Source organism: Sphaerotilus hippei (genome assembly GCF_003201595.1).
Classification (GTDB): Bacteria; Pseudomonadota; Gammaproteobacteria; order Burkholderiales; family Burkholderiaceae_C; genus Sphaerotilus; species Sphaerotilus hippei.
In genome coordinates, this window is sequence record NZ_QJJS01000006.1 from 166,229 (window position 1) to 221,428 (window position 55,200).

At 70.4% G+C, this 55,200-nt stretch carries 54 protein-coding genes, 1 tRNA gene and 1 pseudogene (2 of these 56 only partly in view); 35 read left to right on the plus strand and 21 right to left on the minus strand.

From position 1 onward, the window contains the following. The 6 genes in view from C7444_RS08725 to C7444_RS08750 are tightly spaced (each overlapping or abutting the next) and all read left to right on the plus strand, a layout consistent with a single transcriptional unit that may run on beyond the window. Positions 1-737: the 3' portion of an SAM-dependent methyltransferase gene (locus tag C7444_RS08725; RefSeq protein WP_110400455.1), read on the plus strand. It extends 34 nt beyond the left edge of the window; 737 of the gene's 771 nt are visible here — the last part of the coding sequence; its start codon lies off the left edge, out of view; the stop codon is at positions 735-737. Next, a complete protein-coding gene (locus tag C7444_RS08730) occupies positions 734-1,930 on the plus strand; it encodes a beta-ketoacyl-[acyl-carrier-protein] synthase family protein (RefSeq protein ID WP_110400456.1) in 1,197 nt (398 codons plus the stop codon). The genes C7444_RS08725 and C7444_RS08730 overlap by 4 nt, the downstream gene beginning before the upstream one ends. Continuing rightward, entirely contained in the window at positions 1,927-2,760 is an 834-nt protein-coding gene (locus C7444_RS08735) for a beta-ketoacyl synthase chain length factor (RefSeq protein ID WP_110400457.1), read from the plus strand. The genes C7444_RS08730 and C7444_RS08735 overlap by 4 nt, the downstream gene beginning before the upstream one ends. Then, entirely contained in the window at positions 2,757-3,287 is a 531-nt protein-coding gene (locus C7444_RS08740) for a hotdog family protein (RefSeq protein ID WP_245909469.1), read from the plus strand. Before C7444_RS08735 ends, C7444_RS08740 begins: the two co-directional genes overlap by 4 nt. After that, complete coding sequence (gene fabG, locus C7444_RS08745) at positions 3,284-4,015, plus strand: 3-oxoacyl-ACP reductase FabG (RefSeq protein WP_110400458.1); 732 nt, start codon at positions 3,284-3,286, stop codon at positions 4,013-4,015. Before C7444_RS08740 ends, fabG begins: the two co-directional genes overlap by 4 nt. Continuing rightward, complete coding sequence (locus tag C7444_RS08750; protein WP_110400459.1) at positions 4,015-5,382, plus strand: cation:proton antiporter; 1,368 nt, start codon at positions 4,015-4,017, stop codon at positions 5,380-5,382. Before fabG ends, C7444_RS08750 begins: the two co-directional genes overlap by 1 nt. An 18-nt stretch (positions 5,383-5,400) precedes the next feature. Here the strand turns inward: C7444_RS08750 and C7444_RS20885 are convergent, their stop codons facing one another. From C7444_RS20885 to C7444_RS08780, 7 genes are all read right to left on the minus strand, one after another. After that, complete coding sequence (locus tag C7444_RS20885) at positions 5,401-6,066, minus strand: CBS domain-containing protein (RefSeq protein ID WP_170130685.1); 666 nt, start codon at positions 6,064-6,066, stop codon at positions 5,401-5,403. Positions 6,067-6,091: 25 nt separating this feature from the next. Continuing rightward, positions 6,092-7,066, minus strand: coding sequence for a hypothetical protein (locus C7444_RS20220; RefSeq protein WP_170130686.1), 975 nt, complete (start codon positions 7,064-7,066; stop codon positions 6,092-6,094). Positions 7,067-7,174: 108 nt separating this feature from the next. Next, on the minus strand, positions 7,175-7,975 hold the full coding sequence (locus C7444_RS08760) for a glycosyltransferase family 2 protein (protein WP_110400461.1): 801 nt from the start codon (positions 7,973-7,975) through the stop codon (positions 7,175-7,177). Beyond that, positions 7,972-8,742 (minus strand): lysophospholipid acyltransferase family protein, encoded by a 771-nt coding sequence (locus tag C7444_RS08765; protein ID WP_110400462.1) that lies wholly within the window; start codon positions 8,740-8,742, stop codon positions 7,972-7,974. The genes C7444_RS08760 and C7444_RS08765 overlap by 4 nt, the downstream gene beginning before the upstream one ends. Next, positions 8,739-9,746, minus strand: coding sequence for a MipA/OmpV family protein (locus C7444_RS08770; RefSeq protein ID WP_110400463.1), 1,008 nt, complete (start codon positions 9,744-9,746; stop codon positions 8,739-8,741). The genes C7444_RS08765 and C7444_RS08770 overlap by 4 nt, the downstream gene beginning before the upstream one ends. Continuing rightward, positions 9,743-10,837 carry a chorismate transformation FkbO/Hyg5 family protein gene (locus C7444_RS08775; RefSeq protein ID WP_146219366.1) on the minus strand — a complete coding sequence of 365 codons (1,095 nt, stop codon included), beginning with the start codon at positions 10,835-10,837 and terminating at the stop codon, positions 9,743-9,745. Before C7444_RS08775 ends, C7444_RS08770 begins: the two co-directional genes overlap by 4 nt. Beyond that, positions 10,834-12,177, minus strand: a complete 1,344-nt coding sequence (locus C7444_RS08780; RefSeq protein WP_110400465.1) for an NAD(P)/FAD-dependent oxidoreductase — start codon at positions 12,175-12,177, stop codon at positions 10,834-10,836. Before C7444_RS08780 ends, C7444_RS08775 begins: the two co-directional genes overlap by 4 nt. 176 nt (positions 12,178-12,353) lie before the next feature. Between C7444_RS08780 and C7444_RS08785 the strand changes: the two genes are divergently transcribed. From C7444_RS08785 to ppnP, 4 genes and pseudogenes are all read left to right on the plus strand, one after another. Then, on the plus strand, positions 12,354-13,097 hold the full coding sequence (locus C7444_RS08785; RefSeq protein WP_110400466.1) for a metallophosphoesterase family protein: 744 nt from the start codon (positions 12,354-12,356) through the stop codon (positions 13,095-13,097). Continuing rightward, positions 13,084-14,589: a bifunctional serine/threonine-protein kinase/universal stress protein gene (locus C7444_RS08790; protein ID WP_110400467.1), complete on the plus strand. Its 1,506-nt coding sequence runs from the start codon at positions 13,084-13,086 to the stop codon at positions 14,587-14,589. Before C7444_RS08785 ends, C7444_RS08790 begins: the two co-directional genes overlap by 14 nt. Before the next feature lie 100 nt (positions 14,590-14,689). Then, positions 14,690-15,925 (plus strand): annotated as a pseudogene (locus C7444_RS08795) (argininosuccinate synthase); the annotation flags it as partial. A gap of 286 nt (positions 15,926-16,211) precedes the next feature. Next, on the plus strand, positions 16,212-16,535 hold the full coding sequence (gene ppnP / locus C7444_RS08800; protein ID WP_110400468.1) for a pyrimidine/purine nucleoside phosphorylase: 324 nt from the start codon (positions 16,212-16,214) through the stop codon (positions 16,533-16,535). Positions 16,536-16,644: 109 nt separating this feature from the next. Here the strand turns inward: ppnP and C7444_RS08805 are convergent, their stop codons facing one another. Both C7444_RS08805 and radA read right to left on the minus strand, forming a co-directional pair. Then, complete coding sequence (locus C7444_RS08805; RefSeq protein ID WP_110400469.1) at positions 16,645-17,067, minus strand: hypothetical protein; 423 nt, start codon at positions 17,065-17,067, stop codon at positions 16,645-16,647. A gap of 56 nt (positions 17,068-17,123) precedes the next feature. Continuing rightward, positions 17,124-18,497, minus strand: a complete 1,374-nt coding sequence (gene radA / locus C7444_RS08810; protein WP_110400470.1) for a DNA repair protein RadA — start codon at positions 18,495-18,497, stop codon at positions 17,124-17,126. A gap of 52 nt (positions 18,498-18,549) precedes the next feature. Between radA and C7444_RS08815 the strand changes: the two genes are divergently transcribed. Continuing rightward, positions 18,550-19,179 carry a LysE family transporter gene (locus tag C7444_RS08815; protein WP_110400471.1) on the plus strand — a complete coding sequence of 210 codons (630 nt, stop codon included), beginning with the start codon at positions 18,550-18,552 and terminating at the stop codon, positions 19,177-19,179. 13 nt (positions 19,180-19,192) lie between these two features. Further along, complete coding sequence (locus C7444_RS08820) at positions 19,193-19,816, plus strand: rhomboid family intramembrane serine protease (RefSeq protein ID WP_110400472.1); 624 nt, start codon at positions 19,193-19,195, stop codon at positions 19,814-19,816. A 1-nt stretch (position 19,817) separates the two neighbouring features. Here the strand turns inward: C7444_RS08820 and arfB are convergent, their stop codons facing one another. The 3 genes from arfB to alr are packed head-to-tail and all read right to left on the minus strand — an operon-like array spanning position 19,818 to position 21,892. After that, positions 19,818-20,222, minus strand: a complete 405-nt coding sequence (gene arfB, locus C7444_RS08825; protein WP_110400473.1) for an alternative ribosome rescue aminoacyl-tRNA hydrolase ArfB — start codon at positions 20,220-20,222, stop codon at positions 19,818-19,820. Beyond that, positions 20,219-20,722, minus strand: coding sequence for an acyl-CoA thioesterase (locus C7444_RS08830; protein WP_110400474.1), 504 nt, complete (start codon positions 20,720-20,722; stop codon positions 20,219-20,221). The genes arfB and C7444_RS08830 overlap by 4 nt, the downstream gene beginning before the upstream one ends. 57 nt (positions 20,723-20,779) lie before the next feature. Further along, the gene (gene alr / locus C7444_RS08835; RefSeq protein WP_110400475.1) at positions 20,780-21,892 is read right to left on the minus strand and encodes an alanine racemase; all 1,113 of its coding nucleotides are present in this window, start codon (positions 21,890-21,892) and stop codon (positions 20,780-20,782) included. Between the two features lie 229 nt (positions 21,893-22,121). On the opposite strand from alr, the gene lplT reads away from it, so the two are divergent. Continuing rightward, positions 22,122-23,399: a lysophospholipid transporter LplT gene (gene lplT, locus C7444_RS08840; protein ID WP_110400476.1), complete on the plus strand. Its 1,278-nt coding sequence runs from the start codon at positions 22,122-22,124 to the stop codon at positions 23,397-23,399. A 14-nt stretch (positions 23,400-23,413) separates the two neighbouring features. Then, entirely contained in the window at positions 23,414-24,307 is an 894-nt protein-coding gene (locus tag C7444_RS08845; RefSeq protein ID WP_110400525.1) for a DMT family transporter, read from the plus strand. A 19-nt stretch (positions 24,308-24,326) separates the two neighbouring features. Here C7444_RS08845 and C7444_RS08850 read toward each other — a convergent pair whose 3' ends face one another. After that, positions 24,327-25,220 carry a response regulator gene (locus C7444_RS08850; RefSeq protein WP_110400477.1) on the minus strand — a complete coding sequence of 298 codons (894 nt, stop codon included), beginning with the start codon at positions 25,218-25,220 and terminating at the stop codon, positions 24,327-24,329. Positions 25,221-25,348: 128 nt separating this feature from the next. On the opposite strand from C7444_RS08850, the gene C7444_RS08855 reads away from it, so the two are divergent. After that, positions 25,349-26,545, plus strand: coding sequence for an amino acid aminotransferase (locus tag C7444_RS08855; RefSeq protein ID WP_110400478.1), 1,197 nt, complete (start codon positions 25,349-25,351; stop codon positions 26,543-26,545). 89 nt (positions 26,546-26,634) lie between these two features. Here the strand turns inward: C7444_RS08855 and mscL are convergent, their stop codons facing one another. After that, positions 26,635-27,057 (minus strand): large conductance mechanosensitive channel protein MscL, encoded by a 423-nt coding sequence (mscL, locus tag C7444_RS08860; RefSeq protein ID WP_110400479.1) that lies wholly within the window; start codon positions 27,055-27,057, stop codon positions 26,635-26,637. A 251-nt stretch (positions 27,058-27,308) separates the two neighbouring features. On the opposite strand from mscL, the gene petA reads away from it, so the two are divergent. The 7 genes from petA (at position 27,309) to C7444_RS08895 (ending at position 32,046) form a co-directional block, all read left to right on the plus strand. Beyond that, complete coding sequence (gene petA, locus C7444_RS08865; RefSeq protein ID WP_110400480.1) at positions 27,309-27,905, plus strand: ubiquinol-cytochrome c reductase iron-sulfur subunit; 597 nt, start codon at positions 27,309-27,311, stop codon at positions 27,903-27,905. Between the two features lie 18 nt (positions 27,906-27,923). Continuing rightward, positions 27,924-29,324 carry a cytochrome b gene (locus C7444_RS08870; RefSeq protein WP_110400481.1) on the plus strand — a complete coding sequence of 467 codons (1,401 nt, stop codon included), beginning with the start codon at positions 27,924-27,926 and terminating at the stop codon, positions 29,322-29,324. A 31-nt stretch (positions 29,325-29,355) separates the two neighbouring features. Beyond that, entirely contained in the window at positions 29,356-30,138 is a 783-nt protein-coding gene (locus tag C7444_RS08875) for a cytochrome c1 (protein ID WP_110400482.1), read from the plus strand. Positions 30,139-30,249: 111 nt separating this feature from the next. Next, positions 30,250-30,864 carry a glutathione S-transferase N-terminal domain-containing protein gene (locus C7444_RS08880; protein ID WP_110400483.1) on the plus strand — a complete coding sequence of 205 codons (615 nt, stop codon included), beginning with the start codon at positions 30,250-30,252 and terminating at the stop codon, positions 30,862-30,864. A gap of 9 nt (positions 30,865-30,873) precedes the next feature. Then, on the plus strand, positions 30,874-31,437 hold the full coding sequence (locus C7444_RS08885; RefSeq protein WP_110400484.1) for a ClpXP protease specificity-enhancing factor: 564 nt from the start codon (positions 30,874-30,876) through the stop codon (positions 31,435-31,437). A gap of 66 nt (positions 31,438-31,503) precedes the next feature. Next, positions 31,504-31,579, plus strand: a tRNA-Thr gene (locus C7444_RS08890). A gap of 77 nt (positions 31,580-31,656) precedes the next feature. Next, positions 31,657-32,046, plus strand: coding sequence for a YbaN family protein (locus C7444_RS08895; RefSeq protein WP_110400485.1), 390 nt, complete (start codon positions 31,657-31,659; stop codon positions 32,044-32,046). A 26-nt stretch (positions 32,047-32,072) separates the two neighbouring features. On the opposite strand, the gene dinB is transcribed toward C7444_RS08895, so the two are convergent. Then, complete coding sequence (gene dinB / locus C7444_RS08900; protein WP_110400486.1) at positions 32,073-33,425, minus strand: DNA polymerase IV; 1,353 nt, start codon at positions 33,423-33,425, stop codon at positions 32,073-32,075. A gap of 63 nt (positions 33,426-33,488) precedes the next feature. On the opposite strand from dinB, the gene tldD reads away from it, so the two are divergent. The 3 genes from tldD (at position 33,489) to C7444_RS08915 (ending at position 36,675) form a co-directional block, all read left to right on the plus strand. Then, entirely contained in the window at positions 33,489-34,952 is a 1,464-nt protein-coding gene (gene tldD / locus C7444_RS08905; protein WP_110400487.1) for a metalloprotease TldD, read from the plus strand. Between the two features lie 230 nt (positions 34,953-35,182). Next, positions 35,183-36,304, plus strand: a complete 1,122-nt coding sequence (locus tag C7444_RS08910) for a 3-deoxy-7-phosphoheptulonate synthase (RefSeq protein ID WP_110400488.1) — start codon at positions 35,183-35,185, stop codon at positions 36,302-36,304. A gap of 62 nt (positions 36,305-36,366) precedes the next feature. Beyond that, positions 36,367-36,675, plus strand: a complete 309-nt coding sequence (locus C7444_RS08915; protein ID WP_110400489.1) for a hypothetical protein — start codon at positions 36,367-36,369, stop codon at positions 36,673-36,675. 31 nt (positions 36,676-36,706) lie between these two features. Here the strand turns inward: C7444_RS08915 and C7444_RS08920 are convergent, their stop codons facing one another. Then, on the minus strand, positions 36,707-37,282 hold the full coding sequence (locus C7444_RS08920; protein WP_110400490.1) for a cob(I)yrinic acid a,c-diamide adenosyltransferase: 576 nt from the start codon (positions 37,280-37,282) through the stop codon (positions 36,707-36,709). 61 nt (positions 37,283-37,343) lie between these two features. Between C7444_RS08920 and C7444_RS08925 the strand changes: the two genes are divergently transcribed. After that, positions 37,344-38,090 carry a UPF0149 family protein gene (locus C7444_RS08925; RefSeq protein WP_110400491.1) on the plus strand — a complete coding sequence of 249 codons (747 nt, stop codon included), beginning with the start codon at positions 37,344-37,346 and terminating at the stop codon, positions 38,088-38,090. A 94-nt stretch (positions 38,091-38,184) separates the two neighbouring features. After that, on the plus strand, positions 38,185-38,607 hold the full coding sequence (locus tag C7444_RS08930; protein ID WP_110400492.1) for a universal stress protein: 423 nt from the start codon (positions 38,185-38,187) through the stop codon (positions 38,605-38,607). 62 nt (positions 38,608-38,669) lie between these two features. Here the strand turns inward: C7444_RS08930 and C7444_RS08935 are convergent, their stop codons facing one another. Next, on the minus strand, positions 38,670-38,885 hold the full coding sequence (locus C7444_RS08935) for a hypothetical protein (RefSeq protein ID WP_110400493.1): 216 nt from the start codon (positions 38,883-38,885) through the stop codon (positions 38,670-38,672). Between the two features lie 228 nt (positions 38,886-39,113). Further along, positions 39,114-40,070: a LysR family transcriptional regulator ArgP gene (locus C7444_RS08940; RefSeq protein ID WP_110400494.1), complete on the minus strand. Its 957-nt coding sequence runs from the start codon at positions 40,068-40,070 to the stop codon at positions 39,114-39,116. A gap of 169 nt (positions 40,071-40,239) precedes the next feature. Between C7444_RS08940 and C7444_RS08945 the strand changes: the two genes are divergently transcribed. Further along, positions 40,240-41,547, plus strand: coding sequence for a D-amino acid dehydrogenase (locus tag C7444_RS08945; protein WP_110400495.1), 1,308 nt, complete (start codon positions 40,240-40,242; stop codon positions 41,545-41,547). A 286-nt stretch (positions 41,548-41,833) separates the two neighbouring features. Here C7444_RS08945 and C7444_RS08950 read toward each other — a convergent pair whose 3' ends face one another. The 3 genes from C7444_RS08950 to C7444_RS08960 are packed head-to-tail and all read right to left on the minus strand — an operon-like array spanning position 41,834 to position 45,703. Beyond that, entirely contained in the window at positions 41,834-42,790 is a 957-nt protein-coding gene (locus tag C7444_RS08950) for a LysR family transcriptional regulator (RefSeq protein ID WP_110400496.1), read from the minus strand. Between the two features lies 1 nt (position 42,791). Further along, positions 42,792-44,663 carry a glucokinase gene (glk, locus tag C7444_RS08955; RefSeq protein ID WP_170130687.1) on the minus strand — a complete coding sequence of 624 codons (1,872 nt, stop codon included), beginning with the start codon at positions 44,661-44,663 and terminating at the stop codon, positions 42,792-42,794. Further along, complete coding sequence (locus C7444_RS08960) at positions 44,660-45,703, minus strand: LacI family DNA-binding transcriptional regulator (protein ID WP_110400498.1); 1,044 nt, start codon at positions 45,701-45,703, stop codon at positions 44,660-44,662. Before C7444_RS08960 ends, glk begins: the two co-directional genes overlap by 4 nt. Positions 45,704-46,074: 371 nt before the next feature. On the opposite strand from C7444_RS08960, the gene C7444_RS08965 reads away from it, so the two are divergent. The 7 genes from C7444_RS08965 to C7444_RS08995 all read left to right on the plus strand — a co-directional run. Further along, positions 46,075-47,340 (plus strand): ABC transporter substrate-binding protein, encoded by a 1,266-nt coding sequence (locus tag C7444_RS08965; protein WP_110400499.1) that lies wholly within the window; start codon positions 46,075-46,077, stop codon positions 47,338-47,340. A gap of 19 nt (positions 47,341-47,359) precedes the next feature. After that, complete coding sequence (locus C7444_RS08970; protein ID WP_110400500.1) at positions 47,360-48,271, plus strand: carbohydrate ABC transporter permease; 912 nt, start codon at positions 47,360-47,362, stop codon at positions 48,269-48,271. Continuing rightward, entirely contained in the window at positions 48,268-49,107 is an 840-nt protein-coding gene (locus tag C7444_RS08975) for a carbohydrate ABC transporter permease (RefSeq protein ID WP_110400501.1), read from the plus strand. Before C7444_RS08970 ends, C7444_RS08975 begins: the two co-directional genes overlap by 4 nt. A gap of 24 nt (positions 49,108-49,131) precedes the next feature. Then, the gene (locus C7444_RS08980) at positions 49,132-50,775 is read left to right on the plus strand and encodes an alpha-glucosidase family protein (RefSeq protein WP_110400526.1); all 1,644 of its coding nucleotides are present in this window, start codon (positions 49,132-49,134) and stop codon (positions 50,773-50,775) included. 22 nt (positions 50,776-50,797) lie between these two features. After that, positions 50,798-51,934 carry an ABC transporter ATP-binding protein gene (locus C7444_RS08985; RefSeq protein ID WP_110400502.1) on the plus strand — a complete coding sequence of 379 codons (1,137 nt, stop codon included), beginning with the start codon at positions 50,798-50,800 and terminating at the stop codon, positions 51,932-51,934. Positions 51,935-51,973: 39 nt separating this feature from the next. Next, complete coding sequence (locus tag C7444_RS08990) at positions 51,974-53,695, plus strand: glycoside hydrolase family 13 protein (RefSeq protein WP_110400503.1); 1,722 nt, start codon at positions 51,974-51,976, stop codon at positions 53,693-53,695. Positions 53,696-53,772: 77 nt separating this feature from the next. After that, positions 53,773-55,200 carry the 5' portion of a glycoside hydrolase family 15 protein gene (locus C7444_RS08995; protein ID WP_110400504.1) on the plus strand. Its footprint extends 1,923 nt past the window's final position, so only the first 1,428 of its 3,351 coding nucleotides appear in the window; its start codon is at positions 53,773-53,775; its stop codon lies off the right edge, out of view.

The following is a 55,200-nucleotide window of genomic DNA, read 5'->3' on the forward strand; positions in this document are numbered from 1 at the left end:
GACAGGCCTGGAGCCGCCTGATCGACGGCGCCAGTGCGCCCTACCGCAGCGCCGGGCGTTTTGCCTGGCACTTCGCCCGCGGCAAGCTGGGCATGGACCCGGTGTTCCGCCACCTGCTGGCCCGGGGCCTGATCCCGCCGGGCGCGCGGGTGCTCGACATCGGCTGCGGCCAGGGGCTGCTGGCCAGCCTGCTGCGGGCGGTCGGCCCGGTGGCCGGGCAGGGCGGCTGGCCCGCCGGCTGGGCGGCCGCGCCCACGGGCTGCAAGGTCACCGGCATCGAGCTGATGGCCAGCGACGTCGAGCGGGCCCGCGCTGCGCTGGGCGTGCGCTCGCCCGACGCCCGTTTTGTCTGCGCCGACATGCGCGAGGCCGACTTTCCCGACTGCGAGGCGGTGGTCATCCTCGACGTGCTGCACTACATCGACCCGGCCGCGCAGGACCGCGTGCTCGCCCGGGTGCACGCCGCGCTGCGGCCCGGCGGCTTGCTGCTGCTGCGGGTGGGCGACGCGGCCGCGCCGCGCGGCTTCGCCATCAGCCAGTGGGTCGACCGCGTCGTCACCCGCGTGCGCGGCCACCGGGCGCCGCCGACCCACGGCCGGCCGCTGGGCGCCTGGATCGACGCCCTGCGCCAGCTCGGCTTCACGGTCGAGCCCCGGCCGATGAGCCAGGGCACGCCGTTCGCGAACGTGCTGCTGGTGGCCCGGCGCGGCGCGGCCGCGGCAGGGGGCGCGCGATGAACCCGTGTCCCGTGACCCCGGTGGCGGTGACGCACGCCACGCTCAGCACCGCGCTGGGCGCCGGCAACGCGGCCACGCTCGCCGCGATCGAGGCCGGCCGGACCGGCCTGGCGCCGTGCCGCTTCGAGGACGTCGTGCTGCCCGGCTGGATCGGCGAGGTCGAGGGCGTGGAGGCGGTGCGCCTGCCCGAGGCCCTGGCCCGCCACGACTGCCGCAACCACCGGCTCGCCTGGCTCGGCCTGCAGCAGGACGGTTTCATCGACGCGGTGCACGCGGCCCGCCAGCGCTGGGGCGCCCACCGGGTCGCCGTGCTGCTGGGCACCAGCACCTCGGGCATCCTGCAGACCGAACACGCCTACCGCCACCGCGGGCCGGCGGGCGAGCTGCCGGCCGACTTCCGTTATGCCCAGACGCACAACACCTTCTCGCTGGCCGGCTTCGTCGCCGAGGCGCTGCAGCTGGGCGGCCCGGCCTGGGTGGTGTCGACCGCCTGCTCGTCGAGCGCCAAGGTGTTCGCCTCGGCCGCACGGCTGATCGAGGCGGGCTGGGTCGACGCGGCGCTGGTCGGCGGGGTCGACAGCATGTGCCTGACCACGCTCTACGGCTTCAACTCGCTGGAGCTGTTCTCGCCCGAGATCTGCCGGCCCTGGGACGCCCGGCGCCAGGGCCTGTCGCTGGGCGAGGCGGCGGCCTATGCGCTGCTGCAGCGCGACAGCGCCCCCTCGGCCGGCTGGCTGCTGGGGGCCGGCGAGAGCAACGACGGCCACCACATGAGCTCGCCCCACCCCGAAGGGCTGGGCGCGATCATGGCCATCCGCCAGGCGCTGGCGCAGGCCGGGCTGGCGCCCGCGCAGATCGACTACATCAACCTGCACGGCACGGCCACGCCCAACAACGACAGCGCCGAGGACCGCGCGGTGAGCGCCGTGTTCGGCTGCACCGTGCCCTGCAGCTCGACCAAGGGCGCGACCGGCCACACGCTGGGCGCGGCCGGGGCGGTCGAGGCCGCGATCAGCCTGCTGGCGCTGCAGCAGGGCCTGATGCCCGGCGGCCTGAACCGGCGCGAGCCGGATCCGGCGCTGAGCCTGGACTACCTCGACCACAACCGCCGTGCGCCGCTGCGCCATGTGCTGAGCAATTCCTTCGGCTTCGGCGGCTCCAACGCCAGCCTCGTGTTCGGAGCCTCGTCATGACCGGGATCACGCTGTACCTGCAGGGCGTCGGGCTGCTGGGCCCGGGCCTGGAGGGCTGGGCCGAGGCGGCACCGGTGCTGCGCGGCGAGCAGGCCGCCCGCCCCGCCGCGACGGTGGTGCCGCCGCCGCAGCGCCTGCCGCCGGCCGAGCGCCGCCGGGCCGGTGCGGCCATCCGGATCGCGATGGCGGTGGCCGATGCCGCCTGTGCCGACGCCGGCATCGACCCGGCGCTGCTGGCCACGGTCTTCACGTCCTCCAGCGGCGACGGCGCCAACTGCCACGCGCTGTGCGAGGCGCTGGCCGGTGCCGACCGCCTGCTGTCGCCCACCCGCTTCACCAACTCGGTCCACAACGCCGCGGCGGGCTACTGGCACATCGCCGTGGGCAGTCGCGCCGCGTCGACCAGCGTCTGCGGCTTCGACGCCAGCTTCGGTGCCGGCCTGGTCGAGGCGGTGATGCAGGTCGGCGCGCAGCAGCAGCAGCTGCTGCTGGTCGCCAGCGACACGCCTTACCCCGAGCCGCTGCACGCCACCCGGCCGCTGCCCGATGCGCTGGGCGTCGCGCTGGTGCTGACGCCTCAGCCCGGTCCGGCCACACAGGCCCGGCTGGGCATCGAGCTGCAGCCGGCCGGCTCGACCGGCCCCGTCACCCCCTGTGCCGACGCCGCCCTCGAGCGCCTGCGCCAGGCGCTGCCCGCCGCCCAGGCGCTGCCGCTGCTGGCAGCGCTCGCGCGGGCCCGGGCCGGATCGCCCGGCCCGCACACGGTGGTGATCGGCTGCCGGCCCGACCTGCGGCTGGTGCTCACGCTCGAGACCGGAGCGGCGGCGTGAGCGTTCCGACGAGCGGCCTGACGAGCGGCCCGGCCGACGCCTTCGTGCCCGCCACGCTGGACCACGCCGGCCTCGCGGCGCTGATCCCGCACGCGGGCCGCATGTGCCTGCTCGATTCGATGCAGGCCTGGGACACGGGCCGCATCCGCTGCCGGGTGACCGGCCACACCGCCCCCGACCATCCGCTGCGCAGTGCCGGCGGCCTGCTCGCGGCGGCGGCGATCGAATGTGCCGCCCAGGCGATGGCGCTGCACGGCGCGCTGCTGGCCCGCCAGGCCGGGGGCACCGCGAGCCCCGGCTACCTGGCGAGCGCGCGGGGCGTGACGCTGCACCGCCTGCGGCTCGACGACCTGGCTGGCCCGCTCGACGTGGTGGCCGAACGCCAGGCCGGCGATGCCCGCCAGATCCTCTATGCCTTCAGCGTGAGCCACCAGGGTGAGCCGATCGCCGAAGGCCGCGCGGCGGTGGTGCTCGACGCGCTGCCCCCCGCACTGAACTCCACCCCGGACCCCGTTTGCGCACCATGACCGAACCCCTCCAGCGTGCCCTCGTCACCGGGGGCAGCGGTGAACTGGGCGGCGCGATCGCGCGCCGCCTGGCCCGCGACGGCCTGCACGTCATCGTGCACGCCAATGCCCGGCTCGATGCCGCCCAGGCCGTCGTGGCCGACATCGGCGCCGCCGGCGGCCGCGCCGAGGCGGTCGCCTTCGACGTCACCGACCGGGCGGCCTGCGCCGCCGCGCTCGAGCGCCTGCTGGCCGACGGCCCGATCCAGGTGCTGGTCAACAACGCCGGCATCCACGATGACGCGGTCTTTCCTGGCATGCGGGGCGAGCAGTGGGACCGGGTCGTCGACGTCTCGCTCCACGGTTTCTTCAACATCACCCAGCCGCTGACGATGCCGATGATCCGCACCCGCCGCGGCCGCATCATCAGCATCAGCTCGGTGGCGGCGGTCGCCGGCAACCGTGGCCAGGTCAACTACGCCGCGGCCAAGGGCGCGCTGCACGGCGCGACGAAGTCGCTGTCGCTCGAGCTGGCCAGCCGAGGCATCACCGTCAACGTGGTGGCGCCCGGCATCATCGCCTCGCCGATGGCCGCCGCCACGTTCGACGACCAGGCCATCGCGCGGATCGTGCCTGCCCGCCGCGCCGGCACGCCCGACGAGGTGGCCGCGCTGGTGTCCTTCCTGGCCGGGCCCGAGGCGGGCTACATCACCGGCCAGGTCATCTCCATCAACGGCGGCATGATCTGATGGGCAGCGACCCGAGCCTGGTGGTCAGCGCGGCCCAGGCCGCCTCGTCGGCCGCCCGCGTGGCGGGGGTGCACGCGAGCGAGCACCTGCTGTTCGCCACGCTGGTGCAGCTGGTGATCATCGTGCTGGGTGGCCGCCTGGGCGGGGTGCTGGCCCGGCGCCTGGGCCAGTCGGCGGCGGTGGGCGAGATCGTCATGGGCCTGCTGCTCGGACCGTCGCTGTTCGGCCTGCTGGCGCCCGAGCTGTTCGCCGCGGTGTTCCGCTCCACGCCGCCGCAGACGCTGACCATGCTCTCGCAGATCGGCCTGCTGCTGCTGATGTTCCAGATCGGTCTGGAGTTCGACTTCGCCCACCTGGGCGAGCGCCGCAACCGCCACGTGGTGTGGTGGGTCGCCGCGGCCGGGCTGGTCGCGCCCTTCGGCCTGGGCCTGCTGTTCGCGTGGTGGCTGCCGCCGGCCTACCTGACCGAGGCGCCCCGGCTGGCGTTCGCGCTGTTCGTGGCCACCGCGTTCTCCATCACCGCGCTGCCCATCCTCGGGCGCATCCTGATGGAGTTCCGGCTGAGCCGCACGCCGCTGGGCGTCATCACGATCAGCGCCGCGGCGATCAACGACGTGGTCGGCTGGCTGCTGCTGGCGATGGTCACCGCGCTGAGCACCGCGGCCTTCTCGCTGCGCGACTTTGCCGTGGAGGTGGCGCTGGTGCTGGCCTTCGGCGCGCTGTCGTGGTGGGTGATCCGCCCGCCGCTGGAGCGTTTCGTGGCCTGGCGGCTGGGCCGGGGCGAGGCCGCGGCCGGTGGCGGCGCCGGCCCGGCGACGCTCGACCCGACGCTGATGGGCGTGATCATCGCCGTGATCTTCCTGATGGGCATGGCCACCTTCCAGCTCGGCATCTTCGCCATCTTCGGCGGGTTCATGGCCGGCGTGCTGCTGCACCGCCAGCGCGACTTCGCGCTGGCCTGGCAGGAGCGCGTGGGCAGCTTCGTGCAGGTCTTCTTCCTGCCGATCTTCTTCACCTACACCGGCCTGCGCACCGACGTGGGGTCGCTGGGCAGCGCGTCGGCCTGGGGCTGGTGCGCGCTGCTGATCACGCTGGCCACGCTCGGCAAGTTCGGCGCCTGCTGGCTGGCCGCCCGCGTGGCCGGCCTGTCCGGCCCGGCCGCGCGGCTGGTGGGCATCCTGATGAACACCCGCGCGCTGATGGAGCTGATCATCATCAACGTCGGCTACGACCTGGGCGTCATCGGCCGCGAGGTCTTCACGATGCTGGTGCTGATGGCGGTCTTCTCGACCCTGGTGACCACGCCGCTGCTGCGCCGCTGGCTGCCGGGGCTGCGGGGCGACGCGGTGCTGGCGGGCGCGCCCTGAGGCACCGCCCCGGCCTCATCAACCCCACAGGTCCAGCGGCGGATCGGCGGCGATCGCGCGCAGCAGGTCGCTGCGGCTCACCAGGCCGATCACCGCGCCCTGCTCGTCGGTGACCACCAGCGCGGGCAGGTCGCTGTCGAGCAGCGCGCTGGCGACCCGGCGCAGGTCGGTGTCGGCCGCCGCGGCGGGCACGGGGGTGTGCATCACCGCGGCCACGGGCTGGCGGGCGAGGGTGCGCAGGGCGGCCTGCGCCGTGTCGTCCAGCGGCCGCCAGGGCTCGGGCAGCAGGTCGGCCCGGCTCACCAGCCCGACCAGCCGCGCCCGGGCGTCGACCACCGGGGCCTGGCCGATGTGGTGGTCGTGCAGCAGCCGCCAGGCGTCGGGCAGCGCCAGGTCGGCGGGCACGGTCAGCACCCGGCGGGTCATGACCTGGTCGGCGCGCGACAGCGGCTGTCGCCCGGGGGCGGCCTGCTGCTGGCGGGCATAGGCGGCCAGCGCCGGGGGCAGGGCGGCGGGCGGATGCGGCTCGCCCTCGCGCAGGTCACGCGCGGGCGAGCTGTCGCCTTCGGCCTCGACCGGGCGGATGGCCGGCGTGCGGCCGGCGGCCTGCACGGGCAGGTGGTCCCGCAGCTGCTCGAGCGTGCCGGTGAACAGCCGGCCGGCGGTGCCGTAGACCATGAACATGGGGCGAGCCTTCCGTGCGGCGGGTTCAGATCGGCGTGGCCGGGGCGGCCGCCCGGCCTCGCCAGGCGTCCTCGCCGACCTCGTCGGCGCTCCAGCCGCGGTTGATGTCCAGGCCGGTGAGCCGCCAGTCGTGCACCGGCAGGCCGGGGATGGGCCGCAGCAGGCGCTCGTGGAAGCGGGTGGGCCAGCGCACGCCATGGCGTTCGATGAAGCCGAAGGTATCGACCTCGGCGATGGCGCCGCGGGTCGATGCCAGGCCTTCGAGCGAGAAGCGCACCCGGCGCATCAGCCGCTCGTGCCGGTCGATGAACAGCAGCAGCGTGTCGGCGTCGCTGCGCCCGAGCCCTGGCGCCAGGCGCACCCGCAGGCGGTCGCACAGGCGCTCGTCGATGCGCTCCTCGCCGTCGAGCGCCAGGCCCAGGCCGTCGCGGCCCTGCAGCGCCAGCGGGCCCAGCAGGAAGAGCCGGTAGCCGTCGGCCACCAGGGCTGCGGCGTCCAGCCGGGCCGGGTCGTCGCTGGCCTGACCGTTGAAGCGGACCTGCACCGTGCCGCCCTCGGTGGCCACCAGCCCGGCGCTGCCACCGCGCCGCAGCACCTGCTTGCGGCCGCCCGGGCCGCGGTGCTGCTGGGCGATCAGGCCGGCGGCCGGCAGCAGGCGCTCCTCGGAGCGCTGCCGGAAGGCGGCATCGACCAGCTCGGGCTGCAGCGTGTCGAGCAGCAGCCCCCACTCGCCGCGGTAGCTGACGTTCAGGTCGCTGACCGCCTGCCAGCCGGCCAGGCCGTGGGCCCGGGCGCTGTCGAGCAGCAGCTCGGCGGCCTCGGGATCGGCGCTGGCACCGGCCGGCAGTGCGGGCAGCGGCTGCAGCGCCGGCAGCGCGCAGCCGCCCAGTCCGGCGGCGACCAGCGCCGCCAGGCCTCCCAGCGCCCGGCGGCGCCCGCCCGGGGCGTGGGTGTCGGCGTGCCGGTGGCGGGGCGTTCGGGGCGGTGGCGTCGGGTGCATGTCGGGCCCAGGCAACAGGATGCACCGCAGTGTGCCTGCTCGGCACGCGGGTGCACAGCGGTCGGGCCTGCCCGCCGGGTGCAGCCCGTCACGGCCGCTGGCGCGGCTTCAGCGGCGGCGCAGGTACTGGAACGGCGGCGCGCCGGTGAGGCGGCGCAGCAGCAGCAGCGGCAGGCGCAGCACGAACTCCAGCATCAGCCGGGTGTGCATCCACGTCAGCAGCAGGTTGTCGCGGCCGTACTGGAAATGCGAGACCCCGCCTTCTTCCGGTCGCAGGTACTTCACCGGCGCGGGCAGGTTCAGCGGGGCCACGCCACGCCAGGCCAGGCGCACGACGGCTTCGGTGTCGAAGTCGAAGCGGCGCATCCAGGGCTGGCCCTTCATCACCGCGACCAGCGCGTCGATCGGATAGACCCGGAAGCCGTAGAGCGAGTCGTGGATGCCCGCGCCCAGCGTCTCGAGGTTGGTCCAGCCGTTGGAGATGCGCCGCCCGCGCACCCGCAGCAGCGGGGCCGAGGCGTCGAACACCGGCTCGCCCAGCACCATCGCCCCGGGGTGGTCCAGCGAGGTCCGCATGAACTGCGGGATCAGGTCGACCGGGTGCTGGCCGTCGGAGTCCAGGGTCAGCGCGTGCGTGCCCCCTTCCAGGCGCACGGCCTCCAGGCCGGTCAGCACGGCCGAACCCTTGCCGCGGTTCTCCGGCAGCACCAGCACCCGCAGCAGCGGATCGTCGGCAGCCATGGCCTGCAGGCCCTCGTCGGTGCCGTCGGTCGAGCCGTCGACGATCACCCAGACCGGCGCCCACTGCGCCCGCGCGGCGCGCACGGTCTCGTAGACCTTCGGGCCGGTGTTGTAGCTCGGGATGATGACCGCGTGGGTCGGGTGGGCGGTGGTGGGGCGGGCGGTCACGGCGTGGGCTCCGGGTCGGGGGACGCGGGCCGGGCGGGCGACCCCAGTTCGTCGCGGAAATAGGCTTCCAGCTCGGCCAGCGCGGCCGCATGGTCGGTGCGTGGCGCAAAACGCCGGCCGGGCCGCAGGTGGAAGACGATGGGGATGGGAGGCAGGCGCCACAGCGGCCAGCCCTTGCCGAGGTAGGGCGAGTCGGTCTCGATCAGCACCGTCTGGATCGGCACCTGCGCCTTGTCGGCGATGCTGGTGATGCCCGGCAGGAAGGGGTTGAGGCGCCCGCCGACGCTGCGGGTGCCCTCGGGAAACAGCACCAGCTGGCCGCCTTCGCTCAGGCTGCGCACCGAGGCCCGGATCATCGTGCGGGGCGAGTCGTTGCAGATGTAGCGCGCCAGCCGGGCGCCGGCGCCCAGGAAGACGTTGCGCATCAGCGAGGCCTTCATGATGCACACGCTGCGGGGCAGCCGCGCGACGATGGCCAGCGCGTCGAGCATGCTGGGGTGGTTGGCCGCGATGATCAGCCCGCCGGGTTCATCCCGCAGCACGTCGAGCGCGTCCGCCTCGATGCGCATCAGGCCGCTGGCGCGGGCCGTGGCCCAGTAGAGCCGGTAGCCGTAGGCGATGCCGGCCCGGCCGATCCGGCCGGCGCGCCGCTCCGGCAGCAGCGGCTGCAGCACGAAGGCGACCAGGTTCCACGCCAGCGACAGCACGCCCAGCCACAGCAGCATGAAGGCGAGCCAGGGCCACAGCAGGACACGCAGCCGCCTCATCGTTCGTCGACCAGCACCTGGTCCTGCGACGACGCGAGCACCCACGCCAGGCCGATGCCGGCCGACCAGTTGCGGGTGCGCTGCACCAGCGGGCTGTCGGCGAACACCGCGCCCTGCAGCTGGTCGTGGCGCACGTAGGTGCCGACCCAGAACCGGTCGAAGCGCCGCGACGCCGAGGCGATCGCGTGCCAGCCGGCATAACCCGAGCGGGCCTCGTAGGCGGGCCGCCCGGCGGTCGCCTCGCTGGCGCGCACGCCGTAGTAGTGCTCGTGGTAGCGCCGCGAGCCGAACACCGGCCCGGCCAGCAGGCCGACGTTCCAGCCGGCGAGCTGGTGCAGGTCGAGGTTGAGCTTGGGGGTCGAGATCAGTCCGATCGAGCGCAGCGGCGACTGCAGCGCGATCGCCGCACGCACCGGCAGGCGCAGCTCGAGCGTGTTGCGGTTGTCCGCCGAGCGCCACAGCATCAGGTTGACGTTGGGGCCGACCTCGAAGGTCGACGGCAGGTCGGCCATGCCCTCGCGCACGCCGCCGGCCTGGTTGCGCACCGGCACCGAGCCGCTCAGGCTGAGGTCGATCTCCAGGCGCTGGTTCTCGACCAGCACCGCCCGCGCGCCGCCCCGGTCGGCCCGCAGGAAACGGCCGCGGTAGACCACGTAGGGCAGCGGCACCACGTAGGTCTGGCTGTGGGCCGCGCCGCGGTAGTCGGGCCAGTTCAGTGCCCCCAGGCCCAGGCCGATCTCCCACAGCGGGCGCGCGACCCGGCGGTCGACCTTCAGCGGGGCGGGCGCGGCCGCGGGCATGGCCGGCGGGGTGTCGGCCCCCGTCGTGCCGGGGTCGGCCTGCGCCACGGCGGCAACGGGCGCCCCGGGGGTCACGGGCGTCACGGTGTCGACCTGGGCCGCGCAGGGCAGGGCGGCGAGGGCGAGCAGCCAGCAGGCGGCACCTCCGGCGAGGGCTCCCGGGGCCGGACTCGAGGGCAGCGGCAGGCGCGGGATGGGCTTCATGCGGGCGTGGGGATGGACATCGGGGAACAGGCCTGCAGGCTGTGCGCCTCGATCTCGACCAGCAGATCGGCGCGGCACACGTCGGCCAGCAGGAAGAGGGCCCCGCGCAGCGCGGGGCTGTCGGCGCCGAGGCGATCGGCCAGCACCCGCTGCACCACGGGCAGGTCGCGGGCGTGGCGCAGGTAGACCGTCAGCACCAGCGTGTCCAGGCCGTGCCGGGCCCGGGCGGCCGGCGCGGCGGCGCCGAGCACCGCCTCCAGGTTGTCCAGGGTCTCGCCGGTCTGGCGTTCGACGTCCCCGGCGTGCCGCGTCAGGTGGCCGACGATGCTGGCGGTGCCGGAGATGACCAGCAGCTCGCGCCCGCCACCGGCGTCGGCCAGGGCGGCCCGCGAGAAGGTCGGCGCGCGCGGGCCGTAGTCGCCGGGGTAGTGGTAGGCGCTGGTCTGGCGCGGGTTCTCGACCACGCGGCTGGCCACCGGTCCGGCCAGCAGCCAGACCGTCAGCGGCCCGCGGTGCGTGCCCAGCGCGCAGGCCGCCGGGGCGCCGGCGAACGCGCTCTGGCCGGCGTCCAGGAACGCATCCTGGCGGCCGATGTTGAACAGCCGGTAGCGCTCCAGCCCGTGCAGCGGGTCCGTGCCGTTGATGTCGGCCAGGTAGTTCCAGACCTTCACGACGTGCAGCGCCCGGCCGAGCCGGTCGGCCTGCTGCCGCAGCAGCGTGAACAGGTCGCCGTAGAGCCGCCGGGCGGCCTCCTGCAGGCCGCCGTCGACCTGGCGCTCGTCGATCACCGCGCGCACCCACAGCCAGCAGCCGTCGCTGCGCCACGAGGTGCAGCCGTGGCGGCCGGCCTGCAACGCCGCGGCCGTGTCGCTGCACCAGCGTTCGGTCACTTCAGCGGCGGGCTGCAGCAGCGCGGGCTGCGCCACCGTGCCGGGTTCGGTCGGGCCGAACACCCGCAGGTCGAGCGCAGTGTGCGCGCCGGTGGTGTCCGCCGGGGCCTGCCGGTGGTGCTGCAGCGGGGTCAGGATCGGCCCGCGGGCGGGCGCTGCGGGTGCGGCGCCCGAAGGGTCGGGGCAAGGGCGAAGGCTCACGCGGCAGGCGCTCCCACGTCACGGATGTTGAGGCGGCGCTGCTTCCAGGCCCGCCAGGTGCGGCCCGGGTGGCGCAGCGACACCAGGTAGTAGATCGTCTTGAAGGCCCGCAGCGACCACCCGATCGGGCTGTGGCCGTAGATGTCGCCGGCCAGCACCGACAGCAGCGCCTCCTTGACCCGCAGCGGGTTGCGCGGGTACATGAAGAACTCGCGCATCGTCGGGTTGGTGACCCGGAAGATGAACCACGAGAACTCGCGCGGCCCGTGGCGCATCATCTTCTCGTAGCCGCGCCGCGCGGCCGCGGCCCGCCGTGGCTGGTCCAGCGTCGCGTCGATCACGTCGACGCCGGCGAACGCGCTCTTCATCGCCAGGTAGACGCCCGAGGAGAACACCGGATCGATGAACGCGAACGCGTCGCCCAGCATCAGGTAGCGCTCGCCGGCGCAGTGCTCGCTGACGTAGGCGTAGTTGCCGGTGGCGTGCACCTGGTCGTCCACCAGGGTCGCGTCCTTCAGGCGATCGGCCAGCTCGGGCGACATCGCGATGGTGTCGTGGAAGAACTCGACCAGCGGCTTGCGGCGCGACTTCAGGTAGTGGGGCCAGCACACCGCGCCCACGCTGGTGCTGCCGTCGGCCAGCGGGATGAACCAGAACCAGCCGTGCGGGAACCAGAGGATGGTGATGTTGCCTTCCTGGCGCCCATCGAGGCGGCGCGCGCCGGTGAAGTGGCCGAACAGCGCCGAGCTGTTGTGGCGCGGGTGCTTGTGCTTGATGCGCAACTGGTTGGCCAGCAGCGTGTCGCGCCCGCTGGCGTCGACCACGAAGCGGGTGCGCCACTGCTGGCGGCTGCCGTCGTCGAGCTCGACGCTGACGTCGGCGCCGTCGGCGTCGAACTTCACCTCGCGGGCGCGGTGGCCCTCGAGCGTGCGCGCGCCCTCGCGCCCGGCGTGGCGGAACAGCAGCTCGTCCATGTCGGCGCGGCGCACCTGCCAGGCATAGGGCTGGCTCTTGTCCCAGGCGTCGCCGAACTCGAGCAGGCTGCGGTGCTCGTGGTGGGGCGAGACGAACTCGACGCCCCACTTGGGCATGCCGATGCGCTCCAGGTCCTCGCGCAGGCCCAGCTCGTCGAACAGCGGCACGTTGGCCGGCAGCAGCGACTCGCCGATGTGGAAGCGCGGGTGGTGTTCCCGCTCCAGCACCACCACGTCACGGCCCCGGCGCGCGAGCAGCGTCGCCAGCGTCGAGCCCGCGGGGCCGCCCCCGATGATCAGGACGTCGCAGTGGTGGCCGCGGGGGGCCGGCGCGGGATCGTGGGGCGCCGAGTTGGGGACGGACATGTGAAACAGGCTCCTGAACGTGTCAGGATGTCGGCTGACACCGCGCACGTGACTGAACAACGGGGCCGGGTCCGGGCGCTTGCCCGGCTCCGGTGAAACCCTTGTGGTGCGCGCGGATTCTAGAGCAGCACCAGAACCGTGAACCGACCCGACCGGGCGAGCAGGAGACCCATCAGATGAAGCTGGCGTTGATCACCGACATCCATGCCAACCGCGAGGCCTTCGAGGCCTGCCTCGAACAGGCGCACCTCCATGGTGCCGACCGCCTGGCCCTGCTGGGCGACTTCGTCGGCTACGGGGCCGACCCGGGCTGGGTGGTCGAGCGGGTGCAGGACCTGGTCGCCCAGGGCGCGATCGCCGTGCGCGGCAACCACGACGAGGCGGTGGTGAAGATGGCCACGTCCAACCTCGTCGAGGACGCGCGCCGCGCCGTGCAGTGGACCCGCGACGCGCTGGCGCCCGGGCACCTCGCCTTCCTGGGCTCGCTGCCCTACCGCAACGAGCTCGGCAGCAGCCTGTTCGTGCATGCCAACGCGTGGGCGCCCGAAGGCTGGGAATACATCCTCAGCCGCAGCGAGGCGGTGCGCAGCATGATGGCCACCGACTGCCGCCACACCTTCGCCGGCCATGTGCACCAGCCCGCGCTCTACCACCTGTCGAGCACCGGCAAGATCGCCGACTTCACGCCCGTGCCGGGCGTGGCGGTGCCGGTGCCGGCGCACCGCCAGTGGCTGGCGCTGCCAGGCTCCTGCGGCCAGCCGCGCGACGGCAACCCGGCGGCCTGCTGGGCGATGTTCGACGACTCGCGCCACACGCTGACCTTCCACCGCGTGCCCTACCACCACGAAGCCACGGCGGCCAAGATCATGGCCGCCGGCCTGCCTCGCCAGCTCGCGGAGCGTCTGCATGAAGGCACCTGAGGACAACCTGATCGAGCAGGCCCTGGCGCGCGCCGGTGCCGATCCGGCCAGCCTGCCCGCGGTGTCGCCGTTCGGGCCGCTGTCGGCGGGCATGGTGATCGACGGCTTCCGGCTCGAGGAGCGGCTGCACCAGGGCGGCATGGCCTTCCTGTGGCGGGTCACGCACGCCGATCACCAGATCCCGATGCTGATGAAGGTGCCGCGCATCCGCGGCGGCGAGGACCCGGCGGCCATCGTCGGCTTCGAGGTCGAGCAGATGATCCTGCCGCTGCTCAAGGGCGTGCACGTGCCGCGCTTCATCGCGCGCGGCGACTTCACCACCCGGCCCTACATCGTGATGGAGCACATCCCGGGCGATTCGCTGCGCCCGCGGCTGGAGGCCGCGCCGCTGCCCATCGCCGAGGTCGCCGAGATCGGTGCGGCCGTGGCCACCGCGCTGCACGACCTGCACCGCCAGCACGTCATCCACCTCGACATCAAGCCCAGCAACATCCTGTTCCGCCCGAGCGGCGAGGCGGTGCTGGTCGACTACGGCCTGTCGCGCCACGACCACCTGCCCGACCTGCTCGACGAGGAGTTCAACCTGCCGATGGGCACCGGCCCCTACATGTCGCCCGAGCAGGTGCAGTTCGTGCGCAGCGAGCCGCGCAGCGACCTGTTCGCGCTGGGCGTGATGCTCTACCACCTGACCACCGGCGAACGCCCCTTCGGCGCGCCCACCAGCGTGCGCGGCCTGCGCGAGCGGCTCTTCCGCGACCCCCGGCCGCCCCGTTCATGGCGGCCCGACTGCCCGCCGTGGCTGCAGGAGCTGATCCTGCGCTGCCTGGAGGTCGACGCGGCCAGGCGCCCGCCCAGCGCGGCCCACCTGGCCCAGGACCTGCTCAATCCCGAAGGCGTGCCGCTGACCGCGCGGGCCTCGCGCCTGGAAGGCTCCAGCCGGGTGCGCACCTTCCAGCGCTGGTTCCGCTCGCTGGGCAGCGAGCCCGCCGAGCGCGGCAGCGCCAGCGAGCAGCTCAAGCGCGCGCCGATCATCATCGCGGCGGTGGCCGTCGAGGGCACGCCCACCGAGATGCTCGACCTGCTGCGCGAGACCGTGCGCCGGGCCGTCATCACCGAGCCCGGCGCCCGCCTGGCCTGCGTCGGCGTGATGAAGACCAACCTGATCGGCATGGACGAGCTGACCGACAGCGAAGGCCGCAGCCACCACGTCAAGCAGCTGATCGGCCTGAAGCACTGGGCCCGTCCGCTGTCCCAGGGGCTGCAGCTGGGCGACAGCCGGCTGACCTTCCACGTGCTCGAGGCGCCCGACATCGCCAACGCGATCGTCGAGTTCGCGACCAAGAACCAGGCCGACCACATCATCATGGGCGCGCGCAGCAAGTCCGCGCTGCGGCGCTACCTGGGCACGGTCTCGTCGGTGGTGCTGGCCCAGGCCGACTGCACCGTCACGGTCGTGCGGGTGCCGGGCGGAGACCGCGCCGACGAGGAGTAGGCCGGCCTCTCCAGGGCCGCCGTGACGCTCGTGTGACCGGGGTGGTCCCGCAGCGGCCTAAAATGGCGGATTGCCCTTCTACTCAGCAGATCGACCGACCATGTCCAAAGACATCAAGCGCGTAGTGCTCGCCTATTCGGGCGGCCTGGACACCTCCATCATCCTGAAGTGGCTTCAGGACCAGTACCAGTGCGAGGTGGTGACCTTCACCGCCGACATCGGCCAGGGCGAGGAGATCGAGCCGGCTCGCGCCAAGGCGATCAAGATGGGCATCAAGCCCGAGAACATCTTCATCGAGGACCTGCGCGAGGAGTTCGTGCGCGACTTCGTGTTCCCGATGTTCCGCGCCAACGCGCTCTACGAAGGTGAATACCTGCTGGGCACGTCGATCGCGCGCCCGCTGATCGCCAAGCGCCTGGTCGAGATCGCCCGCAAGACCAAGGCCGACGCCGTGAGCCACGGCGCCACCGGCAAGGGCAACGACCAGGTGCGTTTCGAGCTCGGCGCCTACGCGCTGATGCCCGGCGTCAAGGTCATCGCCCCGTGGCGCGAGTGGGACCTGCTCAGCCGCGAGAAGCTGCTGGCCTATGCCGACCAGCACGGCATCCCGGTCGACTTCAAGAAGCGCAAGGGCGGCGGCGCGCCGTACTCGATGGACGCCAACCTGCTGCACATCAGCTACGAAGGCGGCATCCTCGAGGATCCGAACTTCGAGCCCGAAGCCAACATGTGGCGCCTGACGCGCAGCCCGGAGAAGGCGCCCAACAAGCCGCAGGTCATCGAGCTGACCTACGCCAAGGGTGACGTGGTCGCCATCGACGGCGTCAAGCTGTCGCCGGCCCAGGTGCTGACCCAGCTCAACGAGATCGGCGGCCTGCACGGCATCGGCCGCCTCGACAAGGTCGAGAACCGCTACGTCGGCATGAAGAGCCGCGGCTGCTACGAGACCCCTGGCGGCACCATCCTGCTGACCGGCCACCGCGCGATCGAGTCGATCACGCTGGACCGCGAAGTGCTGGCGCTCAAGGACGACCTGATGCCGCGTTATGCGCGCATGGTCTACAACGGCTACTGGTTCAGCCCGGAGCGTGAGCTGCTGCAGGGCCTGATCGACGCGTCGCAGGCGCCGGTCAACGGCACCGTCAAGCTCAAGCTCTACAAGGGCACGATCATGTGCGTGGGCCGCGAGTCGAAGACCGATTCGCTGTTCGACCCGATGATCTCGACCTTCGACGACGACGGCGGCGCCTACAACCAGGCCGACGCCGCGGGCTTCATCAAGCTCAACGCGCTGCGCCTGCGCATCGGCGCCAACGTGCAGGCCGCACGCGGCAAGGCTGCACCGAAGGCGGCCCGCAAGTCGGCGGCTGCCCAGCCGGCAGCGACCAAGCCGGCCGCGACCAAGCCGGCGGCCCGCAAGGCCGCACCGAAGGCCGCCGCCGTCGTCGCCGACGTGCCGGTCGACGCCCCGGTCGTGGTCGCCCGCAAGGCCCCGGTGGCGCGCAAGGTGAAGGCCGCGGCCGTCGTCGAGGCGCCCGTGGCCGCCGTGGTGGAGACGCCTGCGGCCCCCGTGCGCAAGCGCGCCGCCCGCAAGACCGCGGCCTGAACGGAGCACACGCACCATGAGCATCACCGACAGCCTGAACCCGGTCAGCGTGCTGTCCAAGGCCAACGTCTATTTCGATGGCCGCTGCGTCTCGCACAACGTCACCTTCGCCGACGGCATCAGGAAGAGCGTGGGCGTGATCCTGCCCTCGACGCTGGTGTTCAACACCGGCGCGCCCGAGATCATGGAGACCGTCGCCGGTGCCTGCAGCGTCAAGCTGGCGGGCTCCAGCGAGTGGAAGACCTACGGTCCCGGCGAACGCTTCGAGGTGCCGGGCCAGACCAGCTTCGAGATCAAGGTCGAGGGCGAGCCCTACCACTACATCTGCCACTTCGGCTGATCCGCTTCACGGCTGCCCGGATCGACGATCCGGGCAGCCGTGAAGCCCCCGCAGGCCGGTCCCTCTGACGAGGGGGACCGGCCTTCTCGTTTCCGGGCGGGCGCCGGGGTCAGTCCTCGGGGGTGCCGGCGGTCGTCGTGCCGGCGGACCCGACCTCGCCGACCGCCCAGCGCACGACCACGTCGCGGCGCATCGTGACGACGATGACCCGGCCGTCGTTGTCCTGCCAGCGCCAGTCGCCCCGCTCGTCCACGCGGTCCCCGAGGCTGGCGGTCAGCGGCAGCAGCTCGTCCATGCTCATGCCGGGCTTGAGGCCGGCGAGCACCCGGTCGATGCTGTCGGTGCGGCCCTTGGGGCGGTTGGCCATCTGCTGCATCAGGCGGGTGGCACGGCGCAACTGCAGCACGGTCCAGAACACGATCAGCGTGAGCGCGAACACCAGGCCGCGCCAGCCGTAGCTCCAGGTCGCGATGATGATGGCCGAGCCGGCCAGCGCGGCATTCCTGACGGGGGCGGAATTGAGGAATTTCATGGTCTTGAAGGGGTTTCAGGATCGGTGGGAGGCGGCGGGAGGGGGCGCTGCGTGCTTCAGCTGTCGATCTCGCGCAGTCGGGCGATGGCCTCCTCGATGCGGTCGACCGCGATGACGCTCAGGCCCTCGATCGGCTTCTTCGGGGCATTGGCCTTGGGCACCAGCGCGTGGGCGAAGCCCAGCTTGGCGGCTTCCTTCAGGCGCTCCTGGCCACGCGGGGCCGGGCGCACCTCGCCGGCCAGGCCGACCTCGCCGAAGGCGATGAAGCCACGCGGCAGGGCCCGGCCGCGCAGGCTGCTGTGGATGGCCAGCAGCACGGCCAGGTCGGCCGCCGGCTCGCTGATGCGCACGCCGCCCACCGCGTTGACGAACACGTCCTGGTCCGCGCAGGCCACGCCCGCGTGGCGGTGCAGCACCGCCAGCAGCATGGCCAGCCGGTCCCGCTCGAGGCCGACGCTGAGCCGCCGCGGGCTGGGCCCGCCGGCATCGACCAGCGCCTGGATCTCGACCAGCATCGGCCGCGTGCCTTCCAGCGTCACCAGCACGCAGGCGCCGGGCACCGGGTCGCCGTGGGTCGACAGGAAGATCGCGCTCGGGTTGGCGACTCCCTTCAGGCCCTTTTCCGTCATCGCGAACACGCCGATCTCGTTGACCGCGCCGAAGCGGTTCTTGATCGCGCGCACCAGGCGGAAGCTCGAATGGGTGTCGCCCTCGAAATAGAGCACCGTGTCGACGATGTGCTCGAGCACGCGCGGACCGGCCAGCGCGCCTTCCTTGGTCACGTGGCCGACCAGCACCATCGTGCAGCCCGTGGCCTTGGCGGTGCGGGTGAGCTGCGCGGCGCATTCGCGCACCTGCGCGACCGAGCCGGGCGCGCTGGTGAGCTGGTCGGAGTAGAGCGTCTGGATCGAGTCGATGACGCAGAAGTCCGGCTGCTCGGTGCCCAGCGTGGCCTGGATGCGCTCCAGGCCGATCTCGGCCAGCACCCGCAGCCGCTGTCCGCCCAGGCCCAGCCGGTGGGCCCGCAGCGCCACCTGCGCGCCCGACTCCTCGCCGGTGACGTAGAGCACCTTCATCTGGTGCGACAGCGCCTCGGCGGCCTGCAGCAGCAGCGTGCTCTTGCCGATGCCCGGGTCGCCGCCGATCAGCACCACGCCGCCCTCGACGATGCCCCCGCCCAGCACCCGGTCGAGCTCCTCCAGGCCGGTGGGCGTGCGCGCCACGTCGGCGGCCTGGATGTCGGCCAGCGTGGCCACCGGCTGGGTCCTGGCCAGGGCCTGGAAGCGGTTGTTCTTGCCGCCGCCGGCCGCGGCCTCGGCGATCGTCTCGTCGAGCGTGTTCCAGGCGCCGCAGTGCGGGCACTTGCCCAGCCACTTCGGGCTGGTGCCACCGCAGTCGCGGCAGGTGTAGAGGGTTTTTTCGCGCGCCATGTGGAGCGGATTGTCACCGCCGCGCCAGGCGCCGCGCGTGCTAAAACCGCGTATGGACTTCGACACCTGGATCACCTTCTTCGCCGCCACGGTGGCCATCAGCCTGTCCCCCGGACCGGGCGCGATCGCCGCCATGGGGGCCGGCCTCAACCACGGCTTCCGCCACGGCCAGCCGATCGCCTTCGGCCTGCTGCTGGGCGTGTGCACCCAGACGCTGGTCGTCGGTCTCGGGCTGGGCGTGCTGCTGTCGACCTCGGAGCTGGCGTTCTCCGTCGTCAAGTGGGTCGGCGCGGCCTACCTGATCTGGCTGGGCATCCAGCAGTGGCGCTCGCCGGCCAGCCCGGTCGGCGCCCCCGGCGCGCCCGCGGCCCGGCCCGCGCGCCGCACGCTGGTGCTGCGCGGCTGGGGCATCAATGCGCTCAACCCCAAGGGCACGGTGTTCCTGCTGGCCGTGCTGCCGCAGTTCATCGACGTGGCCCGGCCGCTGCTCGACCAGTACCTGCTCATCACCGCCACCTTCGGCGTGGTCGAGTGCGTGGTCATGAGCGCTTATGTCGCGCTGGCCTCGCGCGTGCTCGGCCTGCTGCGCTCGCCGCGCCAGATCCGCTGGATGAACCGCAGCTTCGGCGGTCTCTTCGTGCTGGCCGGCACGGTGCTCGGCCTGTTCCGGCGCGGTGCCTGAGGGCGCGGGGGTCATGGACACGCTGGCGGCCCTGAGCCGCGGGGCCCCGGCCGCGGCGCTGCTGCTGGCGGCCATCGTGCTGACCAGCCTCGCCGGGCTGTTCGTCGCTCCGGCGCTCATCGAGCGCAACCTGCTGCGGCCCTACTGGCTGCAGCGCCGCCGCGAGCACCTGACGCTGATCACCAGCGGCTTCATCCATGCCGACCTCGGTCACCTGTTCTTCAACGGGTTCACGTTCTGGGCCTTCGCGTTCTCGCTCGAGCGCCACATCGGCACGGCGGGCTTCGTGCTGCTCTACACCTTCGGGCTGCTGGTCAGCGGGGCGGGCACCTGGCTGCGCCACCGGCGCGAACCGGGCTACCAGTGCCTGGGTGCGTCCGGGGCGATCCTGGCGGTGCTGTTCGCCTTCATCGTGCACTTTCCGGGCGCCTCGCTGTACGTGATGTTCATCCCGCTGCCGATCCCCGCGCCGCTGTTCGCCGTGGCCTACGTGGCCTTCAGCGTGCACGCGTCCCGGCAGAACCGGGGGCGGGTCAACCACGACGCCCACCTGTCGGGCGCGCTGGCGGGGGTCGTGTTCGTCGCGGCGAGCGATCCGGAGGCCTTCGTGCGGGCCTGGCGGCAGCTGGCGGGCTGACTCAGGACTCGCCCGGGCTGCGGCGTCCGGCCTTGATGGCGCTGCGCTGCGTCTTGCCCTCCAGGCGCCGGCGTTTCGACGCCAGCGTCGGCCGGGTCGGGCGCCGGACCTTGGGCACGTGCGAGGCCAGGTCCACCATCTCCTGCAGCCGGGCCAGCGCCTCGGCCTGGTTGCGCGGCAGGCTGCGGTGTTCCTGGGCCTTGATGACGACCACGCCGTCGCCGCCGATGCGCTGGTCGGGCAGGGCGAGCAGGCGGGCCTTGATCGCCTCGGGCAGCGAGGAGGCGTGGATGTCGAAGCGCAGGTGGGCCGCCGACGAGACCTTGTTGACGTTCTGCCCGCCCGCGCCCTGGGCGCGGATGGCGCTGAACTCGACCTCGCCGGCGTCGACCCGCGGCGCCTTCATGGCGTGCCGGGCGGCGGTGGCGGGCTGTTGCGGACCTCGCGCAGGCGCTGTTCCATCTCCGTGCGCAGCTGGCGGCGGGCCTTGGCGTTTTCCCAGCGGCGCCGCTCGTCGAGGCTCTGGGGTTGCAGCGACGGCACGCTGGCCGGCTTGCCCTCGTCGTCGACGGCGACCATCGTGAAGAAGCAGCTGTTGGCGTGGCGCACCACTTGGCTGCGGATGGCCTCGGTGATCACCTTGATGCCGATCTCCATCGACGAGGTGCCGGTGTAGTTGACGCTGGCCAGGAAGGTCACCAGCTCGCCCACGTGCACGGGCTGGCGGAACATGACCTGGTCGACCGAGAGCGTGACCACGTAGCGGCCCGCATAACGGCTGGCGCAGGCGTAGGCGACCTGGTCGAGCAGCTTGAGGATGGTGCCGCCGTGGACATTGCCGGAGAAGTTGGCCATGTCGGGCGTCATCAGCACCGTCATCGAGAGTTGGTGGGAGGGCAGGTCCATCGTGGTCGTGTGTCGGGCGGGTCGGGATCGAAGGGAACCAGCAAGTCTCGGGCCGCGTCAGGCCGCATCGGGCCCGTGCGAGACGTGGACCGGCACACGCTGGGCCAGTGCGCACATGAGCTCGTAGCCCAGCGTGCCGGCGCTGCGGGCGACCTCGTCGATGGACAGCACGCTGCCGCCCGGGCCCTGGCCCCACAGCGTGACCTCGCTGTCCAGCCCGCTGGCGGGCAGGTCGGTGAGGTCGACCGCGAGCATGTCCATCGAGACCCGGCCGAGCGTGCGGGTGCGCTGGCCGTCGACGAGCACCGGCGTGCCGGTGCCGCACAGGCGCGGGTAGCCGTCGGCATAACCGCAGGCGACCGTGCCGATGCGCATCCCGGTCGTGGCCTCGAAGGTGCTGCCGTAGCCCACGGTGTCGCCGCCGTGCAGGTGCTGCACGCCGATGATGCGCGAGCGCAGCGTCATCGCCGGCTGCAGGCCCCAGTGGTGGATGTCGTGCTCGTCGGCATCGGGCGAGCTGCCGTAGCCGAGGATGCCGGGGCGCACCCAGTCCGCCCGCACCTCGGGCCGGTGGCCGTGGCGCAGCACGGCCGCGCTGTTGGCCAGCGTGCGTTCGCCGGGCAGGTCGGCGGTGGTGGCGGTGAACAGGTCGACCTGCTCGTCGATGCCGCGTCCGCCGTCGGCGTCCGAGAAATGCATCATCAGGCTGACCTCCTCGACCTGGGGCAGGGCGGTCAGGCGGGTCCAGGCCGCCCGGAAGGCGTGGGGCGTGAAGCCCAGGCGGTTCATGCCGCCGTTGAGCTTGAGGAAGACGCGGTGCGGCTGATGGGTCTTGTGCAGCGCCAGCCAGTCGATCTGGGACTCGTGGTGGATGGTGTGCCACAGCCCGAGGCGCGAGCACAGTTCCAGGTCGCGGGGCTCGAACACCCCTTCGAGCAGCAGGATCGGGCCGCGCCAGCCGAGGGCCCGCACCCGCTGCGCCTCGTCGAGGTCGAGCAGGGCGATGCCGTCCGCGCCCATCAGGCCGGGCCAGGCGCGTTCGATGCCGTGCCCGTAGGCATTGGCCTTGACGATGGCCCAGACCCGGGCGTCGGGGGCGTGGAGGCGGGCCTGGCGCAGGTTGTGGGCCAGGGCATCGGTGTGGATGATCGCTTCGATCGGACGGGGCATCCGGCGATTCTGCCAGTCTTGCGCGGCCCGGGACGGCTCGGCCTGCGGGTAGACCCGGATCGACGGGTGATGCCGCGCACGCCGGGTCCGGTGATACGGGGCTTTCCCCTCCCCCGGGTGCGGCGCCGGTCGGCCGGGGCGGCGAAAGCGCGTGCTATAACCCCGCCGCGCCCGGAGCCCTCGTCGCATCGATGCTGGGGCCGGGGTGATGTTCCTCTCTGAGCCGCGGATGAAAAAAGGTTTCTTCACCATCATGTCAGCGCAGTTCTTCAGCTCGCTGGCAGACAACGCCTTGTTTGTCGCAGCGGTCGAACTGCTCCGCACGTCGGGGGCCGACGAGTGGCAGCGTGCGGCGCTGGTGCCGATGTTCGCGCTGTTCTACGTCATCCTGGCGCCGTTCGTCGGGGCCTTCGCCGACGCGGTGCCCAAGGGCAAGGTCATGTTCTTCTCCAACAGCATCAAGGTGGTGGGCTGCCTGATGATGCTGTTCGGCACCCACCCGCTGCTGTCCTACGCCATCGTGGGCCTGGGGGCGGCGGCCTACTCGCCGGCCAAGTACGGCATCCTCACCGAGCTGCTGCCGCCGTCGCAGCTGGTCAAGGCCAACGGCTGGATCGAGGGCCTGACGATCGCCTCGATCATCCTGGGCGTGCTGCTGGGCGGCCAGCTGGTGGGCCCGCACGCGTCGCAGTGGCTGCTGGGCGTGGACCTGCCGGGGGTCGACCTGGGCATCGACAGCCCGGCCGAGGCGGCCATCGCCAGCCTGGTGTCGCTCTACGTGATCGCCGCGGTCTTCAACCTGCGCATCCCGCGCACCGACGCGCCGCTGCAGTTCCTGTCGCTGCAGCCGCTGACGCTGATCAACGACTTCCGCCACTGCAACGCCCGCCTGTGGGAAGACAAGCTGGGCCAGATCTCGCTGGCCACGACGACGCTGTTCTGGGGCGTGTCGGGCAATCTGCGCTACATCGTGCTGGCCTGGGCCGCGGCGGCCCTGGGCTATGGCACGACCCAGGCCTCGTCGCTGGTGGGGGTCGTGGCCGTCGGCACGGCGGTCGGCGCGGTCGTCGCGTCGGTGGCGATGAAGCTCGACCGGGCGACCTCGGTGATTCCGCTGGGCATCATGATGGGTCTGCTGGTCATCGTGATGAACGTCATCAGCAACGTCTGGGTGGCTGCTCCCTTCCTGATCCTGCTGGGGGGGGTCGGCGGTTACCTGGTGGTGCCGATGAACGCGCTGCTGCAGCACCGCGGTCACAACCTGATGGGCGCCGGGCGCTCGATCGCCGTGCAGAACTTCAACGAGCAGGCCTGCATCCTCGCGCTGGGCGCGCTCTACAGCGGCCTGACCAAGGTGGGGCTGTCGGCCTTCGGCGCGATCACGATCTTCGGCCTGCTGGTGGCCGGCACGATGTGGCTGATCCGCCGCTGGCACCAGAACAACACCGTGGTGCACAAGGCCGAGGTCGACCGCCTGCTGCAGCTCGCCCGCGACGAGGGGCACTGACCCCGATGGGCCCGATGGTTCGTGCCGGCCGCGGGCTGGCGGTGCTGGCGCTGCTGTTCAACGCGGCGACCTGGGGCGTGTCGTGGTGGCCGTTCCGCTCGCTGATGCAGCTGGGCCTGCACCCGCTGTGGGCGACCACGCTGGTGTTCGCCGCGGCGGTGCTGGTCTTCTCGTTCTGGCAGCCCTCGGCCTGGCGCCACTTGCTGGCGTCGCCCTCGCTGTGGGTCATCGCGCTGGCCTCCGGCGCCACCAACGCGGCTTTCAACTGGGGCGTGACGATCGGCGAGGTCGCGCGTGTCGTGCTGCTGTTCTACCTGATGCCGCTGTGGGCGATGCTGCTGGCCTGGTGGCTGCTCGGCGAGCGCCCGCACGCCGGGATCGGCCTGCGCCTGCTGCTGTCGGTGGGCGGCGCGGCCGTCGTGCTGCTCGGGGACGGGGACGGACCGGCACGCGGGCTGTCGCTGGCCGATGGCCTGGGCGTGCTCGGCGGCATGACGTTCGCGCTCAACAACGTCATGCTGCGCCGGGCGACGGACCGGCCGGAATCGAGCCGTGCGCTGGCCATGTTCGTCGGCGGCTGCGTCACCTGCCTGGGGGTGGCCGCATCCGGCTCGTCCGGCGCGCTGGGCCTGGCCGAGCCGATGCACTGGCCGCCCGAGCCGGCGCTGGGCTGGCTGCTGCCGGTGGCCGGCCTGTCGCTGCTGTTCATGCTGTCGAACCTGGCGCTGCAGTACGGCGCCTCGCGCCTGTCGGCCAACGTCACTGCGGTGGTCATGCCCACCGAGGTGCTCTTCGCCTCGTGCTCCGCGCTGTGGATCGCCGGCGAGCCGTGGTCGCCCGCGCTGATGCTGGGCGGGGCGATGATCCTGGCCGCGACCCTGCTCGCCGCCTGGCAGGATCGGGCCTGAGGGCCGGCCCCGGCGCGCTTCAGCAGGGCATCGGCGCGGTCGGCTCGAACACCCGCTCGAAGGTCGAGTCGTGGCGGGCCAGCAGCTGCTGCAGGTCGGATGCCTCCAGCGGCACCGGCAGGTAGGCGTCGCAGCCGGCGAAGGTCGCCCGGATGCGGCTGATCGCGCCGGACTGGCTCGACAGCACCACCAGCACCGGGGCGCGGGCGCCCGACGTCCCGTGGGCCTGCTGGTGGCTGCGGCGCAGCCGCCGCGCGATGTGCAGGCTGTTCAGGCCGTTGCGGTCGATGCCCAGGAAGATGAAGGCGAAGGACTGCTGGCGTGCGCAGACCAGGGCCTCGTCGGCGGTGGTGGCCAGCGTGATGCGGTAGCCGAAGCGGCTCAGGCTGGGGCGCAGCATGCTGCGTTCGGCCGGGCTGCTGGTGACCACCAGCACGTCGTCCAGTCGCGCCTCGCTCTCGAGCAGCACCGAGTTGCTGAAGCCCGAGCTGCTGTGGAAGTCCTGGACGCTCAGGTCCTCCTGGGCCATCTGGCGCATGTGGGCGCTGGGGCGTGCCGGGGGGCGGGCGCTGCTGGTGCGGCGCCGCTCGATGTGCTCCAGCGCCCGGCGGATCTGCATCACGTCGATCGGGCGGGACAGGTGGGCCGCGCAGCTCGAGGGCACCGAGCCGCCGCCGACGAACAGCGTGTCGCGCACCCGGCCGGCCCGGCCGATGGTGTAGAGCGCCTGCGCCGCATCGGCGTTGGCGATGATCAGCTCGCAGCCCTCCAGCGTGTCGACCAGCTGGTAGTCGTGCATCGGGCCGCCGGCGAGCCGGAAGTAGCTGTCCAGCGTCGCCCTCTCGAACTCGCTGAAACCATGCAGGCAGACACGGCGGCTGCGGTGGGCGTGGAAGAGTGAGGACACAGGCATGCAAAATTGTTGAATCTGGCCGCCCTGGGGTCAAGGCGCCGGCCACCCCCATTGCAGGGTGGCGTGGGGCTGCAACAGGGGGCCCGGGCGGCCGGACCTGATAATTGCGTTCCTGATCAGGAGCTGTCATGTTCGAACACGTCGATGCCTACGCTGGCGACCCCATCCTCACGCTCAACGAGAATTTCCAGAAGGACCCGCGCCAGGGCAAGATCAACCTGTCCATCGGCATCTATTTCGACGACGCCGGCCGGCTGCCGGTGATGGCGGCCGTGCGCGAGGCCGAATCGCGCATGCTGCAGTCCATCGGCCCGCGCGGCTACCTGCCGATGACCGGCGCGGCCAACCTGCGCGAGCAGATCCAGCAGCTGCTGTTCGGCGCCGGACACGAGGCCGTCACCAGCGGGCGGGCCGTCACGATCCAGACGCTGGGCGGCTCCGGCGCGCTCAAGGTCGGTGCCGACTTCCTGAAGAAGTACTTCCCCGCCTCCGGCGTCTGGGTCAGCGACCCGACCTGGGACAACCACCGCGCGATCTTCGAAGGCGCCGGCTTCGCCGTCGACACCTATCCCTACTACGACCCGGTGGGCGGCGGACTGAAGTTCGACGCGATGCTGGAGACGGTGCGCGGCCTGCCGCGGCGCAGCATCGTGCTGCTGCATGCCTGCTGCCACAACCCGACGGGGGTGGACCTCAGTGCGGCGCAGTGGGCGGCGCTGATCCCGGTGCTGGTCGAGCGGGAGCTGATCCCCTTCGTCGACATCGCCTACCAGGGCTTCGGCGATGGCGTGAACGAGGACGCGTTCGCGCTGCGTGCGCTGGCCGACGCCGGCCTGGCGTTCTTGGTGGCCAACAGCTTCTCGAAGAGCTTCTCGCTCTATGGCGAGCGGGTAGGCGGCCTCAGCGTGGTCAGCCCGACGCTGGCCGAGGCGCAGCTGGTGATCGGCCAGCTGCAGGTCGCGGTGCGCAAGAACTACTCGAGCCCGCCGACCCACGGCGGCCAGATCGTCGCCCGCGTGCTGGCCGACGCCGGCCTGCACGCCTCGTGGAGCGCCGAGCTGGGCGAGATGCGCAGCCGCATCCAGGCCATGCGCCAGCGCCTGCACGCGGTGCTCAGCGCGCGGGTGCCGGGCCGTGACTTCAGCTACTTCGTCACCCAGCGCGGCATGTTCAGCTACACCGGCCTGAGCGCGCAGCAGGTCGATGTGCTGCGCGAGGAGTTCGGCGTCTACCTGGTGCGCTCGGGTCGCATGTGCGTGGCCGGGCTCAACAGCGGCAACGTCGAGGCGACCGCCGAGGCGATGGCCAAGGTGCTGTCCCGCTGAGCACGCCGGCCGGCGGCCGCTGAAAGCGGGAAGGCGACCCTCGGGTCGCCTTCTTCATGGTGGTGTGGCCGGGCTGCGGCCGCGGCGCGTCAGCGCTTGCCCAGGGCGTCGCGGATCTCGCGCAGCAGCACGATGTCCTCGGCCGGCGGCGCGGGCGGGGCCGGCGGCGCCGCGGGTTCCTCGCGCCTCATGCGGTTCATCGCCTTGACCATCGTGAAGATGATGAACGCCAGGATGACGAAGTTCAGCGCGATGGTGATGAAGTTGCCATAGGCCAGCACCGCGCCGGCCTTCTTGGCCTCGACCAGCGTGGTGGCCGTCTGGCCGGCCAGCGCAATGAAGTAGTTGCTGAAGTCCAGTCCACCGAAGATCTTGCTGACGATCGGCATGATCACGTCGCCGACCAGCGAGTCGACGATCTTGCCGAAGGCGCCGCCGATGATCACGCCGACGGCGAGATCCATCACGTTGCCCTTGAGGGTGAATTCCTTGAATTCGCTCATCATTCCCATGGGGTACTCCTCGATTTCGTTGGTGGTTGGGCGCCCGGGAGCGCCCGGGCAGCACCTTGGCGGTGCGTGGTGTGCAGTATTCATCAGGTCTTGCTGCTGTCAACCTTACAGCGGATGTTGTTTTTTGGGCTGTGCGAGCGGTGCCGCACAGGCTCCGGGAGGTCGGGTCGGGGCAAAACCCGGTGTTCACTCGGCTAGAATCGCGGGTTGCCTACCTTCAAGACCGGATCATCTTTTCCCCGAGGATTCACATGAGTGACCAGCAAGTCGACCAGGCGAAGCGGACGTGGTTGATCGCGTCGGGCTGTGCCGGCGGTGTCGGTGTTATCGCGACCGCAGTGCCTTTCGTCAGCACATTCACCCCGTCCGAGCGGGCCAAGGCGGCCGGTGCTCCGGTGGAAGTCGATGTCAGCGGCATCAAGCCGGGTGAAAAGATCACCGTCGAATGGCGCGGCAAGCCGGTGTGGATCGTGCGTCGCACCCCCGAGATGATCGCGTCGCTGAAGAAGACCGATCCTCAGGTGGTGGACCCGAACTCCGAGCGCACCGCCTACCCGATCCCCGACTACGCGAAGAACGAGCACCGCTCGATCAAGCCGGAGTACCTGGTCGTGCTGGGCATCTGCACGCACCTGGGCTGCTCGCCTTCGGACAAGCTCCAGGCCGGCCCGCAGCCGTCCCTGCCGGACGACTGGCAAGGCGGCTTCCTGTGCCCCTGCCATGGATCCACCTTCGACATCGCCGGTCGCGTGTTCAAGAACAAGCCCGCGCCCGACAACCTCGAGGTGCCGCCCCACATGTTCCTGTCCGACACCAAGCTGATCATTGGTGAAGACAAGAAGGCCTGACCAAGCACCGAGGACATCATGGCTGAATTCAAGGAAGCTCCTGCGAACGCGCCCGCCGCAGTCAAGCTGTTGAACTGGGTGGACAACCGGTTCCCGGCCAGCAAGATGTACAAGGAGCACCTCTCCGAGTACTACGCGCCGAAGAACTTCAACTTCTGGTACTTCTTCGGCTCGCTGGCCCTGCTGGTGCTGGTGATCCAGATCGTCACCGGCATCTTCCTGGTGATGCACTACAAGCCGGACGCGAGCCTCGCGTTCGCTTCGGTCGAATACATCATGCGTGATGTGCCCTGGGGCTGGCTGGTGCGCTACATGCACTCGACCGGCGCCTCGGCCTTCTTCGTGGTGGTCTACCTGCACATGTTCCGTGGCCTGATCTACGGCTCCTACCGCAAGCCGCGCGAGCTGGTGTGGGTGTTCGGCTGCGCGATCTTCCTGGCGCTGATGGCCGAAGCCTTCATGGGCTACCTGCTGCCCTGGGGCCAGATGTCCTTCTGGGGCGCCCAGGTGATCGTGAACCTGTTCGCCGCCGTGCCCTTCGTCGGTCCGGATCTGGCGCTGCTGATCCGTGGTGACTACGTGGTGTCGGACGCCACGCTGAACCGCTTCTTCAGCTTCCACGTCATCGCCGTGCCGCTGGTGCTGATCGGCCTGGTCGTCGCGCACATCATCGCGCTGCACGAAGTGGGCTCGAACAACCCGGACGGTGTCGAGATCAAGGAAAAGAAGGACGCCAAGGGCCGCCCGCTCGACGGCATCCCCTTCCACCCGTACTACACCGTGCACGACGTGCTGGGCGTGTCGGGCTTCCTGATGTGCTTCACCGCGGTGGTCTTCTTCGCGCCGGAGCTGGGGGGCTACTTCCTCGAGTACAACAACTTCATCCCGGCGGACGCGCTGAAGACCCCGCTGCACATCGCTCCGGTGTGGTACTTCACGCCGTTCTACTCGATGCTGCGTGCCACCACCGACGTGATGATCAACGTGCTGTCGGTGATCGTCGGCCTGTCGGCGGTGCTGGTGTTCCTGAAGGGCAAGCTGCCCGGCAAGGCCAAGCTGGCCGTGCTGGTGGGTGCCGTGGTCGCCGTCGGCCTGCTCAAGACCTTCGACGCCAAGTTCTGGGGCGTCGTGGTCATGGGTGGCGCGGTCGTGCTGCTGTTCTTCCTGCCCTGGCTGGACAAGAGCCCGGTCAAGTCGATCCGCTATCGCCCGACCTGGCACAAGGCGCTGTACGGCGTGTTCGTGGTGTTCTTCGTGGTCCTGGGCTACCTGGGCATCCAGCCGCCTTCGGACATCGGCACCCTGATCGCCCAGATCGGCACGCTTTTCTACTTCGGCTTCTTCCTGCTCATGCCGGTCTGGACCCAGCTGGGTGAATTCAAGCCGGTCCCCGACCGCGTGACGTTCTCGGCCCACTGAGCGCAGCGCAAGAGCAAGGAGTCATCACATCATGATCAAGCGCTTCGCACATCTGATCACCAGCCTGGCCCTCGGGCTGGCCCTGATCTCCCCCGTGGCCCACGCCGCGGGCGACACGATCGCCTGGGACAAGTTCCCGGTCGAGAAGGTCAAGGACACGGCCGCCCTGCAGAACGGTGCCAAGCTGTTCGTCAACTACTGCCTCAACTGCCACTCGGCGGCGTTCATGCGCTACAACCGCATGCGCGACATCGGCCTGACCGAAGAGCAGATCAAGGCCAACCTGATGTTCGCGACCACCAAGGTCGGCGACACCATGCAGGCCGCGATCGATCCGAAGCAGGCCAAGGACTGGCTGGGCGCGACCCCGCCGGACCTGACGCTGATCGCCCGCTCGCGTGCCGGTCACCAGGGCAGCGGTGCGGACTACCTCTACACCTACCTGCGCACCTACTACCGCGACGAGACCAAGGCGACGGGCTGGAACAACCTGGCCTTCCCGAGCGTGGGCATGCCGCATGCGCTGTGGGAACTGCAGGGCGTGCGCCGTGCGGTGTATGCCGAGGAGAAGGATGCGCATGACCCGGCCAAGACGGTTCATGTCTTCAAGTCCTTCGAGCAGGTCACCCCGGGCAAGCTGTCGGCCCAGGAGTACGACAATGCCGTGGCCGATCTGGTCGCCTTCCTCCAGTGGATGGGCGAGCCGGCCGCCGGCCTGCGGGTGCAGCTGGGCGTGATCGTGCTGCTGTTCCTGTCGATCCTGACCTTCATCGCCTGGCGCCTGAACGCGGCGTTCTGGAAAGACATCAAGTGATGCTGAAATCGTCGACCTGATCCGGTCGATGGTGGTGCGCAGTGGCGGTTCTCCGCCTCTGCGCCGTTTTGTTTTCAAGACCCAAGACCTATAGAAGGAGCAACCCCAGCCATGATGGTGCTTTACTCTGGGACCACCTGCCCCTACTCGCATCGCTGCCGCTTCGTGCTCTTCGAAAAGGGCATGGACTTCGAGATCCGCGACGTCGACCTGTACGCCAAGCCCGATGACATCGCGCTGATGAACCCGTACAACGAGGTGCCGATCCTCGTCGAGCGCGAGCTCATCCTGTACGAATCGCACATCATCAACGAGTACATCGACGAGCGTTTCCCGCATCCCCAGCTGATGCCGGGAGACCCGGTCGCGCGTGCCCGCGTGCGCCTGTTCCTGTTCAACTTCGAGAAGGAGCTGTTCACGCACGTGAACACGCTCGAAGGTCGCAGCGGCACCAAGGCCGACAACAAGCAGCTCGACAAGGCCCGCTCGCAGATCCGCGACCGCCTGACGCAGCTCGCGCCGATCTTCCAGAAGAACAAGTACATGCTGGGCGACGACTTCTCGATGCTCGACGTGGCCATCGCCCCGCTGCTGTGGCGCCTGGACTACTACGGCATCGACCTGTCGAAGAACGCGGCACCGCTGCTGAAGTACGCCGAGCGCATTTTTTCGCGCCCGGCCTACATCGAGGCACTGACGCCGTCCGAAAAGGTCATGCGCAAGTAAGATCCGAAGATGCCGACGTCCGTCCCGCCCGACACCCAGGGCACCTCTACCCGTCCGTACCTCGTCCGTGCCCTGCACGACTGGTGCACGGACAATGGCTTCACCCCCTACGTGGCGGTGCACGTCGATGCCGGCGTGCGGGTTCCGATGGAGTACGTCAAGAACGGTGAAATCGTGCTGAACGTCGGCTTCGAGGCCACCAGCGGGCTGCGCATCGGCAACGACGTGATCGAGTTCAAGGCCCGCTTCGGCGGGACCTCGCGCGACATCGTCGTGCCGATCGACCATGTCATCGCGATCTATGCCCGCGAGAACGGGCAGGGCATGGCCTTCCCGGCCCCGTCCGATCCGGTGCCCGATGCCGAGCAGGGCGCTCGCCCGCCGGCGTCGGAGCCGGTGGCCGGCTCGAACGTGTCGTCGCTGCCCACCAGCGTGCCGTCGCCCGGACTGCGCCTGGCGCCGGAGCCGGTGGTGTCCGAGGCGACCGACGATGCCGCCCCCGATGATGACGCGCCGACGCCCCCGGCCGGCCCGGCCGCCGGCGGACGCCCTTCGCTCAAGCGCGTGAAATGATGCAGCCGGCGTGAGGGATCGGCTCCGCACGAGCCCGATACAATCACGCCGGTCCAGCCATCCCGTGCCGACTTAGCTCAGTTGGTAGAGCAACTGTCTTGTAAACAGTAGGTCATCCGTTCGATTCGGATAGTCGGCACCAACACCATGCACCTGCCGTGCGCCCTCGTCACCGGGCCCGGTCGGGCACGTCGCCTCCTCCCCCATGAAAGCCTTCGCATGATGGCCTCCCGACGTGCGCAGCTCGTGCGAGGCGGCTGGCTCGTGCTCGGAGGCGTGAGCCTGGTGCTGGGCTTCGTCGGCCTGTTCCTGCCGCTGCTGCCGACCACCCCGTTCGTGCTGCTGGCCGCGGCCTGCTTCTCCCGCGGCAGCGAGCGCTGCGAGCGCTGGCTGCTGGAGCACCCCCGCTTCGGCCCCTCCATCCGTGACTGGCGCGAGCACCGCGCGCTGCCGCTGCGGGCCAAGCAGCTGGCCATCGTGATGATGGCCGTGAGCTGCGTGGCCGCCGCCCTGGTGATGACCCGGCTGCGCTGGCTGCCTGCGCTGGTGTGCCTGGGCGTGGCCTGCTGGCTCTGGCGCCTGCCCACCCGCGAGGCGATCCGCCGCTGAGTGACCCGCGGCACGCCGGGTGGCCTTCAGCGCTGCAGGTCGCTGTCCTCGTCGGCGCCGAACAGCGGCAGGGTGTCCGTGTCGACCCGGGCCCGGGCCGGGCGCGGATGGCGTTCCGGTCCGTGGCCGGGCCTGCTCGATGCGGTGGTTCCGGCCTGGCTGACCGAGGGGGCCGGGATGGCGGTCCGCATCACCATCGGCTGGCCATCGAGCCGCTCCAGATTGCCCACCCGCACGCCCAGCAGGCGCAGGCGCCGGCTCAGCAGGATGCGTTTCAGGCACTGGCCGGCGGCCTCCCGGATGCTGCGTGCATCGGCCGTGGCCGCCTCGAGGGTGTGGTCGCGTGTCACCGTGCGGAAATCGTCGAACCTCAGCTTGATGCCGATCGTGCGGCCCCGGTAGCCCTTGCGCTGCAGGTCCTGCGCGACGCGGGTGCACAGGTCGGTGAAGATCGTGCTCAGCGCAGCCCGGTCGGTCTTCGGGTGCAGGTCGTGCTCGAAGGTGGTCTCGCGGCTGACCGACACCGGCTCGCTGTAGGTGACCACCGGGCGCTCGTCGCGACCGTTGGCGGCGTCGTGCAGCCAGCGCGCCTGCGAGGCGCCGAAGGGGGCGGCCAGCGCGTCCAGGGGCGTGACCGCGAGGTCGCCGATCCGGTGGATGCCCATGGCCTCGAGCCGGGCGCCGGCCTTCGGGCCGACCCCCTGGATGCGCCGCACCGGCAGCGGCCACAGCCGGGTCGGGATCTCGGCCGGGGTCAGCAGCGTCAGCCCGTCGGGCTTGTCGAGGTCGCTGCAGATCTTGGCCAGCAGCTTGTTGCGCGCGATGCCGACCGAGCAGCTCAGCCCGGTGCGCTCGCGCACCAGGTTCTTGATGTCCTGCACCAGCGCCCGTAGGCCGCCCAGCGGGTCGTGCGCCACCGCATCGGCCACGCCGGGCAGGCCGGTGAGCTCGATGTAGATCTCGTCGATGCCACGGTCCTCGATGGCCGGCGCCAGTTCGGCCACCGCCTGCTTGAAGGCCGTCGACAGGCGCCGGTACTCGTCGAAGTCGGCCGGCAGCAGCAGGGCATCGGGGGCGAGCGCGGCGGCCTTCATCAAGCCCATGCCGGAGGACACGCCCCGCGCGCGGGCCTCGTAGGTGGCCGTGGTGACGACGCCGCGGCCGGTGTAGTCGCGCAGGCGCGGCCAGTCGCCCGGGCGGCCCGCGATCACGGCGCGCCGCCCGCCGATGACCAGCGGCTGCCCGCGCAGTTCCGGGCGGCGCAGCAGTTCGACGGACGCGTAGAACGCGTCCATGTCGAGGTGGGCGACCCAGCGGTCGGGCGCCCCGCCGTCCGGTGGTGAGGGTGCTGCATCGCCCGAGGGGCCGAGATCTGCCATGCGTCGATTGTGTCGCGAGTCCCTGTCGCACGGTGCGGGCGATGTCTCCCTAGAATGGTGGCCATGATCTCTCGCGAACCCACCCTCGAACGTCTGGCCATCGCGCGCCAGTTGTTGCTGGAACCCTACGGTCTGGTGGAGTCCCACCTGACGCAGGCCCTCAACGTGATCTCGGCCCACAAGGTCGATGATGCGGACCTGTACTTCCAGTACACCCGCAGCGAGGGCTGGAGCCTGGAGGAGGGCATCGTCAAGAGCGGCAGCTTCAGCATCGACCAGGGCGTGGGCGTGCGTGCCGTGGCCGGCGAGAAGACCGCGTTCGCCTATTCCGACGACATCTCCGAGGCGGCGATCCTCGATGCGGCACGCACCGTGCGAAGCATCGCCTCGGCCGGTCAGAGCCGCCGCATCAAGCTGGACACGCCCCGCAAGGTGGCGTCCAGCCGCGTGCTCTACGCCAGCATGGATCCGATCGCCACGCTCGACAGCACGCGGAAGGTGGCGCTGCTGGAGCGCATCGAGAAGCGCGCCCGTGCCCGCGATCCGCGCATCGTGCAGGTGATGGCCGGCCTGGCCGGCGAGTACGACGTGGTGATGGTCGCGCGGGCCGACGGCACGCTGGCGGCCGACGTGCGTCCGCTGGTGCGTCTGTCGCTGACGGTGATCGCCGAGCAGGGGGGGCGCCGCGAGGTCGGCTCCTCGGGCGGCGGCGGGCGTTTCGGCTTCTCCTACTTCAGCGACGAGGTCATCGAAGGCTATGTGGACCAGGCCGTGCAGATGGCGCTGGTCAACCTCGACAGTCGCCCGGCTCCGGCCGGCGAGATGACCGTGGTGCTCGGCCCGGGCTGGCCCGGCGTGCTGCTGCACGAGGCCGTGGGCCATGGCCTGGAGGGCGACTTCAATCGCAAGGGCTCGAGCACCTTCTCCGGGCGCATCGGTGAGCGGGTGGCGGCCAAGGGCGTGACGGTGCTCGACGACGGCACGATCGCCGATCGCCGCGGCTCGCTCAACGTCGACGACGAAGGCCATGCCAGCCAGCGCAACGTGCTGATCGAGGACGGCATCCTCAAGGGCTACATCCAGGATTCGATGAACGCCCGGCTGATGAAGACCGCACCCACCGGCAACGGCCGGCGCGAGAGCTACGCGCACCTGCCCATGCCGCGCATGACCAACACCTACATGCTGGCGGGCGATCGCTCGCCCGAGGAGATCATCGCCTCGATCGACCGCGGCCTGTATGCGGTCAACTTCGGTGGCGGGCAGGTGGACATCACCAGCGGCAAATTCGTGTTCTCGGGCAGCGAGGCCTACTGGGTCGAGAAGGGCAAGATCCTCTATCCGGTCAAGGGCGCGACCCTGATCGGCAACGGCCCCGACGCGATGACCCGCGTGTCGATGATCGGCAATGACCTGCAGCTCGACAGCGGCGTGGGCACCTGCGGCAAGGAAGGCCAGAGCGTGCCGGTCGGTGTCGGCCAGCCCACGCTGCGCATCGACGGCCTGACGGTCGGCGGGACCGCCTGAGCGATCGTTGCCCCAGCCCCACAGCCATCGGCGACGGGGCGTGCTACAGTGAATCTGTGATCAACGTGAACTTCTTTTTTGCGTACTTCTGGTTCTCGCACCGCACCGGCGGAGGAGAGGCACAGTCGTAGGCAGCAGAAGCCACGCCAGCACCTCAAGAACCGCCGGAGCCTCCGGCGGTTTTTTTTTGCCCATTCCATTCAGACCCACAGCATCCAGGAGCAGAGACGATGAACGCAAAGGCCAGCAACAGCGGCGCGGACGGTTGGTACGGCAGTGTGGACCGCACTTCCCAGACCGACGACGAGAGGATCCATGACGTGACCCCGCTGCCTCCGCCCGAACACCTGATCCGCTTCTTCCCCATCCGGGGCACGCCGATCGAGGCCCTGGTGTCCGACACCCGTCATCGCATCCGCCGCATCATCAACGGCAAGGACGATCGGATGCTGGTGGTGATCGGGCCGTGCTCCATCCACGACCCCGCCGCGGCGGTCGACTACGCCCGCCGCCTGCTGCCGCTGCGTGAGCGTTATGCCGGCACGCTCGAGGTGGTGATGCGGGTCTACTTCGAGAAGCCGCGCACGACCGTGGGCTGGAAGGGCCTGATCAACGACCCCTACCTCGACGAGAGCTACCGCATCGACGAGGGCCTGCGCATCGCCCGCCAGCTGCTGCTCGAGATCAACCGCCTGGGCATGCCGGCCGGCAGCGAGTTCCTCGACGTGATCTCGCCGCAGTACATCGGCGACCTGATCAGCTGGGGCGCCATCGGTGCGCGCACGACCGAGAGCCAGGTGCACCGCGAGCTGGCGTCGGGCATCTCCGCACCGATCGGCTTCAAGAACGGCACCGACGGCAACATCAAGATCGCCACCGACGCGATCCAGGCCGCGGCCCGTCCGCACCACTTCCTGTCGGTGCACAAGAACGGCCAGGTCGCCATCGTCGAGACCAAGGGCAACAAGGACTGCCACGTCATCCTGCGCGGTGGCAAGGCGCCGAACTACGACGCGGTCAGCGTCGCGGCGGCCTGCAAGGAGCTCGAGGCGTCCCGGTTGCACCCGTCGCTGATGGTGGACTTCAGCCACGCCAACAGCAGCAAGCAGCATGAGCGCCAGGTGGTCGTGGCACGTGACATCGCCGAGCAGATCGCCGGGGGTTCACGCTCGGTGTTCGGCGTGATGGTGGAGAGCCACCTGAACGCCGGGGCGCAGAAGTTCACGCCGGGCAAGGACGATCCCGCCCAGCTGGCCTACGGCCAGAGCATCACCGATGCCTGCATCGGCTGGGATCATTCGCTGGAAGTGCTGGAAACCCTGCATCAGGCGGTGAAGGCAAGGCGCGCCTGAGGCGCTAGCATCTTCGGGTCCGGCCGTGCTAGGGGCACGCCGGCTTCACCCGAGGAATCCCGATGCGCAGTGAAATCACCGTCTCGTTCGGCCCGCAGCAGGTCCACCGTCTGCCGGTCGAGGCGCCGATGTCGAGCGAGGCCGCGCGCGCCTGGCTGGACGAGCAGTACGTCGAGATGGACTGCGTGCCCACCCGGGCCTCCGGCAAGGTGCTGGTGGCCGACAAGCTGCTGGCCCTGGCCGATGTCGCCGGCCCCGAGCTCTTCGAGCGCGACCCGGTCTGGTCGGCCGAATACGCCCAGGCCGCCGCCGGCGCCACCGGGCGTGCGCGGGTGCTGGTGGACGTGCTGTCCGGCGCGGTCAGCTACTGACGTGGCGCCGCCGGCCGGCAGGTCTCGGGCCTCAGGCCTGCGACTGCAGCAGCCGTTCGCTGCGCCAGTACACGTCGTCGCCTCCCAGGCCGTCGAGGTTGGCCCGGTTCAGCACGCGCGCCAGCACGAACAGCAGGTCCGACAGGCGGTTGAGGTACTGGCGGGCCAGGTCGCGCACCGGCTCCCGGGCGGCCAGGCCGACCAGCGAGCGCTCGGCGCGGCGAGCGATGGTGCGGCACACATGGGCGATGGCGGCGCTGCGTGTCCCGGCGGGCAGGATGAATTCCTGCAGGCGGGGCAGGTGCGCGTTGTGGTCGGCCAGCGCCTGGTCGAGGCCGACGACGGCATCGGCCTTCAGCAGCTCGTAGCCCGGGATCGACAGCTCGCCGCCCAGGTTGAACAGTTCGTGCTGGATGCGCACGAGCAGGTGGCGCACGTCCTCGGGCAGCGGCTCGGCCAGCAGCACGCCGAGGTTGGAATTGAGTTCGTCCACGTCCCCCATGGCCGCGACGCGCAGGTGGTCCTTGCTGACCCGGGTGCCGTCGCCGAGGCCGGTCGTGCCGTCGTCACCGGTGCGGGTGCTGATTTGTGTGAGTCGATGTCCCATGTTCTCATCCTAGCGCCGGCACAATGCCGTTTTTCGAACCTGATCTTTTGAAGAGACGACCATGAACGCTGCCGCTGACCTGAATGATGCCGAGATCGGTGAACTCGACGACCTTCTGGCGGCCGTGCCTGCGCCGCTGGAGGCGCTGGATGTCGTGATGCTCGACGGTTTCCTGTGCGGGGTGCTGGCCCAGCCGGTGGCCCTCGAGATGTCGCAGTGGCTGCCTGCGGCCTGCGACTGGAACCTGAGCGAAGAGGGCGGGCAGATCCTCGACGCCAACACCCCCGGCTGGCATTCGGCCAAGCAGGAGCGCCTCGAGACGCTGGTGCGCCGCCGTTTCGAGTCCCTGAACCGCTCCCTGGTCGAGGACGGATGGTTCGACCCGGTGATCATGCAACCGCTGGACGAGCAGGGTCAGCCCCTGAGCGGTGCGGCCGAGATCGAAGGGGCGCTGGCGCCCTGGATCGTCGGCTTCGAGCATGCGCTGAACCATTTCCCGGCGCTCGAGGACCTGACGGCCGCCGAGATCCCCGATCTGCTGGCCTGCCTGCGTCGTTACCTGCCGGAGCAGGACGAGGATGAGCAGGCCTACACCAAGGCCCTGAACCTCGAGCATCCGATCAAGTCGCTCGACGCGGCGATCGAGGACCTCGTGGGCAACGTCGTCGAACTGGCCGACATCGGCCGCAACGAACGCCTGAAGGTCACCACGGTGCGCCGCACCGATCCGAAGGTCGGTCGCAACGATCCCTGCCCCTGTGGCAGCGGCCGCAAGTTCAAGCAGTGCCACGGCAAGGAAGGTCAGTGACCTGCCTGGTGATCCGAATTGACGACTGTCAAATCCTGCGGCGTGTCACGTCGGGGATACTGGCGTCGTCGTTCTATACAACGAGGAGCCGCTCATGAAGATCCTGGTCGCCGTCGATGGCAGCGAATTCACCCGCAAGATGGTGGCCTACTGGGCCGCGCACGATGAATGGCTCGGCAAGCAGCACAGCTACACCCTGCTGACGGTCGTGCCGCAGGTGCCGCCCCGGGCCGCCGCGGTGCTCGACCGCGAGCTGCTGCAGGGTTATTACGCCGATGAAGGCGAGGCGGTGTTCAAGACCCTGCGCGAGTTCCTGACCCGCCAGGGCATCGCGGCCACCTACCTGAGCAAGACCGGCCGGGTAGCCGAGGTCATCGCCAAGACCGCCATCGAAGGTGACTTCGACCTGCTGATGATGGGCTCGCACGGCCATTCGCAGCTGGGCGGGCTGGTCATGGGTTCGGTGGCCACGTCGGTGCTGGCCTCGTGCAAGGTGCCGGTCCTGCTGGTGCGCTGAGCGCATGCCCGGCGCCAGGTAAGCTGGCGCCGGCCTTCGCCCTCCCGGGCGTCTTCGCGGATTCAGCGCGAGGTCGCGGCCGACCGGCCCGGCACGGGCGCGTCACCCGCCTCGGCCTTCATGCCCAGGGTCTCGGACGGTGCCGGGCCCAGGCTCATGTCCAGGCCGAATGCCGTGCCGTAGTCGCCGAAGTCGGTCGGATCCTTGCGTCGTGTCCTGAACTGGGGACGCAGCCGGACCCAGTTGAGCCAGCTTTTCCAGGAACGTCGGGCTTTCATGATTTCCTCTCCCGCTGACTCGACCGACGAGCCACGTGTGGTGTGATGTCTTGGCGGTGACCGGGTGGCTGTCTTGATGTCGAGCTGCAGCACGTCCCGCTGGTTTGTCAAGATCAGTGTATCGAGTGCGACTGAAAATCAAGCGGGCAGTAACCATCGGTCCAGGTGGCTAGTTCACGAAGTGCCCGTGATCACGCACGCCGGATTCTCCGAAATGCAACACTGCCCTCAGTCGCCGGCCCGTTCCCGAGGCGACGCTGACAGATCGAGGGCGCCGCTGGCCAGGGCCTGGCCGATGCGGTCGAGCACGCTGGAAGGCAGGCCCGAGCCCGCCGGCCCGGCCGACGGGTCGGCGGTCAGCTTCCACTGGTGCCAGAACAGGTCCACGTCGATGTGGACGTCGGGGTGCAGCCTCAGCAGGCTGCCGGTCTCGATCTTGTGCGCCACCAGTGGCCAGGCGGCCACGCCGATGCCCCAGCCGCATTCCACGGCCCGCACATAAGCCTCCGACGACGGCACGTAGCGCTGCAGCAGCCGGGGCTCGTTCACCCCGAGGGCCTGGCCGACCCACTGGGCCTGCACATCGTCCTTCCGGTTGAACACCACGAACGGCACCCGCCCCAGGTGGCCGGCCTGCAGCACCGGCCGGGCCTCCAGCTGCTGCCGCACCAGCTTGGGGGAGGCGACGGCGACATAACGCATCGTGCCCAGTGCGGAGAGGCGGCAGCCCCGCAGCGCCGTGTTCACGGTCGACACGCAGCCCAGCACCCGGCCCTCGCGCAGCCAGTCATGGGTGAAGTCCTGGTCGTCGACGATCAGCTCCAGCGAGATGCCGCTGTCGACCACCGGCTGCAGGGCCGGCAGCACCCAGGTGGCCAGGCTGTCGGCGTTGACCGCGATGGCCACCCGGTCCTTGGAGGGCAGGGTCTCGCCCAGCTCCAGCGCCACGTCGGCCCGCAGCGCCTGCAGCTGCCGCGCGTGCCGCAGCAGCACCTGCCCGGCGCTGGTCACCCGCAGCGGGCGCGAGCGCACGATCAGCGGCTGCCCGATCTGGACCTCCAGCGCCCGCAGGCGCTGTGACACCGCGCTCTGCGTGATCGACAGCCGCAGCGCGGCGCGGTCGAAGTTGCCCTCGTCGATCAGGGCGATCAGGCAGTCCAGGGCGGCGTGGTCCAGTGATTTCATCAGCCATTCTAATGATGGTTGAAAAAGATCAATTCTGCTTTTCAAACCAGGGTGAGACCTTCACCATCGCGGCTTGCCCAGGCCTCGATGGTGTTCGTCGGCAGGGTCGTGCAAACGGTCGCATGATGGGCATGGGCCGGATTTCCTTGAACCATCTGGGAGCAGGATCATGAAAGTCGTCGTTCTGGGGGCAGGCATCATCGGGGTCAGCACGGCCTGGCATCTGCTGGAGCAGGGCCACGAGGTGGTCGTGGTCGACCGCCAGCCGGAGGCCGCGATGGAGACGAGTTTCGCCAACGGGGCGCAGATCTCGGTGAGCTTCTGCGAGCCGTGGGCCAACGCCGGCGCCCCGCTGAAAGTGGCCAAGTGGCTGCTGCGCGACGATTCGCCGCTGCTGTTCCGTCCGCGTCTGGACCCGCACCAATGGCGCTGGGGTCTGGCCTTCCTGGGCCAGTGCACCCACGACGCGTTCGAGCGCAACGTGCGCCAGCTGGTCGCGCTCGGGCGCTACAGCCACGACACGCTCAAGGAGATCGTCGCCTCCACCGGCATCGAGTACCAGCGCCTGGAGCGCGGCATCCTGCATTTCTTCTCGTCGCAGGCCGATCTGGATGCCGGTGCCGCCGGCGCCCAGGTGATGCGCCGTCACGGCGTCGACCGCCGGGTGCTCGATCGCCAGCAGGTGCTGGCGATCGAGCCGGCGCTGGCCTCCTACGGCCCGAGCCTCGCCGGCGGGACCTACACCCCGTCGGATGAGTCCGGTGACGCCCGGGTGTTCACGCAGCGGCTGGCCGAGCGCTGTGCCGGGCGTGGTGCGCAGTTTCTCCATGAACACCAGGTGCTCGGCCTCGACCTGGAGGGCGGCGCCTTCCGTTCGGTCCGTGTGGTGCGCGCGGGCGAGGTGCAGCCGACCCGGGTGCATGCCGACGCGGTCGTGGTCGCGATGGGGTCCTATTCGGCGCCGATGCTGCGCACCGTGGGCGTGTCCCTCAACATCTACCCGGCCAAGGGTTATTCGGCCACGTTCAAGCTGCGGGACCCGGCCCGCGCCAGCGTGGTCAGCCTGCTCGACGATTCACGCAAGATCGCGATCTCGCGGCTGGGCGACCAGATCCGCGTGGCCGGCACGGCCGAGCTGGCCGGCTACGACACCGACCTGGACGGCCCGACCGCCCGGGTGCGCTGCGAGTCGCTGCGCCGCCGCTACGAGGAGCTGTTCCCGGGCGTGGCCGACACGACCGAGCCGAACTACTGGACCGGCCTGCGCCCCAGCACGCCCGACAACATCCCCTGCATGGGCCGCACCGCGGTGCCGGGCGTGTGGGTCAACGCCGGGCATGGCACCCTGGGCTGGACCCACGGCGCCGGTTCGGGCCGCGCGCTGGCCGATCTGATCAGCGGACGCCGGCCCGAGCTGGACTTCAACTTCCTGGCCTCGCCTGCCGGGGTCGGGCGTGCCCGGGTCGCGACGGCCTGACCTGGAGCCAAGCGAGAGCTGACGCGGAAGATCCGGATTGTGTGCGCTTGCTGACGTGGCTTCCACCGTCGAGGGGATACGAGGGGGGAGGGCTTCCCCCTACAGTCGATGCATCGGCTGTCACACGGTCAGAGAGCGAACACGAACGCCAGCCGACAACGATCTGCGCCTACCAACAACATCATGCAGACGTGTCGGCGGATGTCGGTTCCGTCGATGTTCAACACCATGAACGTCATCGGCCCACCCTTGCGGTGGGCCTTTTTTTTGGCCGGGCGGCTCCAGCTCAGGCCCTGAAGCCGTCCGCGAGGCTGTCGCGCAGGTGGTTCACCAGTGCCCGGACCGCGCCGGGCACCTGCGGGCTGTAGGGCCGGATCGCGTAGAGGTGCTCCCCGAAGGCGCCCACCGGGCTCCACTGCGGCAGCACCCGCTGCAGCCGGCCCGACTTCAGGGCCTGCTGCGCGCTGAAGTCCGGCAGCATGGCGATGCCGAGATCGGCCTCGGCCGCCTCCCGCAGCGCCTCGCTGTTGTTGGCGCCGAACGGGCCGGTGATCGCGACGCTGACCTGGCCCTGGTCCTGCGTCAGCGAGGCGGCTTCGTCGTCGTTCATCGCGACGAAGCGCCAGACCGGCGTGGCGCCGGGGCGCGGGTAGTGCAGGCACTGGTGCTGGCTCAGCTCCCGGGGATGCGCGGGCTGGCCGGCGCGTTCCAGGTAGGCGCCGGAGGCCACCAGCACCGACTGCGTGCGCGCCAGCGTCCAGGCCACGTGGGTGTCGGGCGGGCGGGCGCAGTGGCGGATCGCCAGGTCGAAGCCCTCCTGGGCCATCGACACGATGTGGTCCGACAGCTGCAGCTCGACCCGCACCTGGGGATGGGCGCGCAGGAAGGCCGGCAGCCGCGAGACGATCTGCTGGCGGCCGAGCGCCACCGGGGCGGTCACCCGCAGCAGGCCGCTCGGGGTGCTGGCCAGGTCCTTGACCCCCTCGAATCCCCGCTCGATCTGCTCGAACGCGCCCCGGGTCGCCGCGACCAGCTGCTCGCCGGCCTCGGTCAGCCGCACGCTGCGGGTGGTGCGCCGGACCAGCGGCACGCCGGCGGCCTGCTCCAGCTCGGTGATGCGCTGGCTCATGGCGGCCTTGCTGACACCCAGCCGCTGCGCGGCGGCGGTGTAGCTGCCCAGGTCGCCCAGCACCGTCAGCCAGTGCACATGGGCCCACAGGGCCTCGATGCGGCGCACCTCCATGTCAGTGCTCCTTGCCGTTGGGGGTGAAGCGGCTGTGCGAGCTCAGGGTCACGAAACGCTGGTCGTTCTGGTGCGCCAGGGCACTGCCGATCGCGTCCCGGCGCTGCAGCGCCAGGTCGCTGACCAGCGCGTCGATCATCACCGTCTGGGCCAGCCGCGACAGCATCGGCACCAGCGCGTGCACGTCGTCGGGGTGATCGACCGGCAGCACGATGTCGGCCAGCCGGGCCAGCTCGCTGCGCTGAGGGCACATCGTGATCACCGTCGTGCCGGCCCGGCGGGCCCGCGCCACCGCCTCGTTGACCGACTCCAGGGCGCCGGAGTTCGACAGCACCAGCAGCACGTCGCCAGTGCCCAGGTAGATCGAGGTCAGGTTCTGCAGCTGTGCATCGGTGCGTGCCAGCGCCGCCAGGCCGAGGCGGCCGAGCTTGTTCTGCGCGTCCTCGGCGGTCAGCGCAGAGCTGCCGGTGCCGTAGATCTCGATGCGCCGCGCGCCGGCCAGCGCCGCGGTCGCCCGTTCGAAGGCGGCCGGATGCAGGCGATCGCGCAGGGCGATCAGCGCGGAGATCGAGTTGTCGAAGATCTTGCCGATGCGTTCGGCGGTCGGGTCCTCGTGCTGCACCTCCCGGTGGGCCACCTTGGTCGTGCCCGACAGGCCCGAGCCCAGGCGCAGTTTGAAGTCGGCCAGGCCCTTGAAGCCCATCGAGCGGCAGAAGCGCATCACGGTGGGCGTGCTGACGCCGCAGCGCTCGGCGATGCGGGCGATCGAGTCGCTCATCCACGCCCGCGGTGCCGACAGCAGGTCCTGCGCGACCGTGCGCTCCGAGGTGGAGAGCCGGTCCATCGCGGCGCGGATCTCGACCAGCAGCGGGCCGGCGCCGTGGTCGGCGGTGAGGTGGTCGTCGAGCATCGCCGACGCACCACGCAGCGCCGAGCGGGGCGCGACCGCCACCCAGGTGGGCACCCGCTCCAGCCAGCTGCGGAAGCGCCCCTTGCTCTCGAATCGCTGGCGGAAGGCCGAGCGCGCCAGGAAGGGCAGCATCTGCGGCACGATGCCCCCGCCGATGTAGACCCCGCCGGTGCTGCCCAGCGTCAGCGCCAGGTTGCCGGCCACGGTGCCCAGCATGGCGCAGAACATCTCCAGCGCCCTCAGGGCGACCGGGTCGGCGGGGGTGGCCTGCGCCCGCGCGGAGATCTCGGGGGCGCTGAGCCGCGGCGGCGGCAGGCCGCTGCGGCTGGCCAGCAGTTCGTGGGTCAGCTCGAGGCCGGAGGCCGAGATCAGCCGCTCGCCCGAGGCGTGGCCGAAGCGCTGCGTCGCCAGCGCGACCAGTTCGGCCTCGTCGGCGTCCTGGGGCGGGTAGCTGACGTGACCCCCTTCGGTGATCAGCGCCACGTTGCGGTCCTGGAACGGCACCAGCGCCGACACGCCCAGGCCGCTGCCGGGGCCGATCACGCCGATCACGCCGCCGGGCGCGGCCTCGCCGCCGCCGATGCGCACCCGTTCCTGCGGCTCCAGCCGGGTCAGGCCCATGGCCAGCGCGGTGTAGTCGTTCACCGCCAGCAGCGTCTGCAGGTCCAGGTGCCGGCGCATCGCTTCGACCGAAAACGCCCAGGGGTGGTTGGTGAGCTTGATGTGGTCGCCGGTGATCGGATTGGGCAGCGACAGCGCCGCATGCCGGATCACCGGGTGGCCGGCGGTGGCCAGGAAAGCCTGGAGGGCGTGCTCCAGGCTGTCGTGCTCCGCGCAGGGCAGCACGGCGCTGACGCTGAACTGGTCCGGCGCGATCTCCAGGGCCAGGCGGATGTTGGTGGCGCCCACGTCGGCCAGCAGGCGCGGGCCGTCGGCGTAGGGCACGGCGGAGACGGTGTTCATGGGGTGCGGGCGGGTGGGGAGACGGAGGCGCGGCGCACCAGCGGGCAGGCCAGCCGGGTGCATCCGGGGGGCAGCGTGGTGGCGCCCAGCAGCGCCGAGGCGCCCTGGTAGCCGAGCTCGTGGTGCGGCAGCTGCATCGTGGTCAGCGCCGGGTGCAGGTGGGCGGCGATGACTTCCTGATTGTCGTAGCCGATGAGCGACAGGTCCTCGGGCATCCTCAGCCCCAGCGACCGGGCCGCGGCCTGGGCGCCCATCGCGGCGCGGTCGTTCAGGCAGAAGAGGGCGGTCGGCCGGTCCGGCCGGTCCAGCAGCTGGCGGGCGGCCTGTTCTCCGGCCTCCTGGTCCCCGGGCCGATGCACGATCCGGTCCGGGGCTTGTGCCAGGCCGGCATCGGCCATCGCCTCGAGGTGGCCCTGCAGCCGCAGCGTGGCGGCCGGGCCGGGGTGCAGCGTGTCGACGATGCCGATGCGGGTGTGGCCGTGTTCCAGCAGGTGGGTGGTGGCCAGGCGCCCGCCGGCCTGCTCGTCGGGCACGACCGAGCGCACGAGGGCATCGTCGCTGATGCAGTTCACCAGCACCACGGCCTGCCCGCGCAGGGCCGGCGGGATCGTGATGCGGCGGTGGAACATCGTGGCGATCAGGAAGGTGTCGACCTGGTGCTGCAGCAGGCTGTCGATCGCCTCCTGCTCGAGATCGTCCCGGTGGCTGGTGCTGACCAGCGCCAGGATGCGGCGGTGCTGCCAGGCGGCGTCCTGGGCGCCACGCACGATCAGCCCGGCGAACGGCGTGGTCGCCACCTCGTCGGAGATCAGGCCGACCAGCGTCGACGTGCCCTGGCGCAGCGCCCGGGCCATCGCGTTGGGCCGGTAGCCCAGCGCCTGGGCGGCCTCCAGCACCCGCTGCCGGGTGGGCTCGGCGATGCTGGTGTCGGGCCGCCCGCTCAGCACGAAGGACACCGTGGTCTGCGAGACCTGGGCGGCCTCGGCCACGTCCTGCATCGTGATGCGGGCGGGGGGGCGGGTCGAGCGGTGGCGCGTCACGGGGCGGGTTCGATGGGGCGGGCGATGGGCGGGATTGTCACGTGCCGGCCCCCGCAGGGCCGGCCTCGTGGACCGGATCGAGGATCGATCCGAGACAATGTATTGAAGTTACATTGATTTCCGTACTGAGTGGAGAAGAGGTGAGGAGAATCCGGATCCGATCGATGAGACCGATGTCGGGATCATTGGCCAATGTAATTCGATTTAGTTCGGTTGAAATCCGGGTTCTCACTCGTCGATGCATTGGAATGGAGCGTCGATGGGTGACTAGGGTTTACGCCATGTTCGTTCGAATGTAAGGTAATTACATTCACGTTGGTGGTGGCGACCAGCAGATGTCACCCGGGCCGAAACACTAGGAGACTGACAACATGTTCCATTTCAAGCGTCTTGCACTGGGTCTGGCGATGGCCTTCGGCGCACTCTCCGGGGCCCAGGCGGCCACGGTGACCATTTCCTGCGGCTCCGTCGGCCAGGACTTCGAGTTCTGCAAGAAGCACACGGAAGAGTGGTCGAAGAAGACCGGCCACACGGTCAAGCTGTTCACCATCCCGAACTCGACCACCGACATCCTGGCGCTGTTCCGCCAGATGTTCGCCGCCCAGTCGTCCGACCTGGACGTGCTCAACGTCGACGTGGTCTGGCCCGGCGTGATCAAGGATCACCTGGTCGACCTGAAGAAGTACAGCAAGGGCGTCGAGAAGGAGCACTTCCCGGCGATCGTGGCCAACAACACCGCCGACGGCAAGCTGCTGGCGATGCCCTGGTTCACCGACGCGGGCCTGCTGTTCTACCGCAAGGACTTGGTCGAGAAGTACGGCCAGAAGGCGCCGGCCACCTGGGAGGAGCTGGCCACGGTGGCCAGGAAGATCCAGGACGGCGAGCGTGCCGCCGGGGCGGCCGACTTCCAGGGCTTCGTCTTCCAGGCCAAGGCCTATGAAGGCCTGACCTGCGATGCGGTCGAGTGGCTGAGCAGCTTCGGCGGGGGCAACATCGTCGACGCGTCGGGCAAGGTCACCGTCAACAACCCGAACGCGGTCGCCGCGCTGAAGACCGCCCATTCGTGGATCGGCACCATCGCCCCGACCGGCGTGCTGAACTACGCCGAGGAGGACGCCCGTGGCGTGTTCCAGAACGGCAAGGCCGCCTTCATGCGCAACTGGCCGTACGCCTGGTCGCTGGGCAACGGCGCGGACAGCACCATCAAGGGCAAGATCGGCGTGCTGCCGCTGCCCAAGGGCGGCGCCAACGGCAAGAACGCCGCGACGCTGGGCGGCTGGCAGCTGGCCGTCTCCAAGTACTCGAAGAACCCGGATGCCGCCGCCGACCTGGTCATGTACATGACCAGCAAGGAAGTGCAGAAGGAGCGTGCGGTCAAGGGCTCCTACAACCCGACGATCAATGCGCTCTACCAGGACAAGGACGTGCTGGCCGCCAACCCCTTCTTCGGCAGCCTCTACGACGTGTTCACCAGCGCGGTGCCGCGCCCGGCCACGGTCACCGGCCTGAAGTACCCCGAGGTCTCCAGCGCGTTCTGGAACGCCACGCACGACGTGCTGTCGGGCAAGGCGAGCGCCGAGGACAGCCTGAAGAAGCTCGAGGGCCGACTCAACCAGATCAAGCGCAACAAGTGGTGAGTCCGGGAGGGCCCCGTCCATGAACTCCAGAACCCGCACCGCCTGGCTGTTTCTCGCGCCCATGCTGGTCACGCTGCTGCTGGTCGCAGCGTGGCCGCTCGGACGCACGATCTGGTTCAGCTTCACCGACGCCAACATCAACGACATGTCGGCGGCTCGTTTTGTCGGCTGGGAGAACTACTTCGGCGAGTTCGGGCTGTTCGCCAACCCGAACCACAGTGACGGGTTCTGGAACAGCGACTGGGGCCTCTCCATCATCAACACGCTGAAGTTCTCGGTCGTGTCGGTGACGCTGGAGACGCTGTTCGGCCTGGGGGTGGCGATGCTGCTGAACCAGGAGTTCAGGGGCCGCGCCTTCGTGCGGGCGGCCGTGCTGGTGCCCTGGGCCATCCCGACCATCGTGTCGGCCAAGATGTGGGGCTGGATGCTGCACGACCAGTTCGGCGTCATCAACGACCTGATGCTCGCGGCCGGGCTGATCGACCACAAGATCGCCTGGACCGCCGAGTCGCAGTACGCGCTGTGGACCGTGGTGGCGGTCGACGTCTGGAAGACCACGCCCTTCATGGCGCTGCTGATCCTGGCCGCGCTGCAGACCCTGCCGCGTGACTGCTACGAGGCCGCCCGCGTCGACGGCGTGCATCCGCTGCGCCTGTTCCTGAAGGTCACGCTGCCGCTGATCCGTCCGGCGCTGATGGTGGCGGTGATCTTCCGGCTGCTCGATGCGCTGCGGGTCTTCGACCTGATCTACGTGCTCACCTCGAACAACAACTCCACGATCAGCATGTCGGGCTTCGTGCGCCGCGAGATGATGGACAACGGCTACATGGGCTTCGGCTCGGCGGCATCGACCGCGCTGTTCCTCATCATCGGCCTGGCGACGGTCGTCTACATGCGTCTGGGTCGCATGAAACTGTCGGAGGACGCATGACACACCGACCTCTCGCGGGCACGATCGTGCTCTACCTGCTGGCCGCCCTGGTCACCGTGGTCTCGGTCTTCCCCTTCCTGTATGCGGTGTCGACCTCGCTGAAGACGGGCTCGGCGCTGTTCACGACCACGCTGTGGCCGCAGAACGCCAGCCTGGACAACTACGTCAGCCTGTTCACTGTGGCCGAGCAGCCCTTCGGCCGCCACCTGCTCAACTCCATCATGGTGTCGGTGGTGGTGGTGGCGGTGTCGATCTTCCTGGGCGTGACCGCCGCCTATGCGCTGGGCCGCATCAACTTCAAGGGCCGCGGCCTGCTGCTGACCACCATCCTGGGCGTGTCCATGTTCCCGCAGGTCGCGGTGCTGGCGGGCATGTTCGAGATGATCCGTGCGCTGGGCCTCTACAACAAGGCGCTCGGCCTGGTGCTTCCCTACCTGATCTTCACGCTGCCGTTCACGGTCTGGGTGCTGACCACCTTCATGAAGCAGCTGCCCAAGGAGCTCGAGGAGGCCGCGATCATGGACGGCTGCGGCCCGTGGCGCATCATCAAGGACGTCTTCATGCCGCTGCTGTGGCCGGCGCTGGTGTCCACCGGGCTGCTGGCGTTCATCGCCGCCTGGAACGAGTTCCTCTTCGCGCTGACCTTCGTGCTCGACAACAACGAGCGCACCGTGCCGGTCTCGATCTCGCTGATCAGCGGCGCGAGCAAGTACGAGATCCCCTGGGGCAAGATCATGGCCGCTTCGGTGCTGGTCACGCTGCCCCTCATCGGCCTGGTGCTGGTGTTCCAGAAGAAGATCGTCTCCGGCCTGACCGCTGGCGCGGTCAAGGGCTGAACCTCCTTTCCTGCGAGACCCATGATGAAAGCTCCCAACAGCAACTGGTGGCGCGGCGGCGTCATCTACCAGATCTACCCGCGCAGCTTCGCCGACAGCAACGGCGACGGCATCGGTGATCTGCCCGGCATCACCGCCCGCCTCGACCACATCGCGCGCCTGGGGGCCGACGGCATCTGGCTGTCGCCCTTCTTCAGGAGTCCGATGAAGGACTTCGGCTACGACGTCAGCGACTACTGCGACGTCGACCCGATGTTCGGCACGCTCGATGACTTCAAGGTGCTGGTGCGGCGTGCGCACGAACTCGGCCTGAAGGTGATGATCGACCAGGTGCTGTCGCACACGGCCGACCAGCACCCCTGGTTCGTCGAGAGCCGCGCGAGCCTCGACAACCCGAAGGCCGACTGGTACGTCTGGGCCGATGCCAAGGACGACGGCAATCCGCCCAACAACTGGCTGTCCATCTTCGGCGGCAGCGCCTGGCAGTGGGACACGCGCCGCTGCCAGTACTACCTGCACAACTTCCTGACCAGCCAGCCCGACCTGAACTTCCATCACCCCGAGGTGCAGGATGCGCTGCTGGGCACGGTGAAGTTCTGGCTCGACCTGGGCGTGGACGGCTACCGGCTCGACACCGCCAACTTCTACTTCCACGACCGCCAGCTGCGCGACAACCCGGGCCGGGGCCGCCCGACGGGTGAGGACCCGGCCGTCAATGCCGTCAATCCTTATGGCTGGCAGCGCCATATGCACGACAAGAGCCAGCCCGAGAACCTGGTGTTCCTGCAGCGCCTGCGCGCGCTGCTCGACCAGTATCCCGACACGACGATGGTCGGGGAGATCGGCGACGACGATGGCCTGGCGCGCGTGGCCGAGTACACCAGCGGCGGCGACAAGCTGCACATGGCCTACTGCTTCGACCTGCTCGGCGTGGCCCATGGTGCGCCCTTCATCCACGGCGTGATGACCCGCTTCGGCGAGGTGGTCGGCAGCGGCTGGCCCTGCTGGGCGCTGTCCAACCACGACGTCGTGCGGGTGGCCACCCGCTGGGGCGGCGATCGCCCGCCCGCGGCCCTGCTGCGTCTGGCGATGGCTCTCGTGCTGAGCCTGCGCGGCAGCGTCTGCCTCTACCAGGGCGAGGAGCTCGGCCTGCCCGAGGCCGACGTGGCCTTCGAGGACCTGCAGGATCCCTACGGCATCACGATGTGGCCCGAGTTCAAGGGCCGTGACGGCTGCCGCACGCCTTTCCCCTGGAGCACGACCGCCCCCGACCTGGGCTTCTCCAGCGTGGCCGGTGGTCGTGCGCCCTGGCTGCCGGTGGCCGCCAGCCACCGGGCGCTGGCCGTCGACGTGCAGCAGGCCGATGCCGATTCGCTGCTGAACCACACCCGGGCGCTGCTGGCCTGGCGGCGCGGGCAGCCGGCGCTGCGCGACGGCGAGATGACGCTGCTGCCGCTGCACGATCAGGTGCTGGCCTGGGTACGCCGCAGCGGCCACGAGCGGGTGCTGTGCGCCTTCAACCTGAGCGAGGGCGAGGCCGTGCTGAACCTGCCGGCCCACGAGCAGGTGGCGGCCGTGCTGAGCGACAGCGGCGTGCGCGGCGCCACGGTGCACGACCGCACGGTGCACTTCGACCCCCACGGCGTGCTGTTCGCCCGCCTGGCCTGAACACCCTTCTTCATCGCACGCCATGTCACGCATCGACTTCAAGAACGTCTGCAAGCGCTACGCCCCGGGCCTGCCCTACACCATCAACGACGCCAACATCACGGTGGGCAAGGGTGAGTTCTGCGTCTTCGTCGGGCCGTCCGGCTGCGGCAAGTCGACCCTGCTGCGCATGGTGGCGGGCCTGGAGGACATCAGCTCCGGCGACCTGTCGATCGGTGGCGTGCGGGTCAACGACCTGCCGCCGGCCCGGCGGGGCGTGGCGATGGTGTTCCAGAGCTATGCGCTGTATCCGCACATGACCGTGGCCGAGAACATGGCCTTCGGCCTGCGGGTGCTGGGCTCGGACAGCGCCGAGATCGAGCGCAAGGTGAAGAAGGCGGCCGACATCCTGCAGCTCGGGGCGCTGCTGGACCGCCTGCCCAAGGCCCTGTCGGGCGGGCAGCGCCAGCGGGTGGCGATCGGCCGCGCCATCGTCAAGGAGCCCGACGTGTTCCTGTTCGACGAGCCGCTGTCCAACCTCGACGCGGCGCTGCGCGTGCAGACCCGCCTGGAGATCGCCAAGCTGCACCACGACATCGGTACGGCCAGCATGATCTACGTGACCCACGACCAAGTCGAGGCGATGACGCTGGCCGACAAGATCGTGCTGCTGCGCACCGGCCAGGCGGTGCAGGACGAAGGCAGCGTGGCCCAGTTCGGCACGCCGATGGACCTGTACCACCGGCCGCGGAATCTGTTCGTGGCCGAGTTCATCGGCAGCCCGAAGATGAACATCCTGCCCGGTCGCCTGGTGCGCGCGGAAGCGGGCCATGCGGTGGTCGAGGTGCACGGCACCCCCGTCACCGTGGCCGTCGATGCCCGCCGCGGCAAGGTCGGCGACAAGGTCTCGCTGGGCATCCGTCCGGAGCACCTGCTGGTCGGTGACAGCGGCCCGGGGGCGATGCTGACGGTGACGCTGCGCCAGATGGAGCGCCTGGGCGACTCCTCGATGCTCTACCTCGATCTCGAGCCCGGCGCCCCGATGCTGACGCTGCGCCTGGAAGGGCATGCGCCGCAGGTGGCCGACGAGCGGGTGCCGCTGCGCCTGCGTGCCGAACAGTGCCATCTGTTCGACGCGGCGGGGCAGGCCTATGCCCGCACCGTGGACCTGCCGGCCTGAGACGCAGGGGCCCGTGTCGGTCCGGATCAGGAGGCCGCGATGAGCCCGAACCCCTGGTGGCAGGACCGTGTGGTCTACCAGATCTATCCACGCAGCTTCTGCGACAGCGACGGCGACGGCATCGGGGACCTGCGCGGCATCACCTCGAAGCTCGACCACCTGCAGGCCCTCGGGGTCGGCGTGGTGTGGCTGTCTCCGATCTACCGCTCGCCCAACGACGACAACGGCTACGACATCAGCGACTACCGGGAGATCATGCCCGAGTTCGGCACCATGGCCGACTTCGACGAGATGCTGGCGGCCATGCATGCGCGTGGCCTCCGGCTGGTGATGGACCTCGTGGTCAACCACAGCTCCGACGAACATCCCTGGTTCCAGGCCGCCCGCACGAGCCGCGACCACCCGCTGCACGACCACTACATCTGGCGCGAACCCGGTCCTGACGGGGCGCCGCCGACCAACTGGGAGGCGGCCTTCAACGGCTCGGCCTGGGAGTGGAACGAGCCGACCGGCGAGTACTACCTGCACATGTTCAGCCGCAAGCAGCCGGACCTGAACTGGGAGAACCCGGCGCTGCGCCAGGAAATCTGGGCGCTGATGCGCTTCTGGCTCGACAAGGGCGTCGACGGCTTCCGCATGGACGTCATCAACATGATCTCCAAGCCGTGGCGGGCCGACGGCAGCCTGCCCGACGCGCCGGTGGTGCGCGAGGGCTTCCTGCAGCCGGCCTTCGCCATGGTCTGCAACGGCCCGCGCCTGGGCGAGTTCCTGCAGGAGATGCGGCGCGAGGTGCTCGACCACCACGACACGCTCACCGTCGGCGAGGCGCCGCTGGCGACCATCGCCCAGGGCATCGAGCTGACCCATGCCCGCGGCGGGGCGCTGGACATGCTGTTCCAGTTCGAGCACATGGACCTCGACAGCGTCGGGGGCCATGTCAACGGCAAGTGGGCGCTCAAGCCGCTGGACCTGCGTGACCTCAAGCAGACCATGAACCGCTGGCAGCAGGCCCTGCACGGCCAGGGCTGGAACAGCCTCTACCTGTCCAACCACGACCAGCCGCGGCCGGTGTCACGTTTCGGTGACGATGGCCGCTGGCGGGTCGAGTCGGCCAAGATGCTGGCCACCTGGCTGCACCTGCACCAGGGCACGCCCTACGTCTACCAGGGCGAGGAGCTCGGCATGGGCAACGTCGCCTTCGACGACATCCACGACTACCGCGACATCGAGACGCTGAACCACCACCGGGTGGCCACCACCGAACGAGGCCAGGACCCGGCCGAGGTGATGGCCTCGATCCACGCGAAGGGGCGCGACAACGCCCGCACGCCGATGCCCTGGAGCGCCGGCCCGAAGGCCGGTTTCACCACCGGCGAGCCGTGGCTGCGGCTGCACCCGGACCACGACAGCGTCAACGCGCAACGGGCGCGGGCCGATCCCGACTCGGTGTTCCACCACTACCGGCGACTGATCGAATTGAGGCGCCAGCACCCGATCATCGTGCATGGACGCTTCGATCTGGTGCTTGCCGAGCACCCGCTGATCTACGCCTGGACCCGCACGCTGGGCGATGAGCGCTGGCTGGTGGCGTGCAACTTCAGTGGTGACACGCCGGTGTTCGAATGCCCGGCCGAGCTCGCCGGGCGCGAGGCCCGGCTGGTGATCGGCAACCTGCGTGCCGGGGCAGGGGAGCGGGTCGACGACCTGCAGGCACTGGTGCTGCGCCCCTGGGAGGCCGTGGTGCTGCGACTGCTCGATTGAAGGGGATCGGGGTGTCCTGGCGAGCGTTGTGGCGCCCCTGAAACCCGGCTGGCGCGGGATTGGCTTCCAATCGGGGCATGAATGCTCGCACACCGTCCGATCCGACCGCCGTCGCCACCCGTCTGGCGGCCTACACCGCCCAGGCCCGCGCCATCATCCTGGCCCGTCAGGACCCCCGAACCGGCCTGCTGCCGGCCAGCACCGCCATCACGGTGCATGGCGACTACACCCACGCCTGGGTGCGTGACAACGTCTACAGCATCCTGGCGATCTGGGCGCTCGACCTGGCCCACCGCGACCAGCAGCCGGCCGTCGCCAAGGAGCTGCGCGAGCGGGTCGAGGCGCTGATGCGCGGCCTGCTCGCGGCCATGATGAAGCAGGCGCACAAGGTCGAGCGTTTCAAGCACACCCAGCACCCGCTCGATGCGCTGCACGCCAAGTACTCGACCAGCACCGGCGAGCCGGTCGTCGGCGACGCCGAGTGGGGCCACCTGCAGATCGACGCCACCGCGATCTTCCTGCTGCTGCTGGCCCAGATGAGCGCCAGCGGGCTGCGCCTGGTGCGCACGGTGGCCGAGGCCAGCTTCGTGCAGAACCTGGTGCACTACCTGGCCCGCGCCTACCGCACGCCCGACTACGGCATCTGGGAGCGTGGCCACAAGCGCAACGAAGGGCGTGCCGAGATCAACGCCAGCTCGGTGGGCATGGCCAAGGCGGCGCTGGAGGCCATCAGCGGCTACAACCTGCTGCCGGGCTGGGCGCCTCGCATCCTGGTGCAGGGCGACGACATCGCCCACGCCCGCATGACGCTGGCCGGGCTGCTGCCGCGCGAGTCCGAAAGCAAGGAGACCGATGCGGCGCTGCTGTCGATCATCGGCTTTCCCGCCTTCGCGGTCGACGACCCGGCGCTGGTGGAGGCCACCCGCGCGCGCATCATCGCCAAGCTGCAGGGCCGCTACGGCTGCAAGCGTTTCCTGCGCGACGGCCACCAGACGGTGGTCGAGGACCACAGCCGGCTGCATTACGAGCCGGGCGAGCTGCAGCGTTTCCGCCGCATCGAGAGCGAGTGGCCGCTGTTCTTCTGCTACCTGCTGCTCGACGCCGTGCTGCGGGGCGACGAGGTGGCGGCGGCGGACTACCGCGGCCGCCTCGAGGGCCTGATGCAGGAGCGCGACGGCCAGAGGCTGCTGCCCGAGCTCTACCTCGTGCCGCCCGAGGCGGTCGAGGCCGAACGTGAGCAGCCGCACAGCCAGGACCGGGTGCCCAACGACAACGTGCCGCTGGTCTGGGCCCAGAGCCTCTACCTGGTCGGCGCGCTGCTGCAGGACGGACTGATCCGTCCCGAGCAGCTCGATCCGCTCGGCCGCCACCGCATCCTCGAGGCCCCGGAGCCCGCGCCGGTGACGGTCCAGCTGGCGCTGCTGGCCACCGACCGGCTGGTGCAGGCCCGCCTGGCCTCGCATGGCATCGCCGCGCAGACGCTCGCCGAGGTCCAGCCCGTCCAG

Bases quoted from the DNA above. Each gene is read 5' to 3' on its own strand.
- C7444_RS08730 (WP_110400456.1), top strand. From the start codon at position 734: ATGAACCCGTGTCCCGTGACCCCGGTGGCGGTGACGCACGCCACGCTC.
- C7444_RS08735 (WP_110400457.1), top strand. From the start codon at position 1,927: ATGACCGGGATCACGCTGTACCTGCAGGGCGTCGGGCTGCTGGGCCCG.
- fabG (WP_110400458.1), top strand. From the start codon at position 3,284: ATGACCGAACCCCTCCAGCGTGCCCTCGTCACCGGGGGCAGCGGTGAA.
- C7444_RS08750 (WP_110400459.1), top strand. From the start codon at position 4,015: ATGGGCAGCGACCCGAGCCTGGTGGTCAGCGCGGCCCAGGCCGCCTCG.
- C7444_RS20885 (WP_170130685.1), bottom strand. From the start codon at position 6,066: ATGTTCATGGTCTACGGCACCGCCGGCCGGCTGTTCACCGGCACGCTC.
- C7444_RS20220 (WP_170130686.1), bottom strand. From the start codon at position 7,066: ATGCACCCGACGCCACCGCCCCGAACGCCCCGCCACCGGCACGCCGAC.
- C7444_RS08765 (WP_110400462.1), bottom strand. From the start codon at position 8,742: ATGAGGCGGCTGCGTGTCCTGCTGTGGCCCTGGCTCGCCTTCATGCTG.
- C7444_RS08770 (WP_110400463.1), bottom strand. From the start codon at position 9,746: ATGAAGCCCATCCCGCGCCTGCCGCTGCCCTCGAGTCCGGCCCCGGGA.
- C7444_RS08780 (WP_110400465.1), bottom strand. From the start codon at position 12,177: ATGTCCGTCCCCAACTCGGCGCCCCACGATCCCGCGCCGGCCCCCCGC.
- C7444_RS08785 (WP_110400466.1), top strand. From the start codon at position 12,354: ATGAAGCTGGCGTTGATCACCGACATCCATGCCAACCGCGAGGCCTTC.
- C7444_RS08790 (WP_110400467.1), top strand. From the start codon at position 13,084: ATGAAGGCACCTGAGGACAACCTGATCGAGCAGGCCCTGGCGCGCGCC.
- ppnP (WP_110400468.1), top strand. From the start codon at position 16,212: ATGAGCATCACCGACAGCCTGAACCCGGTCAGCGTGCTGTCCAAGGCC.
- C7444_RS08805 (WP_110400469.1), bottom strand. From the start codon at position 17,067: ATGAAATTCCTCAATTCCGCCCCCGTCAGGAATGCCGCGCTGGCCGGC.
- radA (WP_110400470.1), bottom strand. From the start codon at position 18,497: ATGGCGCGCGAAAAAACCCTCTACACCTGCCGCGACTGCGGTGGCACC.
- C7444_RS08815 (WP_110400471.1), top strand. From the start codon at position 18,550: ATGGACTTCGACACCTGGATCACCTTCTTCGCCGCCACGGTGGCCATC.
- C7444_RS08820 (WP_110400472.1), top strand. From the start codon at position 19,193: ATGGACACGCTGGCGGCCCTGAGCCGCGGGGCCCCGGCCGCGGCGCTG.
- arfB (WP_110400473.1), bottom strand. From the start codon at position 20,222: ATGAAGGCGCCGCGGGTCGACGCCGGCGAGGTCGAGTTCAGCGCCATC.
- C7444_RS08830 (WP_110400474.1), bottom strand. From the start codon at position 20,722: ATGGACCTGCCCTCCCACCAACTCTCGATGACGGTGCTGATGACGCCC.
- alr (WP_110400475.1), bottom strand. From the start codon at position 21,892: ATGCCCCGTCCGATCGAAGCGATCATCCACACCGATGCCCTGGCCCAC.
- lplT (WP_110400476.1), top strand. From the start codon at position 22,122: ATGAAAAAAGGTTTCTTCACCATCATGTCAGCGCAGTTCTTCAGCTCG.
- C7444_RS08845 (WP_110400525.1), top strand. From the start codon at position 23,414: ATGGTTCGTGCCGGCCGCGGGCTGGCGGTGCTGGCGCTGCTGTTCAAC.
- C7444_RS08850 (WP_110400477.1), bottom strand. From the start codon at position 25,220: ATGCCTGTGTCCTCACTCTTCCACGCCCACCGCAGCCGCCGTGTCTGC.
- C7444_RS08855 (WP_110400478.1), top strand. From the start codon at position 25,349: ATGTTCGAACACGTCGATGCCTACGCTGGCGACCCCATCCTCACGCTC.
- mscL (WP_110400479.1), bottom strand. From the start codon at position 27,057: ATGGGAATGATGAGCGAATTCAAGGAATTCACCCTCAAGGGCAACGTG.
- petA (WP_110400480.1), top strand. From the start codon at position 27,309: ATGAGTGACCAGCAAGTCGACCAGGCGAAGCGGACGTGGTTGATCGCG.
- C7444_RS08870 (WP_110400481.1), top strand. From the start codon at position 27,924: ATGGCTGAATTCAAGGAAGCTCCTGCGAACGCGCCCGCCGCAGTCAAG.
- C7444_RS08875 (WP_110400482.1), top strand. From the start codon at position 29,356: ATGATCAAGCGCTTCGCACATCTGATCACCAGCCTGGCCCTCGGGCTG.
- C7444_RS08880 (WP_110400483.1), top strand. From the start codon at position 30,250: ATGATGGTGCTTTACTCTGGGACCACCTGCCCCTACTCGCATCGCTGC.
- C7444_RS08885 (WP_110400484.1), top strand. From the start codon at position 30,874: ATGCCGACGTCCGTCCCGCCCGACACCCAGGGCACCTCTACCCGTCCG.
- C7444_RS08895 (WP_110400485.1), top strand. From the start codon at position 31,657: ATGATGGCCTCCCGACGTGCGCAGCTCGTGCGAGGCGGCTGGCTCGTG.
- dinB (WP_110400486.1), bottom strand. From the start codon at position 33,425: ATGGCAGATCTCGGCCCCTCGGGCGATGCAGCACCCTCACCACCGGAC.
- tldD (WP_110400487.1), top strand. From the start codon at position 33,489: ATGATCTCTCGCGAACCCACCCTCGAACGTCTGGCCATCGCGCGCCAG.
- C7444_RS08910 (WP_110400488.1), top strand. From the start codon at position 35,183: ATGAACGCAAAGGCCAGCAACAGCGGCGCGGACGGTTGGTACGGCAGT.
- C7444_RS08915 (WP_110400489.1), top strand. From the start codon at position 36,367: ATGCGCAGTGAAATCACCGTCTCGTTCGGCCCGCAGCAGGTCCACCGT.
- C7444_RS08920 (WP_110400490.1), bottom strand. From the start codon at position 37,282: ATGGGACATCGACTCACACAAATCAGCACCCGCACCGGTGACGACGGC.
- C7444_RS08925 (WP_110400491.1), top strand. From the start codon at position 37,344: ATGAACGCTGCCGCTGACCTGAATGATGCCGAGATCGGTGAACTCGAC.
- C7444_RS08930 (WP_110400492.1), top strand. From the start codon at position 38,185: ATGAAGATCCTGGTCGCCGTCGATGGCAGCGAATTCACCCGCAAGATG.
- C7444_RS08935 (WP_110400493.1), bottom strand. From the start codon at position 38,885: ATGAAAGCCCGACGTTCCTGGAAAAGCTGGCTCAACTGGGTCCGGCTG.
- C7444_RS08940 (WP_110400494.1), bottom strand. From the start codon at position 40,070: ATGAAATCACTGGACCACGCCGCCCTGGACTGCCTGATCGCCCTGATC.
- C7444_RS08945 (WP_110400495.1), top strand. From the start codon at position 40,240: ATGAAAGTCGTCGTTCTGGGGGCAGGCATCATCGGGGTCAGCACGGCC.
- C7444_RS08950 (WP_110400496.1), bottom strand. From the start codon at position 42,790: ATGGAGGTGCGCCGCATCGAGGCCCTGTGGGCCCATGTGCACTGGCTG.
- glk (WP_170130687.1), bottom strand. From the start codon at position 44,663: ATGAACACCGTCTCCGCCGTGCCCTACGCCGACGGCCCGCGCCTGCTG.
- C7444_RS08965 (WP_110400499.1), top strand. From the start codon at position 46,075: ATGTTCCATTTCAAGCGTCTTGCACTGGGTCTGGCGATGGCCTTCGGC.
- C7444_RS08970 (WP_110400500.1), top strand. From the start codon at position 47,360: ATGAACTCCAGAACCCGCACCGCCTGGCTGTTTCTCGCGCCCATGCTG.
- C7444_RS08975 (WP_110400501.1), top strand. From the start codon at position 48,268: ATGACACACCGACCTCTCGCGGGCACGATCGTGCTCTACCTGCTGGCC.
- C7444_RS08980 (WP_110400526.1), top strand. From the start codon at position 49,132: ATGAAAGCTCCCAACAGCAACTGGTGGCGCGGCGGCGTCATCTACCAG.
- C7444_RS08985 (WP_110400502.1), top strand. From the start codon at position 50,798: ATGTCACGCATCGACTTCAAGAACGTCTGCAAGCGCTACGCCCCGGGC.
- C7444_RS08990 (WP_110400503.1), top strand. From the start codon at position 51,974: ATGAGCCCGAACCCCTGGTGGCAGGACCGTGTGGTCTACCAGATCTAT.